General features: G+C 56.6%; 55 protein-coding genes and 1 pseudogene (2 of these 56 cut by a window edge). 33 read left to right on the top strand and 23 right to left on the bottom strand.

What is annotated here, in order from left to right; translation table 11 throughout:
- The 3 genes in view from phnE to phnD are tightly spaced (at most 57 nt apart) and all read right to left on the bottom strand, a layout consistent with a single transcriptional unit that may run on beyond the window.
- On the bottom strand, positions 1-40 hold the 5' end (the start) of the coding sequence (phnE, locus tag U738_RS14920; RefSeq protein WP_035581902.1) for a phosphonate ABC transporter, permease protein PhnE. It extends 773 nt beyond the left edge of the window; only the first 40 of its 813 coding nucleotides appear in the window; its start codon is at positions 38-40; its stop codon lies beyond the left edge, outside the window.
- On the bottom strand, positions 27-824 hold the full coding sequence (phnC, locus tag U738_RS14915; protein WP_035581900.1) for a phosphonate ABC transporter ATP-binding protein: 798 nt from the start codon (positions 822-824) through the stop codon (positions 27-29). The genes phnE and phnC overlap by 14 nt, the downstream gene beginning before the upstream one ends.
- A 57-nt stretch (positions 825-881) precedes the next feature.
- Complete coding sequence (gene phnD / locus U738_RS14910; protein ID WP_035581898.1) at positions 882-1,874, bottom strand: phosphate/phosphite/phosphonate ABC transporter substrate-binding protein; 993 nt, start codon at positions 1,872-1,874, stop codon at positions 882-884.
- A 173-nt stretch (positions 1,875-2,047) separates the two neighbouring features.
- On the opposite strand from phnD, the gene U738_RS14905 reads away from it, so the two are divergent.
- On the top strand, positions 2,048-2,647 hold the full coding sequence (locus tag U738_RS14905) for a histidine phosphatase family protein (RefSeq protein WP_035581896.1): 600 nt from the start codon (positions 2,048-2,050) through the stop codon (positions 2,645-2,647).
- Positions 2,648-2,700: 53 nt separating this feature from the next.
- On the top strand, positions 2,701-4,158 hold the full coding sequence (locus tag U738_RS14900) for a sensor domain-containing diguanylate cyclase (protein ID WP_035581895.1): 1,458 nt from the start codon (positions 2,701-2,703) through the stop codon (positions 4,156-4,158).
- 29 nt (positions 4,159-4,187) lie between these two features.
- Here the strand turns inward: U738_RS14900 and U738_RS14895 are convergent, their stop codons facing one another.
- The 7 genes from U738_RS14895 to hemE all read right to left on the bottom strand — a co-directional run bounded on the left by U738_RS14895 (position 4,188) and on the right by hemE (position 11,199).
- A complete protein-coding gene (locus tag U738_RS14895) occupies positions 4,188-4,580 on the bottom strand; it encodes a RidA family protein (RefSeq protein WP_035581893.1) in 393 nt (130 codons plus the stop codon).
- A gap of 125 nt (positions 4,581-4,705) precedes the next feature.
- Complete coding sequence (locus U738_RS14890; protein WP_197671965.1) at positions 4,706-5,482, bottom strand: amino acid ABC transporter ATP-binding protein; 777 nt, start codon at positions 5,480-5,482, stop codon at positions 4,706-4,708.
- A 60-nt stretch (positions 5,483-5,542) separates the two neighbouring features.
- Complete coding sequence (locus tag U738_RS14885; protein WP_035581891.1) at positions 5,543-6,643, bottom strand: amino acid ABC transporter permease; 1,101 nt, start codon at positions 6,641-6,643, stop codon at positions 5,543-5,545.
- A gap of 15 nt (positions 6,644-6,658) precedes the next feature.
- A complete protein-coding gene (locus U738_RS14880; RefSeq protein ID WP_035581889.1) occupies positions 6,659-7,849 on the bottom strand; it encodes an amino acid ABC transporter permease in 1,191 nt (396 codons plus the stop codon).
- Positions 7,850-7,936: 87 nt separating this feature from the next.
- Positions 7,937-8,962: an amino acid ABC transporter substrate-binding protein gene (locus tag U738_RS14875; RefSeq protein WP_035581887.1), complete on the bottom strand. Its 1,026-nt coding sequence runs from the start codon at positions 8,960-8,962 to the stop codon at positions 7,937-7,939.
- A gap of 258 nt (positions 8,963-9,220) precedes the next feature.
- On the bottom strand, positions 9,221-10,087 hold the full coding sequence (gene speE / locus U738_RS14870) for a polyamine aminopropyltransferase (RefSeq protein WP_035581885.1): 867 nt from the start codon (positions 10,085-10,087) through the stop codon (positions 9,221-9,223).
- Complete coding sequence (gene hemE, locus U738_RS14865; RefSeq protein WP_035581883.1) at positions 10,087-11,199, bottom strand: uroporphyrinogen decarboxylase; 1,113 nt, start codon at positions 11,197-11,199, stop codon at positions 10,087-10,089. Before hemE ends, speE begins: the two co-directional genes overlap by 1 nt.
- A gap of 262 nt (positions 11,200-11,461) precedes the next feature.
- On the opposite strand from hemE, the gene ribA reads away from it, so the two are divergent.
- From ribA to cheZ, 3 genes are all read left to right on the top strand, one after another.
- Positions 11,462-12,097 carry a GTP cyclohydrolase II gene (ribA, locus tag U738_RS14860; RefSeq protein ID WP_035581882.1) on the top strand — a complete coding sequence of 212 codons (636 nt, stop codon included), beginning with the start codon at positions 11,462-11,464 and terminating at the stop codon, positions 12,095-12,097.
- A 44-nt stretch (positions 12,098-12,141) separates the two neighbouring features.
- Positions 12,142-12,816: a PAQR family membrane homeostasis protein TrhA gene (gene trhA, locus U738_RS14855; RefSeq protein WP_035581881.1), complete on the top strand. Its 675-nt coding sequence runs from the start codon at positions 12,142-12,144 to the stop codon at positions 12,814-12,816.
- Between the two features lie 224 nt (positions 12,817-13,040).
- Positions 13,041-13,727: a protein phosphatase CheZ gene (gene cheZ, locus U738_RS14850; protein WP_051912787.1), complete on the top strand. Its 687-nt coding sequence runs from the start codon at positions 13,041-13,043 to the stop codon at positions 13,725-13,727.
- Positions 13,728-13,812: 85 nt separating this feature from the next.
- Here cheZ and U738_RS14845 read toward each other — a convergent pair whose 3' ends face one another.
- The 5 genes from U738_RS14845 to U738_RS14825 form a co-directional block, all read right to left on the bottom strand.
- Positions 13,813-14,436, bottom strand: coding sequence for a glutathione S-transferase family protein (locus U738_RS14845; protein WP_035581879.1), 624 nt, complete (start codon positions 14,434-14,436; stop codon positions 13,813-13,815).
- Between the two features lie 84 nt (positions 14,437-14,520).
- Complete coding sequence (gene djlA, locus U738_RS14840; RefSeq protein ID WP_035583646.1) at positions 14,521-15,285, bottom strand: co-chaperone DjlA; 765 nt, start codon at positions 15,283-15,285, stop codon at positions 14,521-14,523.
- Positions 15,286-15,316: 31 nt separating this feature from the next.
- Complete coding sequence (dxs, locus tag U738_RS14835) at positions 15,317-17,242, bottom strand: 1-deoxy-D-xylulose-5-phosphate synthase (protein WP_035581878.1); 1,926 nt, start codon at positions 17,240-17,242, stop codon at positions 15,317-15,319.
- 2 nt (positions 17,243-17,244) lie between these two features.
- On the bottom strand, positions 17,245-18,138 hold the full coding sequence (gene ispA / locus U738_RS14830) for a (2E,6E)-farnesyl diphosphate synthase (protein ID WP_035581876.1): 894 nt from the start codon (positions 18,136-18,138) through the stop codon (positions 17,245-17,247).
- Complete coding sequence (locus U738_RS14825; protein WP_035581875.1) at positions 18,132-18,422, bottom strand: exodeoxyribonuclease VII small subunit; 291 nt, start codon at positions 18,420-18,422, stop codon at positions 18,132-18,134. Before U738_RS14825 ends, ispA begins: the two co-directional genes overlap by 7 nt.
- Positions 18,423-18,659: 237 nt before the next feature.
- Between U738_RS14825 and serA the strand changes: the two genes are divergently transcribed.
- A complete protein-coding gene (serA, locus tag U738_RS14820; RefSeq protein WP_035581874.1) occupies positions 18,660-19,904 on the top strand; it encodes a phosphoglycerate dehydrogenase in 1,245 nt (414 codons plus the stop codon).
- A 71-nt stretch (positions 19,905-19,975) separates the two neighbouring features.
- On the opposite strand, the gene U738_RS14815 is transcribed toward serA, so the two are convergent.
- Positions 19,976-20,665 (bottom strand): pirin family protein, encoded by a 690-nt coding sequence (locus U738_RS14815; protein ID WP_035581873.1) that lies wholly within the window; start codon positions 20,663-20,665, stop codon positions 19,976-19,978.
- A 183-nt stretch (positions 20,666-20,848) separates the two neighbouring features.
- On the opposite strand from U738_RS14815, the gene trhO reads away from it, so the two are divergent.
- The 5 genes from trhO to ybiO all read left to right on the top strand — a co-directional run bounded on the left by trhO (position 20,849) and on the right by ybiO (position 26,694).
- Complete coding sequence (gene trhO / locus U738_RS14810; protein ID WP_035581872.1) at positions 20,849-21,811, top strand: oxygen-dependent tRNA uridine(34) hydroxylase TrhO; 963 nt, start codon at positions 20,849-20,851, stop codon at positions 21,809-21,811.
- Between the two features lie 70 nt (positions 21,812-21,881).
- Positions 21,882-22,688 carry an enoyl-CoA hydratase gene (locus U738_RS14805; RefSeq protein ID WP_035581871.1) on the top strand — a complete coding sequence of 269 codons (807 nt, stop codon included), beginning with the start codon at positions 21,882-21,884 and terminating at the stop codon, positions 22,686-22,688.
- Positions 22,689-22,852: 164 nt separating this feature from the next.
- Positions 22,853-23,674 (top strand): IclR family transcriptional regulator domain-containing protein, encoded by an 822-nt coding sequence (locus U738_RS14800; protein WP_035581870.1) that lies wholly within the window; start codon positions 22,853-22,855, stop codon positions 23,672-23,674.
- A gap of 17 nt (positions 23,675-23,691) precedes the next feature.
- Positions 23,692-24,123: a YqaA family protein gene (locus U738_RS14795; RefSeq protein WP_035581868.1), complete on the top strand. Its 432-nt coding sequence runs from the start codon at positions 23,692-23,694 to the stop codon at positions 24,121-24,123.
- A gap of 171 nt (positions 24,124-24,294) precedes the next feature.
- Positions 24,295-26,694, top strand: a complete 2,400-nt coding sequence (ybiO, locus tag U738_RS14790) for a mechanosensitive channel protein (protein ID WP_035581866.1) — start codon at positions 24,295-24,297, stop codon at positions 26,692-26,694.
- An 89-nt stretch (positions 26,695-26,783) separates the two neighbouring features.
- Here the strand turns inward: ybiO and U738_RS14785 are convergent, their stop codons facing one another.
- A complete protein-coding gene (locus tag U738_RS14785) occupies positions 26,784-27,530 on the bottom strand; it encodes an SDR family NAD(P)-dependent oxidoreductase (RefSeq protein WP_035581864.1) in 747 nt (248 codons plus the stop codon).
- 165 nt (positions 27,531-27,695) lie between these two features.
- On the opposite strand from U738_RS14785, the gene folK reads away from it, so the two are divergent.
- Both folK and U738_RS14775 read left to right on the top strand, forming a co-directional pair.
- Entirely contained in the window at positions 27,696-28,142 is a 447-nt protein-coding gene (gene folK, locus U738_RS14780; RefSeq protein ID WP_050712880.1) for a 2-amino-4-hydroxy-6-hydroxymethyldihydropteridine diphosphokinase, read from the top strand.
- A gap of 72 nt (positions 28,143-28,214) precedes the next feature.
- Positions 28,215-29,036 carry a flagellin N-terminal helical domain-containing protein gene (locus tag U738_RS14775; protein WP_035581862.1) on the top strand — a complete coding sequence of 274 codons (822 nt, stop codon included), beginning with the start codon at positions 28,215-28,217 and terminating at the stop codon, positions 29,034-29,036.
- 28 nt (positions 29,037-29,064) lie between these two features.
- On the opposite strand, the pseudogene U738_RS14770 reads toward U738_RS14775, so the two are convergent.
- A pseudogene (locus tag U738_RS14770) lies at positions 29,065-30,632 on the bottom strand (BCCT family transporter).
- A gap of 346 nt (positions 30,633-30,978) precedes the next feature.
- On the opposite strand from U738_RS14770, the gene U738_RS14765 reads away from it, so the two are divergent.
- The 3 genes from U738_RS14765 to U738_RS14755 all read left to right on the top strand — a co-directional run bounded on the left by U738_RS14765 (position 30,979) and on the right by U738_RS14755 (position 33,684).
- Positions 30,979-32,061 carry an ABC transporter substrate-binding protein gene (locus U738_RS14765; protein ID WP_235208653.1) on the top strand — a complete coding sequence of 361 codons (1,083 nt, stop codon included), beginning with the start codon at positions 30,979-30,981 and terminating at the stop codon, positions 32,059-32,061.
- Between the two features lie 2 nt (positions 32,062-32,063).
- A complete protein-coding gene (locus U738_RS14760) occupies positions 32,064-32,846 on the top strand; it encodes an ABC transporter ATP-binding protein (RefSeq protein ID WP_035581858.1) in 783 nt (260 codons plus the stop codon).
- 67 nt (positions 32,847-32,913) lie between these two features.
- Positions 32,914-33,684: an ABC transporter permease gene (locus U738_RS14755; protein WP_035581856.1), complete on the top strand. Its 771-nt coding sequence runs from the start codon at positions 32,914-32,916 to the stop codon at positions 33,682-33,684.
- A 13-nt stretch (positions 33,685-33,697) separates the two neighbouring features.
- Here U738_RS14755 and U738_RS14750 read toward each other — a convergent pair whose 3' ends face one another.
- The gene (locus tag U738_RS14750) at positions 33,698-34,420 is read right to left on the bottom strand and encodes a DUF481 domain-containing protein (protein WP_050712882.1); all 723 of its coding nucleotides are present in this window, start codon (positions 34,418-34,420) and stop codon (positions 33,698-33,700) included.
- Positions 34,421-34,567: 147 nt separating this feature from the next.
- Between U738_RS14750 and U738_RS14745 the strand changes: the two genes are divergently transcribed.
- From U738_RS14745 to urtE, 10 genes are all read left to right on the top strand, one after another.
- On the top strand, positions 34,568-36,322 hold the full coding sequence (locus U738_RS14745) for an ATP-binding protein (protein ID WP_035581853.1): 1,755 nt from the start codon (positions 34,568-34,570) through the stop codon (positions 36,320-36,322).
- Positions 36,323-36,333: 11 nt separating this feature from the next.
- Positions 36,334-37,077: a response regulator gene (locus U738_RS14740; protein ID WP_035581848.1), complete on the top strand. Its 744-nt coding sequence runs from the start codon at positions 36,334-36,336 to the stop codon at positions 37,075-37,077.
- Positions 37,078-37,267: 190 nt separating this feature from the next.
- Positions 37,268-38,266, top strand: coding sequence for a tripartite tricarboxylate transporter substrate binding protein (locus U738_RS14735; protein ID WP_035581845.1), 999 nt, complete (start codon positions 37,268-37,270; stop codon positions 38,264-38,266).
- A gap of 107 nt (positions 38,267-38,373) precedes the next feature.
- Entirely contained in the window at positions 38,374-38,856 is a 483-nt protein-coding gene (locus tag U738_RS14730) for a tripartite tricarboxylate transporter TctB family protein (RefSeq protein ID WP_035581842.1), read from the top strand.
- A gap of 54 nt (positions 38,857-38,910) precedes the next feature.
- Positions 38,911-40,413 carry a tripartite tricarboxylate transporter permease gene (locus U738_RS14725; RefSeq protein WP_035581839.1) on the top strand — a complete coding sequence of 501 codons (1,503 nt, stop codon included), beginning with the start codon at positions 38,911-38,913 and terminating at the stop codon, positions 40,411-40,413.
- Between the two features lie 429 nt (positions 40,414-40,842).
- Positions 40,843-42,204, top strand: coding sequence for an urea ABC transporter substrate-binding protein (gene urtA / locus U738_RS14720; protein WP_035581836.1), 1,362 nt, complete (start codon positions 40,843-40,845; stop codon positions 42,202-42,204).
- 105 nt (positions 42,205-42,309) lie between these two features.
- A complete protein-coding gene (gene urtB / locus U738_RS14715) occupies positions 42,310-43,923 on the top strand; it encodes an urea ABC transporter permease subunit UrtB (protein WP_035581834.1) in 1,614 nt (537 codons plus the stop codon).
- A gap of 3 nt (positions 43,924-43,926) precedes the next feature.
- The gene (gene urtC / locus U738_RS14710; protein ID WP_035581831.1) at positions 43,927-45,099 is read left to right on the top strand and encodes an urea ABC transporter permease subunit UrtC; all 1,173 of its coding nucleotides are present in this window, start codon (positions 43,927-43,929) and stop codon (positions 45,097-45,099) included.
- Entirely contained in the window at positions 45,096-45,932 is an 837-nt protein-coding gene (gene urtD / locus U738_RS14705; protein WP_035581829.1) for an urea ABC transporter ATP-binding protein UrtD, read from the top strand. The genes urtC and urtD overlap by 4 nt, the downstream gene beginning before the upstream one ends.
- Positions 45,932-46,639 (top strand): urea ABC transporter ATP-binding subunit UrtE, encoded by a 708-nt coding sequence (gene urtE / locus U738_RS14700; protein ID WP_035581826.1) that lies wholly within the window; start codon positions 45,932-45,934, stop codon positions 46,637-46,639. The genes urtD and urtE overlap by 1 nt, the downstream gene beginning before the upstream one ends.
- 97 nt (positions 46,640-46,736) lie before the next feature.
- Here urtE and U738_RS14695 read toward each other — a convergent pair whose 3' ends face one another.
- The 4 genes from U738_RS14695 to U738_RS14680 are packed head-to-tail and all read right to left on the bottom strand — an operon-like array spanning position 46,737 to position 50,537.
- Positions 46,737-47,657, bottom strand: coding sequence for a metal ABC transporter permease (locus U738_RS14695; RefSeq protein WP_035581822.1), 921 nt, complete (start codon positions 47,655-47,657; stop codon positions 46,737-46,739).
- Positions 47,654-48,760 carry a metal ABC transporter permease gene (locus U738_RS14690; protein WP_035581820.1) on the bottom strand — a complete coding sequence of 369 codons (1,107 nt, stop codon included), beginning with the start codon at positions 48,758-48,760 and terminating at the stop codon, positions 47,654-47,656. Before U738_RS14690 ends, U738_RS14695 begins: the two co-directional genes overlap by 4 nt.
- 3 nt (positions 48,761-48,763) lie before the next feature.
- On the bottom strand, positions 48,764-49,546 hold the full coding sequence (locus U738_RS14685) for a metal ABC transporter ATP-binding protein (RefSeq protein ID WP_035581818.1): 783 nt from the start codon (positions 49,544-49,546) through the stop codon (positions 48,764-48,766).
- A 22-nt stretch (positions 49,547-49,568) separates the two neighbouring features.
- Positions 49,569-50,537, bottom strand: a complete 969-nt coding sequence (locus tag U738_RS14680; RefSeq protein WP_035581816.1) for a metal ABC transporter solute-binding protein, Zn/Mn family — start codon at positions 50,535-50,537, stop codon at positions 49,569-49,571.
- A 379-nt stretch (positions 50,538-50,916) separates the two neighbouring features.
- On the opposite strand from U738_RS14680, the gene U738_RS14675 reads away from it, so the two are divergent.
- The 7 genes from U738_RS14675 to U738_RS14645 all read left to right on the top strand — a co-directional run.
- Positions 50,917-52,308, top strand: coding sequence for a diguanylate cyclase (locus tag U738_RS14675; RefSeq protein WP_035581814.1), 1,392 nt, complete (start codon positions 50,917-50,919; stop codon positions 52,306-52,308).
- Between the two features lie 201 nt (positions 52,309-52,509).
- A complete protein-coding gene (locus U738_RS14670; protein ID WP_035581812.1) occupies positions 52,510-53,394 on the top strand; it encodes an urease accessory protein UreD in 885 nt (294 codons plus the stop codon).
- A gap of 37 nt (positions 53,395-53,431) precedes the next feature.
- Positions 53,432-53,734, top strand: coding sequence for an urease subunit gamma (ureA, locus tag U738_RS14665; protein WP_035581810.1), 303 nt, complete (start codon positions 53,432-53,434; stop codon positions 53,732-53,734).
- Positions 53,735-53,887: 153 nt separating this feature from the next.
- Positions 53,888-54,208, top strand: a complete 321-nt coding sequence (locus U738_RS14660; protein WP_035581808.1) for an urease subunit beta — start codon at positions 53,888-53,890, stop codon at positions 54,206-54,208.
- Entirely contained in the window at positions 54,205-55,920 is a 1,716-nt protein-coding gene (gene ureC / locus U738_RS14655; protein WP_035581806.1) for an urease subunit alpha, read from the top strand. The genes U738_RS14660 and ureC overlap by 4 nt, the downstream gene beginning before the upstream one ends.
- 155 nt (positions 55,921-56,075) lie before the next feature.
- Positions 56,076-56,609 carry an urease accessory protein UreE gene (ureE, locus tag U738_RS14650; protein WP_035581804.1) on the top strand — a complete coding sequence of 178 codons (534 nt, stop codon included), beginning with the start codon at positions 56,076-56,078 and terminating at the stop codon, positions 56,607-56,609.
- On the top strand, positions 56,599-56,738 hold the start of the coding sequence (locus U738_RS14645; RefSeq protein WP_035581801.1) for an urease accessory protein UreF. It continues 574 nt past the right edge of the window; the window shows 140 of its 714 coding nt (coding positions 1-140); the start codon lies at positions 56,599-56,601; the stop codon falls past the right edge of the window. Before ureE ends, U738_RS14645 begins: the two co-directional genes overlap by 11 nt.

Here is a 56,738-nt window from a genome sequence, read left to right as displayed (position 1 = left end):
AAGTACGGAGTGCTGTGGAATGAGCGTCAGGTGGAGTCATGGGTGTGCTCCTCCGCTGGTGTATCCGTGATTGCATCGTCCGGTGCGTCAATCCCCCCGTAGATGGCATCCAGCGCGTCTTTATTGAAGTCCTTGGGTAGGCCATCAAAGATCATCTTGCCGTGGCGTAGGCCTACAATGCGCTCGGTATAGGTTTTGGCCTGAGCGACGTTGTGGATATTAATCAGCACCGGCAGCGAGAGCTCGCTGGCCAGGCTTTGCAGCAGAATCATGATCTGCTCAGAGGTGCGAGGGTCAAGCGAGGCGGTGGGCTCATCGGCAAGCAGCACCTCAGGCTCTTGCATCAAGGCGCGCACCACACCTACCCTCTGGCGCTCGCCACCGGAAAGCTCATCAGCGCGCTTGTTGGCGTAGTGAGCGATGCCCACGCGCTCCATCAGCACGAACGCACGCTCAATATCAGCCTGGGGGTAGCGGCGTGAAATCGCCTGATACAGGTTTACGTAGCCTAGCCGCCCGGCGAGCACGTTCTCCATGACGGTTAAGCGATCCAGCAGGTTAAAACCTTGGAATACCATGCCGATTTTGCGTCGCGCGCGGCGTAATTCAGCGCCTTTAAGGTTAACCAGCTCATTGCCATTGAGTTTGATAGAGCCGGACGTTGGTTCTACCAAGCGGTTAATGCACCTCAGCATGGTGCTTTTACCAGCGCCTGAAGCGCCTACGATAGAAACAACGCTGTTTCCCTCTACCCTGAGGTCGAGCCCTTTCAGCACGGCTTCATCGTGGCCATAGCGTTTGACCAGATTGGTAATTTCCAGCATGTGTTCGCTTCCATCGTCGAGAAAATAATCGCACCGCCGAAAGCGGTGCGCTACGTTTTACTCTTCCAAGTTTTCGGGCGTATAGCTCACGTCATTGGCTGCTTGGATGGTGCGAATCACCTGCCAGTTATCTTGGTAGTTGATGGGTATGAATTTTTCGACGCCTTCAAACTCTTCACCTAGCTCGGTGCCAACAAAATCAAAGCTGAAAAAGGCCTCTTCGATTTTTTCGACCAGATCTGGGTGTAAGTTGTGCGCGTAGTTATACGAGGTAGTCGGGAAACGGTCTGATTCGTAGATCAGGCGCACGTCTTCTTCATCGTAAAGACCGCGTGCCGCCATCCGTTCGACCACTTCGGAAGCGACCGGAGCAGCATCGTAATCTTGGGCCACGACGCCCAGCATGGATTGGTCGTGGCTACCTGAGTAGACCACTTCGTAATCCTCGTCGGGGGTAATGCCGAGTTCAGGCAGCAATGCGCGGGGGGCTAAGTTGCCCGAGTTAGAGGTGGGTGAGGTGTGAGCAACGCGTTTGCCTTTGAGATCCTCAACCTCATGAATGTCAGAGTCAACGTGGGTAAACAGTTGCAGTGTATAGCCAAATTGACCGTCATCAGAACCCATTAACGCAAACGGCACTGCACCGGCCAAGTTCACCGCAAACGGCGTGGGGCCAGTGGAGAAACCGGCGATATGCAGCCGCCCGCTGCGCATCGCTTCTACTTGGGCAGCGTTAGACTGCACTGCAAAGAAGCGCACATCGCGCTCGGTAACTTCAGACAAATGATCGATAAAGGGCTGCCAGATATCTGAATAGATCGCCGGGTCTTCGACCGGGGTGTAAGCAAAGATAAGGGTGTCGGGGTTGTCCCACTCGGATTCATCGGCGGGGCGGTCAGCGACCATGTCACCGTTTTCATCGCAATAAATGGTATCTAAGTCACCACGTTCACATTCCGCATAAGCGTGGGAAGAGAGCAGAGCGAGCGGTAGCAGAGATGCAGCGGTAAGCATCGCAAGCGGGCGCTTGCGGAAGAGCGAAGTTGCCATGGTAAGCCTCGTTTGTGCGTTATTGTTGTGTTCTTTCTATGCATCGAGCTGTGTTGCCTTTGCTGCGTTTTGCCACTACTGAAAACAAAAAATGTTTCGTAAGTGGACATTCCGCGTCCAGGATGGTTATTTTCGAAAGCAGACACCTTCAATCTAGGGTTTGTGACAAACTTATGTCAAATACTTTACGGCCACTCTCCGACCATTGGCGCAACCGCTATTTACTAATGCGCCACGGCCATAGCCAAGCCAATCAGCAGGGCGTGATTGTTAGCTCGCCGGAGCGCGGTGTGGCGGACTTCGGCCTTTCCGAGCTGGGCGAGCAACAGCTTGTCCAGAGGGTGGCCGACTGGCAGTGGCCGACACCAACGCTTGTCGTACACTCGGATTTTCTGCGCACGACGCAAACGGCTGCCCACATCGCCGCCGCGTTTGGACTCACCCCAAGCGTAGAGACGCGCTTGCGAGAGCGTTATTTTGGCGAGTTTGAGGGGCAGAGTGATGATCGCTACTCCAGCATATGGGCGTTAGACGCTGAAGATGCCGAGCACACTCACCATCGGGTAGAAGCAGTAAGCGCGGTAGCCACGCGTATGCAGGCAGTGATTGATGGGTGGGAGCAAAAGGCCAGCGGTGAAACCATTGTGCTGGTCAGCCACGGCGATCCGCTACAGATTCTGCTTACCGCGCTGGCGGGGAAGTCGCTGGCGACCCATCGTGAGCAAACCCCGTTAGCGCCCGCGAGCATCACGCTTTATGGGAGTAGCGTGTAATCCCCTAAGGAGACTGTGTGGTAACCTCAAAGAAAAAGTAAAGGGACCCTACTATGCCTGCTCCTTTCTCGCCGGATGCGCCGAGCCTGCTAAAAGCCCTCTCTATAGGCAGCAGTGCCCTAATTGACGAGCATTTTTGGAGCGATGGCGTCGATCAACTACTGGCAGCGCTAGGTGAAGCGTCGGGTGTCAATCGCGTGTGGATATTTCAAACCATAGAACGCAACCCAAGCGGTGTCCTGCAGGATTTTGTTTTTGAGTGGGCATCCTCATCGCACTATCGTGAGCGAACGCAAAAACGCTTTCGCTTTTTTACCACGCTGATCGATGATGACGAATATGAGGAAATGGTCAATCGTCGCGAGCGAGGTGAGTCGCACACCTGTATTACCTCGCGGGTGGCTCTTGGTACGCTGCGCGACAATTTAGAAAGCCAGTCGATTCAGTCGATGGTCACCGTGCCCATTATGGTGGATGGCCAGTGGTGGGGCACGCTGGGCTTTGACGACTGTGAGCGAGAAGTCGATTGGGAAGGTGCTGGGCTGCAAGCGCTAGTGATCGGCGCTGAGCTGATCGCCTCGGCTATTTATCGTCAGCAGCTTACCCGCAGGCAGCGTCAGGTTGATCTACTGCAGCAGGTCGCCGCCTGTGGTACCTGGGAGATCAATGCGCGCAGCGGTGCTACCTGGTGCTCTTCGGCGTTGCTGCTCTCGCTGGGTTATCCTGGCGATTACGCTAGGCTCCCGTTGCGTCGCTTGCTGGCGCATGCCATGCCCGCCGACCGGTTACGCGTGTTTGGATTGATACGCGAGTGCCAGCAGCGCCTGCAAACCCAATGCCGTATTGATGTGCAGCTCAGGGTAGCGTCGGGTCATTGGCGCTGGCATGAACTGGTGATGGAGAGCTACTACACCGCTGATGGGTATTTGGCGCGGATCGGCGGCTTGGTCATCGACATTAGCCAACGCAAAAAAATCGAAGAGCAGGCCTGGGTGGCCGCGGAGTTCGATGCCCTGACCGGCACGCGTAACCGGCGTGGTTTGGCTAATCACTTAGCGCAACTCCATGAGTGTCAGGCAGAGGCTACCCATTATGTACTGATGATTGATATTGATTACTTCAAGCATATCAATGATCGCTACGGCCACCCTGCGGGGGACGCCCTGTTAGTGGAAATGGCTAAGCGTGTCCATGAGGTTCTGCGTCCTGAGGATTGCTTAGCGAGACTAGGCGGAGAAGAGTTTGCCGTTACGGCGGGTGAGTTATCCCACCAGCAGGTGGTGCAACTGGGTGAGCGTATTCGCGAACGCATCGCCCAGCAGCCGTTTTACCTGACGGCGGGGGATTTGCAAACGCCGACGATAGTGACGCTCACTGTGAGCATTGGCATTGCGCCGCTGACGCTCTCCAGTGATTTAGACCACAGTCAGGCAGTGGCTGTCGCCCAGGCCGACCAAGCCCTCTATGCGGCCAAAGAAGCGGGGCGCAATCGCGTCGTGGCGTACTGGTAAGCTTGAAAACAACGACTGGTAAGCGCTATCTATGTCTGAGACGGCGGAATCCAGGCGATCATATCGACTTCCACATCGGCGCCGCCCGCTAAGCCGGTCACCCCAATGCAGGTGCGGGTAGGTAACGGCTGTGGGAAGTAGCTGGCGTAGACCTTATTCACCTCCTCAAAGTGGCCCATATTGGTAATAAATACCCGAGACTGAACCACATATTCGAAGGCGCTGCCGACTTCTTCCAACACAATCGCCAGATTCTGCATCACCCGGTGGGTCTGTTCGGTGAAGGTACCCAAGAGCATCTCGTTAGTTTCTGGCACCGTCGGCATTTGCCCGGTGATAAACACCAAGTCGCCTACGCGACAGGCGTGGGAAAACGGGGCGATGGGCTGGGGTGCGCGGTCAATAAACAGCTTTTCAATCATACGTTTATCCTTTTTTGGCTGTTTTTAATAGCTGTTATTTTTAAAGCCTATTCAACATCATGGGCCTCAAGTGAGGCCCATGATGACGTACTTATCCACAGCTACTTTTCTGCTGGGGCTGTGTATTAATGCCCCAGAATCTGGCTTAGGAACAGCTGAGTACGCTCGGATTGTGGGTTATTGAAGAAGGGCTCCGGTGCGTTCTCTTCAATGATCTGCCCCTGATCCATAAAGATCACCCGGTCAGCCACTTTCTTGGCGAAGCCCATTTCGTGGGTGACACAGATCATGGTCATGCCTTCTTCCGCTAGCTCGACCATAACGTCGAGTACTTCCTTGATCATCTCGGGGTCGAGTGCGGAGGTGGGCTCATCGAACAGCATGACGTCGGGGTGCATGCAGAGTGAGCGGGCAATGGCCACGCGCTGTTGCTGACCGCCTGAGAGCTGCCCTGGGTACTTGGTCGCCTGTTCGGCAATGCGTACGCGCTCCAGATACTCCATGGCCAGGGCTTCGGCCTCTTTGCGGGGCTTCTTTTGCACCCACATTGGCGCGATACAGCAGTTCTCCAGCACCGTTAAGTGAGGGAATAGGTTGAAGTGTTGAAACACCATGCCAACGCTGCGACGAATCTGCTCAATGCGCTTAACGTCTTGGGTCAGCGGTACACCGCCCACCACGATTTCACCTTTTTGGTGCTCTTCAAGGTGGTTAATGCAGCGAATCAGCGTTGATTTACCCGAACCCGAAGGGCCACAAACCACGATCCTCTCGCCGCGTTTTACCTCCAGGTAAATATCACGCAGTACGTGAAAGTCGCCGTACCACTTGTTTACGTTGCGCATCTCGACCATCAGGTCAGAAGTACTGGTGCCAGCGGTGTTGGTGGCTGCTTGTGTCATGTTGAAGTCCTACTCAAAACGTAAAGAGATTCGGCAATCGTACATAAGCGAGTACTTGAACTAGTGCTTATGGCCGGTATTTAACTTGCGTTCCAGGTACTGGCTGTAGCGCGACATGCTGAAACAGAAAATCCAGAATATGAACGCGGCAAATACATACCCCTCAATAGAGAAGCCCAGCCAGCGCGAGTCGGAAAGCGCCGCTTGCACAATGCCCAACAGGTCAAACAGCCCGATGATCATCACCAGGGTGGTGTCTTTAAATAGCGAGATAAACGTATTGACGATACCCGGAATCATCATTTTCAGCGCCTGGGGCATCACGATTAATCCCATACGCTTCCAGTACGTCATACCCAGCGCCGCAGCGGCTTCGTCCTGACCTTTGGGAATGGCCTGTAAGCCACCGCGAATAACCTCGGCCATATAGGCACTCTGGAACAGTGTGAGGCCGATCAAGGCGCGTACCAGGCGATCCACGCTGAGTTCTGAAGGCAGGAACAGCGGCAACATCACCGAGGCCATAAACAGAATGGTGATGAGTGGCACGCCACGCCAGAACTCTATAAAAATCACGCAGAAGGTTTTGACGATGGGCATGTTCGAACGACGCCCAAGGGCGAGCACGATGCCAATCGGCAGTGCGCCAATCATGCCCACGCTGGCCAGTAGCAGGGTCAGCATTAAGCCGCCCCAGCGGTGGGTGGAAACCCGCGGCAAATCAAAGTAGCCGCCGTGTAGTAGCACGTAGGCGATCACCGGGAATATCAGTAAGGCAAACACCACTACCCACCGCTTGAAGGGTAGGCGGGGAATCACCATCCAAGCGATAATCGCTGCAAACATGCCAAACACGATATTGGCGCGCCAATACTCCTCACTGGGGTAAAGGCCGTACATAAACTGGGAAAACCGCGCGTTGACGAATACCCAGCAGGCACCCACTCGTGAGCAATCTTCACGGCTATCGCCCACCCAGTCGGCATCAATAAATGCCCACTGAACCGTTGGCACCACCAGCAGGTACAGTACATACAGGCCCAACAACGTGAAGATGCTGTTGATTGGGCCGTTAAACAGATTGCCGCGCAGCCAGGCAACCGGGCCAATGGTGCCTTTAGGGGCCGGGCGCTGAGGTATGGTTTCTTTGTTGTGAATCATGGGGTCGCCTCCGGCCTAGCGTTCGACCAGCGCAACGCGAGCGTTGAACCAGTTCATAAACATGGACACCAGCAAGCTGATGATCAGATATACCGCCATGGTCATGGCAATCACTTCGATTGCCTGACCGGTCTGGTTGAGCGTGGTGCCGGCAAAAACCGAGACTAAGTCGGGGTAGCCGATGGCGGTGGCCAGTGACGAGTTTTTAATCAGGTTAAGATATTGGCTGGTGAGCGGCGGAATGATGACGCGCATGGCCTGGGGGATGACCACCAAACGTAGGACTAATTTGCGCGGCAAGCTCAATGCCTGGGCAGCTTCCGTTTGGCCATGGGGAATAGCCTGGATGCCCGAGCGCACAATTTCCGCAATGAAAGAAGCAGTATAGATAGACAGCGCCAGCCACAGGGCCAAAAATTCGGGGATGATGGTAATACCACCGCCGAAGTTAAAGCCGCGCAGTACCGGCATCTCCCAGGTGACCGGGACTCCAGTGGCCACCAATATCAGCAGCGGCAGGCCAAAAATAATCACTAGCGACATCCAGAAAACCGGTAGACGTTTACCGGTGGCCTCGTGGCGACGCTTATTCCAGATAACCAGTGCAATGCTGGCAATGATTGCCACCACAAAGGTGAGAGGGATCAATCCAAACCCTGACTCGAAAAGCGGTTGAGGTAAGTACAGCCCGCGAACATTGAGGAAAATGGCTTCGCCAAACGCCATACTTTCCCTGGCACTGGGTAAGGTACGCAGCACAGCGAAGTACCAGAAGAAGATTTGCAGCAGCAGCGGGATATTGCGAAACGTTTCGATATAGGCGTTGGCAAGACGAGCGATCAGCCAATTGGGCGATAGCCGCGCGATACCGACGATAAAACCAATAATCGAGGCAGCTAACACCCCCAATCCACCGACGAGCAGTGTATTGAGCAAGCCAATTACAAAGGTGCGGCCGTAGGTACTTTGGGAGGAGTACTCGATTAAGCTTTGTCCAATACCAAAGCCGGCTGTGTTGCCCAGGAAGCCGAAGCCTGTGGTGATGCCGCGGGCGTTCAGGTTGGCTTGGGTATTGCCGATAATATAGATCAGGAAAGCCGCTACAACGGCGACTAAAATGAGCTGGAAAATAAGTGCGCGCTTAGCGCGGTCTCGCCAAAACGGCGGCTTGTGGCCGGCGGGGCGAACGTTAGGTCTTACAGACATGGATGGCGTCTCCGCTATACGGAAGGTCAATCAGATGGCCCGCCATCCCCTGAAAACAGGGTGGCGGGCCGGGGTCAAGCGAGACGCTTAGCGAATCGGCGGTGCGTACTGAATGCCACCTTCGGTCCAGAGCTCGTTAATACCGCGCTCAATTTCCAGCGGTGAATCCATACCTACGTTACGGTCAAACGTTTGGCCGTAGTTACCAACTTGGCTGATGATGTTGTAAGCCCAGTCAGCTTCTAAGCCCATCTCTTCGCCATAGTTGCCGTCTTGACCCAGCAAACGAGCGATATTGGGATCTTCTGACTCAAGCATGTCGTCGACGTTATCGCTGTCTACGCCGTACTCTTCAGCGTTGATCATGGCGAACAGCGACCATTTCACAATGTTGAACCAGGTGTCGTCGCCTTGACGAACCACAGGGCCTAGTGGCTCTTTGGAAATAACGTCAGACAGAATCATCGATGCTTCAGGATCATCTAGCTGAATACGTAGCGCTGCCAGCTGAGAGGTATCAGACGTTAGCACGTCACAGCGGCCGGCTTGATAGCCACCCACGGTTTGCTCAGAGGTATCAAATACGATCGGGTTGAATTCCATGTCGTTAGCACGGAAGTAGTCAGCCAGGTTCAGCTCGGTAGTGGTGCCAGACTGAATGCAGATGGAGGCGCCGTCGAGTTCATCAGCACCGGTAATACCCAGGTCACGGGATACCATGAAGCCCTGGCCGTCGTAAAAAGTAACCCCGGTGAAGTTCAGGCCCAGAGTAGTATCGCGGGTAGTGGTCCAAGTGGTATTACGTGATAGAACGTCGACTTCACCTGATTGCAGGGCGGTGAAGCGCTCCACGGCGTTGAGTGAAATATAGTTGACGGCTTCTGAGTCGCCGAGTACCGCTGCCGCTACAGCGCGGCATACATCAACGTCGATACCTTGCCAGTTACCGTCGTCGTCCGGAGCTGAGAAGCCCGGCAAACCATCGCTCACACCACACTGAACGGCGCCACGCTCAATGGTATCTTCCAGGGTGTCGGCTTGAGCAGTCGCCATTCCCGCCAGGCTAAGTGAGCCAGCGGACGCTAGAAGCGCTAGGTGTTTTTTATTGAACATTTAGTTTCCCTCGAAGTTCTTGAAATTGGTTATTGAAATCAGTGATTGAAATCTTTGTGCATGCCGTAGCATGTAACTAAACCTAGCAAGGAAGATGCCAACAAGGGTACAGGCGTTAATTCAGCGCTTTTCAACGCTACTCAACGAATTCGAGACGAAGGTATAGGTGCAAGAATGGTAATTGCCCACCCCGCTTTGCACCTTTATAGGGCAAGCTGAGGTGGGCGGTGACTAAAGGCGGGCAAAGCGATAGTGCGTTTACTCGGTCGCAAAGGCCTTGCGCATAAACGGCGGTAGGGCGAGAGCGCCACGATGGGCTTCAACGCTGTAGTACTCAAGCGGCAGGTCGTGGCCGGCGGCTGCCTGCTCGCGGAAGGTATTCACGTCGGTGGCTTTACCCGCCAATGTCACGCTCCACCAGCCTGAGGGATAAACCGGCTGCGGGAAGGGTAGCGTTGCAACGCTGTCAAAACCGGCTTTCAACATGTCGTTGCGCAGCTCACGGATGATTGTGCCGCTGTGGTAAAGCGGTGATTCGCTCTGCTGCACCATGACGCCGCCGCTTTTCAAAATACGGTGGCAGCGCTTTAAAAAGTCGGTTTTAAATAGTCCTTCAGCAGGCCCAACCGGGTCGGTGGAATCGATAATCAGCACATCGATGCTCTCATCAGGTGCATCGTCCACCCACTTGACGCCATCGGCGAACAGCAACTCGGCGCGCGGGTCGTGATTCGATTCTACCAACGACGGGAAGAAACGCTCAGACGCCTTGGTAACTTCTTCATCGATATCAATCTGAGTAACTTTCTCAACGCCTGGGTGGCGCAGCACCTCTTTTAAGGTGCCGCAGTCGCCGCCGCCGATGATCACTACCCGCTTGGGGTCTTGATGGGTGAACAGCGCCGGATGGGCGATCATCTCGTGGTAGAGAAAATTATCGCGATCGGTCAGCATCACGCAGCCATCCAGCACCATTAAGTTGCCGTAGGTCTCAGTGGCGTAGACCTCCAAATGCTGGTATTGGCTCTGTACATCCAGCAGCTTTGCAGAGATTTTCAGTGAGAAAGCGCTGCCGTGGCTATCAAAGACTTCGGTAAACCACTGGTCGTCGCGTAATTCGCTCATCAATTGGCTCCTGAATGCGGTGTATGGGTGTGCGTCGGTATATCCCGGTGATACTGCGGGCTTAGCTCGTGCAGCGCCTCCATAAAGGCGGTGACGTTATCGGGATTGGTAAACTGGCTGATACCGTGGCCTAGGTTAAACACGTGACCAGAGCCGTGGCCGTAGCTTTCCAGCACCCGGGCCACTTCGGCGCGGATGGCGGAGGGGCGGGCAAACAGCACATTAGGGTCCAGGTTACCCTGTAGCGCTACTTTATGGCCGACTCGGGCGCGAGCGTCTGAAAGCTCGGTGGACCAGTCGATACCCAGCGCATCGGCACCAGCGCAGGCAATATGCTCAAGCCACTGGCCGCCATTCTTGGTGAACAAAATCACAGGTACCCGACGACCATCGTGCTCGCGAATCAGCCCGGAAACGATCTGCTCCATATAGCGCAGCGAGAACTCAAGGTAAGCCGGGGTAGAAAGCGCGCCGCCCCAGGTATCGAAAATTTGCACCGCCTGGGCGCCGGCACGAATCTGCGCGTTCAGGTAGTCGGTTACCGCATGCGCCAGCGTATCCAGCAACTGGTGCATGGTGTCCGGCGTATCGTAAAGCATGGTTTTCAGATGGCGGAAGTCTTTGCTGGAGCTGCCTTCGACCATATACGTCGCTAGCGTCCAGGGGCTGCCGGAGAAACCAATCAGCGGCATACGGCCATTCAACTCCCGGCGAATGGTCGACACTGCGCGCATCACGTAATCCAGGTCGCGCTCGGCGTCGGGGACGCTGAGTGCGGCGACCTCTTCTGGGGTGCGCACGGTTTTGCGGAATTTAGGGCCTTCGCCGGTTTCAAAATAGAGACCCAAGCCCATGGCATCAGGGATAGTTAAAATATCTGAAAACAGAATCGCCGCATCTAGCGGGTAGCGCTCTAGAGGCTGCAGGGTAACTTCGCAGGCCAGGTCATGGTTGCGGCACAAATCCATAAAGCTGCCTGCATCGGCCCGTCTGGCGCGGTATTCCGGCAGGTAGCGGCCCGCTTGACGCATCATCCACACCGGGGTGCGGTCGACGGGCTGGCGCGCTAGCGCACGAAGGAATCGATCATTTTGCAAAGGTGTAGTGGTCATAGGCACTTGCTCTTAAGAAATTTGCCCGCATCGTACTTAAAGCCGTATCGGGTATCGTATGTGCGCAATTGTACTTGAAGATAGCCGCTAGGGCGGCGTACTGGATGGCAAAAATCGTCGCACCCAGTCAATTTTTCTCGCCTAATTAGCCGATTTTAGCTTCTTTGCCAACGTGAGGCGTGCGCCGCTTCCTGTTAGAATACTGGCCCACTTTGCCAACACTGGTGTGGTTAACTGGTTTGGTCAATCAGCGAGGTAACCTGTGACCATTCGCTTCATTGCCGCTTCCCGGCTGCCCACGCCCTGGGCAACATTTACTATGCATGGCTTCGAAGATGAGGCCACCGGCAAGGATCATATCGCCCTAACGCTGGGTGATGTGACCGGCGACGAGCCTGTGTTGGGGCGGGTGCACTCCGAGTGTTTGACCGGCGATGCGCTGTTTTCCATGCGCTGCGACTGCGGCTACCAACTGCAGGAAGCGCTTAAACGTATCGCTGAAGAGGGCCGCGGCGTGCTGTTTTACCTGCGCCAAGAAGGACGCGGTATTGGTCTGTTAAACAAAATTCGCGCTTATCACCTGCAGGATCAAGGCGCCGACACGGTCGAGGCTAACGAGCAGCTCGGTTTTGGCGCCGACATGCGCCGCTACGATCTGTGCGTGCCAATGCTCAACCATCTGGGGGTGACATCGCTTAGGTTAATGACCAATAACCCGCGCAAGGTGGATGCCCTCACCCGCGATGGCGTGAATGTGGTCGAGCGCCTACCGATCACCACCGGCCTGAATCCCCATAACGAGCAGTATCTGTCTACCAAAGCAGGCAAGCTCGGCCATATGATGGCGTTGGATGATTTCACCCACGCCAGCGATGTGGATATTGAGCGTAAGGGGTGATAGAAGGAGTGCTATTAGGAGGAGTTCGTAAGGAGCGCTCTAAAATGAAAACCGCATGTGAAGAGCAGGGCGAATTTAGCGTTGTCGAAGAGTGGCTGCACAGTATCACCCACGGTATCGGTGCTGTGCTCAGTCTGGTGGGGATGGTGGTACTGCTGGTGGCCGCGAGCTACGCCGCCCATGTAGACCCTTGGAAAATTGTTAGCCTGAGCCTTTACGGCACCACGCTCGTCCTGCTTTATACCGCCTCGACCCTTTACCACGGCATCCCTCATCGGCGCTGGAAGCAGCGTTTTCAGCTACTCGATCACTGTGCGATTTATTTACTCATCGCGGGTACTTACACACCTTTCTTACTCGTCAATATGCGCGGCACTACAGGCTGGGTTTTGTTTGCCGCCGTGTGGTCGCTGGCGTTGGTGGGGATCGCCTGCATACTGCTATGGCCCCAGCGCTTTTCGGTATTACGCGTGGCGATTTATCTGCTTATGGGCTGGATGATCGTGCTGGCGTCAGGAGAGATGGCGGCGAGTTTATCGAAAACTGGCATCATCCTACTGGCCGCAGGGGGCATCACTTATACGCTAGGGGTGATCTTCTACGCCGTGCGTGCTATTCCCTACAACCATGCGATCTGGCACCTGTTTGTGGTTGCCGGCAGCATCTGTCACTACTTTGCCGTTTATAGTGCCGTTTTGCCCCATGCTTCGCCTGTGTAGTCGCTAAGCCCCCTTGGGAACGCTATCAGTGACAGAAACGTAAGCGATCTCTTACAAAATTGAGTGAGTAACATGAATTGGTGGTTAATAGCTTGCCTTTACCGCTAATCGACACTTGAACAAGCAGGCATAATGTTGGCTTTATACGTTTGTATATGTATAGATAGCGACTGTAAAAAGTAAACAAGCCACATTCAATAAGATTTTCCAACAAGAGGATTGTCATGAGCACTGTTAACAACGCCCACGACACGACCATGCCGTCGGTACTGGGCAAAAAAGACAGTACTGATGAGATGGTGCATCGCATTGGCCACTTAACGCGCCTGCTGCGGGACAGCATGAAAGAGCTGGGCTTAGATCAGCAGATTACCCAGGCGGCGCAAGCGATACCGGATGCCAATGACCGGCTTAACTACGTTGCCTCAATGACGGAGCAGGCCGCAGAACGGGCATTGAACGCCGTTGAGCGGGCGCAGCCGGTGCAAGATAGCCTTGAAGAAGAAGGCGCGGCTCTTAATAAGCGCTGGCAGGCAGCGGCAGCTAAGCTCGCCGCGGTAGAGGGTGATCCTCAGCTTGTCGAGGATACGCAGCGCTTTTTGAGCGATAAGCTGCCCACAGCAACCGGGGCGACGCAAAAAGAACTGCTTGAAATTATGATGGCTCAGGACTTCCAGGATCTCACTGGCCAGGTGATCAAGAAAATGATCGAAGTCATCAAGCTAATCGAAGAGCAGCTTGTTCAGGTGTTAGTGGATAATGTGCCTAACGTCACCGATGGCGTTAAGCTTGAAGATGACCGCGATGAGCATGCCAAACTGCGTAATGGGCCACAGGTGGGCAAAGACAAAACAGATGTGGCAACAGGGCAGGATCAAGTAGACGATCTACTTGATGAGCTTGGTTTTTAAGGGCGCTTAGCCTGGAACAGCAAGGAACCGTTGCCTCGCATAACTAGCAACGGTCTTGCAGGCGCTTAGGTGCCGTTTGTTTTGATTAGCCCTTCGCTGCCGCCTGCTCTTTTTCCATTGCCTTTGCCATCGCGGCACGCTGAATATGGCGTGCGCGATAGGCCATCAGCGGTTCGGGTAAGCGGTGCTTCATGCCAATCGCCCAAGACAAGGTATGGGTTAAAAACAGATCCACGAGAGTAAAGGTATTCCCCACCAAGGTTTCTTGACCGTTATAGCGGCGCTCCAGGGCACTTAACGCACGCTGAAACTCCCAGGCACAAACCGGTAGCACAGCGGGAACGCGCTTATCTGCAGGTAGGGCAAATTTATGCTTGGCCTGGTTCCATAACGGCTGTTCAACTTCGGTGACGATAAAGCTGAGCCACTGGTCAACCTGAGCGCGGGCGGCAGGGTCGCTGGGGAGTAACGTGCCATCACCGTACTGCTCCGCTAGGTAACGGCAAATCGGCGCCGACTCAAATAGCGTTAGTGCTCCATCTTCAAGAACTGGCACCTTGCCATCCGGGTGACGCGCCAAATGCGCGGCTGTTTGCCCCTCGCCTGTATCCAGCGCCACATGCTGGCACTGATACTCTAGGCCTAACTCTTCAAGCGTCCATGCCGCTCGCAGCGATCGGGATTGGGGGAAAGTGTACAGCGTGATCATGGCATGCTCCCTCTTGTCAGCAACAATTGCAGCGTCAATCTAGCGGGGCGTTAGCGACGCTGTCGATTTTTATATGCACCATTCTTAAGTGCTACCCCGCGCCTCACGAATCCGCTCGTAAGCGTTGCCGATTTCGCTGGTGCGCGCCTGGGCGACGTCGCGCATGCTTTCGGGCAGGCCTTTGCCAGCCAGTTTGTCGGGGTGGTTTTGGCTCATCAGGCGGCGGTAGGCTTTTTTGATCTCGCTGTCGCTGGCATCTTCAGAAACCCCTAGCACGCGGTAAGCGTCTTTAAGCGCTTCTTCGCTGGCGCCTTGGGAGTTGGCGGCGGCGCCGTGCAGCATCGCTTCGATCTGCTGCACTTCAGCGTCGCTGCAGCCTACACCGCGGGCAACGCGCAAAATCATCTCGTGCTCGGCGGGGTGAAGCACGCCATCAGCAGCGATAGCCGTGAGCTGAACCTGGATAAATACCTGGCGCAGAACCGGCTGGCGCTGAGTGAGGCGGTTAACGTTGGCCAGCTCCGCCTCCAGATTAAAGTCATCGGCGCGGCCACGCTCGAAGGCGGCGCGAGCCTTGGCGCGCTGTTCGCCCTGGAGGTGCATTTGATCAAACAGCTTTTCGGCAACGTCCAACTCGCCGTCGGTCACTTTACCGTCGGCTTGGCATAAGCAGCCCATCACCGAGAAAATCGACTCCAGAAAGCCTTCCTGGATGCGCATCCGCGCGATATTCAGGCGGCGGCTAAGCCGTTTACCTAGCCACCAGCCCAGGCCACCGCCAATCAGGAGGCCCACAGGGCCGCCAAATGCAAGCCCGATCAGGCCGAAAATAACAATAAGCAATAGCATAGCAATCTCAAAGTAGTTTAAAAGTAATGGCTTATGGCAGCCGGGCACGAATGGCGCGCTCGATGCCTTCGATGTCCAATTGGCAGTCGGTAAGCAGCTGTGCAGGCGTGCCGTGCTCTACAAAGGCGTCCGGCAGGCCGAGGTTAAGGACCTCTACCTGAACGCCTTCGGCGTGGAGCAGCTCATTCACGGCGCTACCTGCGCCACCGGCAACCACGTTCTCTTCCAGGGTCACCAATAGTTCGTGCTCGTCGGCAGCGTGCAGCACCGCATCGCGATCCAACGGCTTAATGGAGCGCATATTGATGTGGGTCGCATTGAGTCGTTCGGCGACTTCAGCGGCGGCACTGTTGAGACTGCCAAAGGCGAGTAGCGCAATACGCACGCCGTCGTTGGCGGCATGGCGGCGTACCTCCGCTTTACCTATGGTCAGCGGCTCAAGGTGTGTGGGAATGTCTACGCCTGGGCCAGTACCGCGGGGGTAGCGCACCGCGGCGGGGCCGGGGTGATGATAGGCCGCACTCAGCATGGCGCGGCACTCGGCTTCATCCGCCGGGGCCAGAATCACCATGCCGGGCACGCAACGCAGAAAGGAGAGATCCATGCTGCCGTGGTGCGTGGGGCCGTCTTCGCCCACTAAACCCGCGCGATCAATCGCAAAAGTGACGTCCAGATTCTGCACGGCGACGTCATGAATAAGCTGGTCGTAGCCGCGCTGCAAAAAGGTGGAGTAAATCGCCACCACCGGCTTCATGTCTTCGCAGGCCATCCCCGCTGCCAATGTCACCGCATGCTGCTCGGCGATTGCCACATCAAAATAGCGTTGCGGGTACTCTTTAGAGAAGCGAATCAGGTCGGAGCCTTCGCGCATGGCGGGGGTGATGCCCATTAGGCGCGGGTCGGTGGCCGCCATGTCGCACAGCCAGTCGCCAAACACGTTGCAGTATTTTTTCTTGGCGGCAGCTGCTTTGATGATGGGCTTTTTGGCGCCGCCGGTGTGGGCAACAGCGCTGGGTTTTTCCAGCTTGGTGATGGCGTGGTAGCCAATCTGATCCGCCTCGGCGGGTAGGAAGCCTTTGCCTTTCACCGTTTTGATATGCAGAAACTGCGGGCCGTCGAGGTCACGTAGGTTCTCCAGCGTCTCGGTCAGTGCATCGAGATCGTGGCCATCAATGGGGCCTACGTAGTTAAAGCCCATCTCTTCAAACAGTGTGGCGGGGCTGACCATGCCTTTCATATGCTCTTCGGTGCGCCGAGCAAGCTCTAACGCGCCAGGCAGATGCGAAAGCACTTTTTTGCCCTCTTCGCGTATTTTGAGGTAGGGCTTGCTGGAGAGCACCCGGGCAAGGTAGGTCGCCATGCCGCCGACGTTTTCGGAAATCGACATTTCATTGTCGTTGAGCACTACCAGTAGGTTGGCATCTACGTGGCCCGCGTGGGCGAGGGCTTCAAAGGCCATGCCGGCGGTGAGTGCACCGTCGCCAATAATCGCGCAAACGCGGCGCTTATTGCCCTGTGCCTTGGCTGCCAGTGCCATCCCTAGCGCCGCCGAAATCGAGGTGCTGGAGTGACCGACGCCGAAGGTGTCGTACTCGGACTCGGCACGGCGGGGAAACGCCGCCAAGCCGCCATGCTGGCGAATACTCAACATCGTTTCGCGGCGGCCGGTAAGAATCTTGTGTGGATACGCTTGATGGCCAACGTCCCAGACTAAACGGTCGTGGGGCGTATTAAAGGCATGGTGCAGGGCAACGCTCAACTCGACCACGCCGAGCCCGGCGCCAAAGTGGCCGCCGGAAACGCCCACGCTATACAGCAGGTAGGCGCGCAGCTCGTCGGCCAGTTGGTCGAGCTGTTGGGTATTCATGGCCCGCAGGGCGGCGGGGTGATCAAAAGAGTCAAGCAGCGGCGTCGCTGGGCGCTCGCGGGGAATCTCGTCGAACAGCTTCATGGGCATCTTTAGTGGTCGCGCTCGATCATATAGTGGGCTAAGTCGGCCAGCGGTGCGGCACGTTCGCCCAGTGGGGCGAGCGCGGCAATGGCCTCGTCAATCAGGCTGTGCGCTTTGCGTTGAGCGCCCTCTAATCCCAGCAGGCTGGGGTAGGTAGGCTTCGCGCGTGCGGCATCGGCGCCTGACGTTTTGCCTAGGGTAACGGTATCGCCGGTCACATCCAGGATGTCGTCGTGAATCTGAAAGGCTAGTCCAATGGCGCGAGCGTAGCGAGTAAGCGCATTTAAACGGGGGTCATCGTCGGCGACCGCAACCAGGCCACCCAGACGCACGGCGGCGACAATCAGAGCGCCGGTTTTATGAGCGTGCATGTGTGCAAGAGCGTCGACATCCGGGTGGCCGCCGACGGCGTCTAAATCCAGCGCTTGCCCGGCCACCATGCCATCCCGGCCAGAAGCCGCCGCCAAGGTGTGCACCAAATGGCCCAGCCGTGGATGAGCGTTGCTGGCCAGCACTTCAAACGCCAGTGCCTGCAGGGCATCGCCGGCGAGAATCGCGCTCGCTTCATCAAAGGCTTTATGCACCGTGGGCTGACCACGGCGCAGGTCGTCGTCATCCATAGCGGGTAAATCATCATGGATCAACGAATAGGCGTGGATTAACTCAATGGCGGCGGCGGGGGCGTCCAGGGCGTCGTCGTTAGCCCCTAGCGCGTGCCCAGCCATATACACCAGCAGCGGGCGCAGGCGTTTGCCACCGGCCAGCAGGCCATGGCGCATGGCGGCTTCAAGCCTGGGCGCTACCGCTGGGCGGCTATCAAACAGTGCCGCTAGCGTAGCGTCCACGCGGGCATTGCTGGTCTGGCGCAGGGTGGCAAGCTGGCTAGGCTGCATGGCTACCATGGGGGCGTCTCCTTGCTTTCATCCTCGGCCGCATCCTTGGGGTCGTCGGGGCCAGCGAAGGGCGCTACATTTAAACGCCCTTCGCTGTCTTCACTCAGCGCCCGCACCTTAAGTTCGGCGCTATCCAGACGCTGCTGGGCATCGCGGGTTAGCCGCACGCCCTGTTCAAACGCGGTCAGTGCATCTTCCAATGAGAGCTCGCCTGACTCAAGACGTTCAACGATGGATTCAAGTTGCTCAACCGTCGCGGCAAAGTCCTGCGGGGGTGGTGTCGTGTCGCTCATTGGGGGTGCCTACAAACCGGTATTTTTTAAAATAAGCCCACAGTATACACCGAGGCTGGGGGGCGGCGTCTGCCCTCTTCAATACAGCTTGTTGCGCGACTTGCGGTTCATTCATCGTCAGCACGCAGACTTTTCATCATTCACACCCGGCCTGAACGACGCGGGCTGTGCTACGATATGCGCCTCCCGTGAACCGATACACGGCGCATGCCGCCGACCATAGAGGTTGATTCAGCCATGGCCAAAACGTCCCTGGACAAGAGCAAGATCAAGATCCTGCTACTCGAGGGCGTCCACCAAAGTGCGGTGGACAATTTTCACAACGCCGGTTATGAAAATATCGAGCACCTGCCCACATCGCTTGATGAAGAGGCGCTGATCGACAAGATCCGCGATGTTCACTTCATCGGTATTCGTTCCCGCACCCAGTTGACGGAGCGCGTGTTCGAGGCGGCGGAGAAGCTGGTAGGCGTTGGCTGTTTCTGTATCGGCACCAATCAGGTCGATTTAACCGCTGCGCTTACCCGCGGCATCGCGGTATTTAACGCGCCGTACTCTAATACTCGCTCAGTGGCCGAGCTGGTGCTGGCAGAAGCGATTATGCTGCTGCGCGGTATCCCTGAGAAAAACGCCCGCGCCCATCAGGGCGGCTGGCTGAAGTCCGCGAAAAACTCTCATGAAGCGCGCGGTAAAACCCTGGGTATCGTTGGCTACGGCAGCATCGGTGCGCAGCTTTCGGTACTGGCCGAATCGCTGGGCTTTAACGTCATTTACTATGATGTCATCGCCAAGCTGGGCATGGGTAATGCTAACCAGGTGGGAAGCCTTGAAGAGCTGCTGGGCCGCGCTGATGTCGTCAGCCTGCACGTGCCCGATCTTGCCTCTACCCGCTGGATGATCGGTGCCAAACAGATTGCCGCCATGAAGCCCGGCGCGATCTTTATCAATGCCTCCCGCGGTAGCGTCGTTGAAATCGAACCGCTGGCCGAAGCGCTTAAAGCGGGCAATCTCAACGGCGCGGCGGTAGACGTCTTCCCGGTCGAGCCGAAAGGCAACGACGAAGAGTTTGAGAGCCCGCTACGCGGCCTGGAGAACGTGATTCTGACGCCGCATATCGGTGGCTCTACCCTGGAAGCCCAGGAGAACATCGGTATCGAAGTGTCAGAAAAACTGATCACTTACTCCGACAACGGCACCACCGTGACCTCGGTCAACTTCCCCGAGGTGGCGCTGCCCGCTCACCCGGACAAGCATCGTTTGCTGCATATTCACGACAACGTGCCGGGGGTGCTGTCGCAGATTAACCGTGTGCTGTCTGAAAACGGCATTAACATCTCTGGTCAGTACCTGCAGACCAACGAGAAAGTCGGCTATGTGGTCATCGATGTGGATAAAGCCTACGGCCCTCAGGCGCTGGAAGCGTTGAAGCAGGTCGAGCACACGCTGAAAATTCGTGCGCTCTATTCGGCGCAGAATAGCTAAAACGCTGTTAGCAACAAAAGCGGTAAAAAACGGCGCCTCTTAGGAGGCGCCGTTTTAGTGAGTGCAGGTGATCAAGCAAGGTCAAACAGCAGCACTTCGCCGGCTTCTTTACCCGTCAGATTGAAGGCCTCTTCCGGCTGAAACGCTGCGGCATCGCCTGCGCTCAGTGTCTCGCCGTTAACCTCCATTTCGCCGTTCACTACATGCAGCCAGGCGTAGCGCGAAGGGGGTGGTGCTATCTGTTCGCCCGCGCTAAACAGGCCTGAGTACAGGTTTAGGTCCTGGTTAATACTCACAGACCCATCGCGCCCTTCTTGAGAAGCCACCAGCCGCCACTGGCCTTGACGCTCGGCGGTAGGAAACGCTTTCTGCTCATAGCTGGGCGTGATACCGAGCTGCTTGGGTTCAATCCAGATCTGCAGGAAGTGCAGCCCGTTCTCCTTCGAGTGATTGAACTCGCTGTGCAGCACGCCGGTGCCCGCCGACATGCGCTGCACATCGCCTGGGCGCATCACTTCGCCGTTGCCCATGTTGTCTTTGTGCTCCATTTCACCTTCAAGCACATAGGAGATAATCTCCATATCCCGGTGAGGGTGGGCGCCGAAGCCGTGGCCACCCGCCACGCGGTCTTCATTGATGACGCGCAGGGCGCGGAATCCCATATGCTTGGGATCCATATAGTTGGCAAATGAAAAGGTATGAAAAGAGCGTAGCCAGCCGTGGTCAGCAAAGCCCCGCTCATTAGAACGACGAATAATCATGGTGTTCTCCGCGAGTTGCGTGAGTGAATAGTGACAATATACGCCTCACAGCGGCTGCGTGGGGTGAAGCTTTCAGTACGGTTCTGTCGAATAAATCGACGTTTTCCGGCGCGGATTGCGCTAAAATGTGCGCGTCTTTTAACCCGGTCCGCCCTTTACGAGGGTGACTACCAGGAGCTTTACATGTCAGTACCCACTGCTATGCCTAACCCAGTGCCACCCATCGTGGTCGCAGCGCTGTACAAATTTGTCACCTTGAACGACTTCGAAGCGCTGCGCGAGCCGCTGCGCCAAACCATGCTGGATAACGGCGTGAAAGGCACCTTGCTGCTCGCCAAAGAGGGTATCAATGGCACGGTGGCGGGCAGCCGCGAGGGCATTGACGGATTATTGGCATGGCTCACCGCCGACCCGCGTCTCGCTGATATTGACCATAAAGAGTCCTACTGCGAAGAAACGCCGTTCTACCGCACCAAGGTCAAACTCAAAAAAGAGATCGTCACCCTCGGCGTGCCCGATATCGACCCCAACGACACCGTAGGCACCTACGTTGAGCCGGAAAATTGGAACGACATCATTGCCGACCCGGAAGTGCTGGTGATCGATACCCGCAACGATTACGAAGTGGCGATTGGCAGCTTCGAGCGGGCGATCGATCCTAAAACCACCACTTTCCGTGAGTTTCCCGAGTACGTGCGCGAGCACTACGACCCGGAAAAACATAAAAAAGTGGCGATGTTCTGCACCGGCGGCATCCGCTGTGAAAAAGCCTCCAGCTTTATGCTTAAAGAGGGCTTTGAAGAGGTCTACCACCTGAAAGGCGGCGTGCTGAACTACCTGGAAAAAGTACCGGAAGAGCAGTCGCTATGGAAAGGTGAGTGTTTTGTGTTCGATAACCGGGTCACGGTGCGCCACGATTTGAGCAAAGGTGAGTTCGAACAGTGCCACGCTTGCCGCATGCCCATCTCCGCAGAAGATATGCAGTCTTCTGCGTACGAACCGGGCATTAGCTGCCCCCACTGCATCGATTCGCTGCCGGAGAAGACTCGCGCGGCGGCCCGCGAACGCCAACGTCAAATTGATCTAGCGAAACAGCGCGGCGAACCGCATCCGCTAGGCCGCGATACCCGGCTAATGAAAAAATGAGACAGCACATTGTAAGTTGATCGTGTGCGCTAGACTGATGGGCAACGTGTTACTCACCCAGGAGTTCACCATGCCCATTACACCTGAAAGCCTATCTACACCTTCCACTATCCTGCAGCGTCTTGACCACCAAGGCGTTGTGACGCTGACGATGAACACTCCAGAGCGCTTTAACGCGCTCTCGGAAGCCATGCTGGAAGCGCTTCACGATGCGTTAGCCGATATTGCCGACGATAGCAGTGTGCGCTGTGTGATCATTGCCGCCGAAGGGAAAGCCTTCTGCGCCGGGCATGACCTGAAGCAGATGCGCGCCCACCCCGATAAAGCCTACTACCAAGCGCTGTTTACCCGCTGTAGCGAAGTGATGCAGGCCATTGTGCATTTGCCGGTGCCAGTGATTGCCAAAGTGCAAGGTATCGCCACCGCCGCGGGCTGCCAACTCGTCGCGAGCTGTGATCTTGCCGTCGCCGCGCGCAGCGCCCGCTTTGCTGTTTCGGGTATCAATGTTGGCCTGTTTTGCTCCACCCCGGCGGTAGCGCTCTCTCGCAACGTTGCCCGTAAGCGTGCCATGGAGATGCTGCTTACCGGCGAATTTGTCAGCGCCGAGCTGGCCGCCGAGTGGGGCTTGGTTAACCGCGTGGCAGAAGACGATGCACTGGATGAGGCAATTCAAGAGCTGACGGCCAGTATTTGCGCTAAAAGCGCCGTTGCGGTGCGTACCGGAAAAGCCATGTTTGCCCACCAGCTTTCCATGCCGCTCGACGAAGCCTACGCCTTTGCCGGGGAAACCATGGCCTGCAATATGTTAGCCGAGGATGTGAGCGAGGGGATTGATGCGTTTATCGCCAAGCGGCCACCGCACTGGCGGCATCGCTGACGTACCATCGCTGAATGAATGGAATTCGTTTCCGTAAACGCGACAATCGCCGTGCTGTCACGTTATCCTGACGCCCTTTGTGTTTTAGGGAAGGCGCCGTCAGCAAGGGCGCTTTCAGTAAGTAGTAGGAGCGCTTTTGGGAGCGTCTTTTAGGAGAAAGCCAGGTGAGTGAAGCCAAACGCAGGACGGTCGGTCGTCCGGCGAGTACCGCCAAAGCTAGCGGAGGCCATAGCCAGTCGCTGGTACGTGGCTTAACGCTGTTGGAGTACCTAGCGGCCAGCCCGCTTGGGTTAGCCCTTTCAGAAGTGGCAGAGATGGCCGAATTGGCGCCGTCGACCACCCATCGGCTGTTGCAAGCCTTGCAGAGCCAGGGATTTGTGACCCAGGAGAACGAGCAGGGTCTGTGGCGTATTGATGTCAAAACCTTCCGTATCGGCAATAGCTTTCTTGAAGCCCGCGACGTGGTGGCCACTAGCCGTCCCTTTCTGCGCCGTTTAACCGCGGAAACCGGCGAGACCGCTAATTTAGGTATTCGCGATGGGGCGACCGCGGTGTTTCTCGCTCAGCACGAATCCCCGCAAATGATGCGCATGATTACTCGCCTAGGCTCCCGCGCGCCGCTGCATGCCTCTGGGGTAGGTAAAGCGCTGCTGGCGTGGATGCCCGATGACCAGCGCGCTCAATTGCTGGATGGCCAAGCGCTTGCCAGAGTGACAGAAAATACGCTCTATCAACCCGATACCTTACAAGAGGAAACGGAGCAGATTCGCGTCCAAGGCTTTGCCTGCGATCGGGAAGAGCATGCCGTTGGCCTGCACTGCGTGGCCGCCTGTGTGTTCGATGAGCACGGCGCGCCGCTGGCGGCGATTTCGGTTTCAGGGCCCGTAGCGCGAATTCCGGAAGCGCGTTTACTAACCCTGGGGGCGCTGGTGCGCCAAATGGCCGATGAAATAACCCAGCAGTTGGGTGGGCAGGTGCCACGTTAACGTGGGTCGCTGAGGTTATGGTAAGCCTGTTTTTTGTCGCCCTGGTCAGCGCAACGCTGCTACCCGGCGGGTCGGAAGTGTGGCTCGCTCGGCTGTGGTGTCTCGGCGAGCCGCCCTTGGGGCTGTGGTTGGTGGCCACGGCGGGCAACACCCTCGGCAGCATGATCAACGTCGCCATGGGGCGCTACGCACGCCAGTTTCAAGGCCGCCGCTGGTTCCCCGCATCGCCACGCAGCTTGGCGCGCGCAGAGGGCTGGTATCACCGCTTTGGCGAACTGAGCCTGCTGATTTCCTGGGCACCGATTATTGGTGACCCGCTTACCGTGCTGGCCGGTGTATTCCGGCTGCCCTGGTGGCGGGCGCTGGCTTGGATCGTAGTCGCCAAAGGCGCGCGTTACGCAGTAGTTATACTGCTGGCACAGCAGTGGCTATTGCCGCTGTGCCAGTAAAACGCCTTATGAATCAAGTCATGTTAACCTGTACAACTTTTTAACAAGCTGCCTTGTTAGTATAAAGTGTCCGTGTAAAGTGTAAGCAATATCGGGAGCCTAATGTTAGCTTGCGTAAAATCAGGCAGCCGTTAGATTGAACACAACACTCACCAAAAAGGAGGTTGAGGTGTGAAGCCACTTCGTTTATTACCCTGGCTAGGTGTCTGGCTGTTGGCAATGATTGCCATCATGGCCACGCCAGCAATGGCGCAGAGCACGCCGAGTGAATCGGCTAGCGCGGAAAGCTCAGAAACAACAACAGAGGCGGCGCCTACTTCTTACGAGGCCTTGGCAAACCTGTTGGCAGATGAGCAGTCACGACAAGAATTGATTGAGATATTGCGTAATCAGGCCTCGGCGCTACCCGACGGCGTCGCCAGCGACCTCTCGCCAGAAGCCGCCGCTCAGGGCAGTGAGATAGCGCCTGAAGATGTCTCATTGCCGCGCCAGTTAGCTGAACTCACCAGTCGTGTAGTCAGCGATGTGGGGGGGCAGTTTGAGCAAGTGGTTAGCATCGTGGGTGGTCTGTTCTCTGGTGGGGAGGCAGACAGTGTCTTTGATATGGCAGCGTTCATCAGTGCGGCGATCAATCTGGGTATCGTCATTGTCGCCACCTTTGCGATGTTTATGCTTTTCCGGCGCGTCGCCAAGCCGCTGTTTACCAAAATCAGTGGCTGGTCCCTACATGGCAATAATTTAACACCTGTCCTGCGCTTGATTGCCTGCGTAGCGATTGCGGCGGTCATCGATATACTGCTCGTCGGTTTGGCCTATGTGGGCGGTAATTTGGTGGCAACGTTTGCGGTTGGGGAAACCGGCGAGCTTTCGACCCGCGCCTCGCTGTTTCTAAATGCGTTCTTAATTATTGAACTGCTTAAAGCCGCTGTGCGGATGCTGTTCTCGTCGCGCTACGAAGGGCTGCGTCTACTGCCTATTTCTGCTCAAGAAGCGTCTTACTGGAACCGCTGGTTAGCGCGTTTGATCGGCATGGTCGGTTACGGCTTGATGGTGGTCGTACCGCTGGTCAACTTCTATGTGGCGGCCTCGCTGGGTCAAGCCGTTGGCACGCTGATTATGCTGTTGGCGTTTATCTACGCGGTGGTTGTGGTGCTGAGAAACCGCACCCGCCTGCGCGATAACCTGAACGAAATGGCGGCAAAAACAACCTTAACCGCCAGCCGCGTCTCGCTGCAGCTGTTTGCGCGCACCTGGCATTTGTTTGCGCTGCTGTATTTCTTGATCGTGTTTGTACTGACGCTAACCCGCCCCGGCGATGCGTTGCCGTTTGTGATGTACGCCACCCTCAAGTCGCTGGCCGCGATTGTGGTTGGGCTGTTGGTATCGTCTTTTCTTACCCAGACGATTGGTCGCCGTATCACGCTGTCGGACGACCTGCGGCGCAAGCTGCCCCTGCTTGAGAAGCGCTTGAACAGCTATGTGCCTAATGCGCTACGCGTGCTGCGTACGATCATTCTGATTGTCGTTATCATGGTGGTGCTGAACGCTTGGGGCGCCTTTGATCTCGCTGCCTGGTACGCCTCTGAAGGCGGTGCCACGCTGGTTGGTAATCTCTCCAGCGTTACGGTGATTTTGATTGTGGCGCTAGCCGTTTGGCTGGGTCTGGCGAGCCTGATTGAGCACAAGCTCAACCCGGAGACCGGCTACGGCGAACCGTCGGCACGAGCGAAAACCTTGCTCAGCCTGTTCCGCAATGCGCTGGCAATCGCCATGGTGACCATTACCGGCATGATCGTGCTGTCGGAAATTGGCATCAATATTGGCCCGCTGATTGCCGGTGCCGGTGTGTTGGGTCTGGCGATTGGTTTTGGCGCCCAGAAGCTGGTGCAGGATGTGATCACTGGGGTGTTTATTCAGGTAGAAAATGCCATGAACACCGGCGATGTAGTCACCGTAGGCGGCGTGACGGGAACCGCCGAACGGCTCAGTATCCGCTCGGTGGGGATTCGCGATCTATCCGGCACCTACCACATCGTACCGTTCTCGAGTGTCGACACGGTGTCTAACTACATGCGCGAGTACGGCAACCATGTGGGCGAGTACGGCATTGGCTACAGCGAAAGCATCGATGAAGCCATTGAGCAGCTCAAGCTGGCCTTTGAGGACCTCAAAGCGAGCGAAGAACATGGTACCAAGCTGCTAGCCGACCTGACCGTGGCGGGTGTGACCGCACTGGCGGATAGCTCTGTGAATATCCGGGTGGTCATCAAAACCACGCCCGGTGACCAGTGGGCCGTTGGCCGTGCCTACAACCGCTTGGTGAAACTGCGCTTTGATGAGGCGGGTATCGAAATCCCCTTCCCGCACACGACGCTCTACTTTGGCGATAATAAAAATGGTAATCCACCGCCTGCCCATGTGCGGGTACTGGAATCGACCGCTAAAGAGAAGAAAGTGGAGGAGTCCGCGGTAGTGACACCGGCGGCTAAGAGCGACACCCCGCAAGGGGTGCAGCAAACCAGCGAGCCGGATCACCTGAAGCCCGACCACGATGATGTCGATGAAACCTAATATATCGACGTCATGATGTGGTTGTTATCAAAAGCTGCAGCGGGGCCGCCTTCGGGCGGCCCCGCTGCGTTTCAAGAGGGTTGTTTTATTTAATGGCTATAGTTTTCTGAGTGCCGACCTTCCAGATTGATGGACTCACCGCCATCCACAAACAGAATTTGCCCCGCCACAAAGGGGTTGTCCAATAAATAGTGCAAAGCTTGTACAAGATGCTCGGGAGCGCCCTGGCGCTTTAGCGGAATGCCATCAATACGCCACTCAATATAGTCGCTGGTGCGCTGGGAGGCAGGCAGCACAACGCCAGGGGCGATGCCATTAATGCGAATGCGCGGGGCGAACTCCAGTGCTGCCATGCGGGTCATCTCCGCCAGGCTGTTTTTCGACAGCAGATACGCTGCGTAGGGGTACTGGTGATAGGCCACCTTGTTATCGATGATATTGATCACCTGACCCTCTTGTACCGCCTCGGCAAAGTGGCGTGTGAGCAGCAGTGGGGTAAACATATTGACCCGAAACTGAGTCTCCAACATCGTCAGTTCGGTCGCCGCAATCGGCGCTGGCTCATAGGCGGAAGCGCTGTTTAGCAGCAGGCTAAGCCCAGGAAAACGGCGCTTCGCTGACTGAATAAAGCCGTTTAAGTCGTCGTGTAAAAAGTCGCAGGAAAATATTTCACACTCCCGCCCTTTGACGCGGATACCGCTGGCGACCTCTTCAGCCTCCTCCCGCGAGCGATTAACGTGTAGAGCAATGTCGTAACCCGCATCGGCCAGGGCTTCGGAAAAGTAGCGTCCCAAACGGGTGGCACCGCCGGTTATCAGAGCAGCTTGTTGGTGCATACAGCGTTCCCTATTATTTTATTGGTATAGGAAGACTTTCTGCGTGAGTGCAGCGTTTGTCAATAACTTATACAGAGCTTACGCAAAGCGCTAGATTAGAGAGGTTAAAAGAAGTGTCCTATGCCAGGGCGGTTCTAAAGACGTCACTTTGAACAGGATGTCGCTATGCCACCACCGACGTTGTCTGCCCCATACTCTGCCGCGCTCCATGAGTGCTTAATCTCTCTAGGTTCTAACATCGATCCCGACCACTATGTGGTTCAAGCGCTTGATATTATTAGTCGAGAGTGCAATTTATTAGCCCGTTCCAAAACGATTCGCACCAGTCCGGTGGGGTATCAGCAGCAGCCCGACTTTCTAAATGCCGCCCTGTTGGTGAGCACACCGCTTGAGCGTGAAGCGTTTCGCACTTACCTCAAAGGGGTGGAAGATCGTCTGGGGCGTGTTCGGGGGGCGATTAAATCGGGACCGCGTACGATGGATCTGGACATTGTGGCCTGGGATGGGGAGGTCGTTGATGACGGCTACTTTAAGCACGACTATGTGAAAAAGCCCGTCGACGAAGTGCTGGCGAGCAGTGGTCGCCGTCTTGAACTTCAAAAGTATTCATGATTTTGGCGTTTAGGCCGATAGTAACGTTGTAGCCGCCGTCCATCGGCGCGCTAACTTCCCTGGAGGCGTGCGTTGCTCAGCCTAAATACCAATTTAATGTCGCTAACCGTGCAGAACAATCTGCGTGGCAGTCAGCAGGCCATGCAGACCGCGATGCAGCGCCTCTCTTCTGGGCTGCGCATTAATAGTGCCAAAGATGACGCCGCTGGTCAGGCGATAGCCAATCGCATGACGTCACAAATTAAAGGCATGACCCAGGCGATCCGCAACACCAATGATGGCATCTCCATGGTGCAGACGGCGGAAGGCTCACTCAATCAGATTAACGATAACCTCCAGCGCATCCGTGAGCTGAGCGTACAAGCGGCTAACGGCACCAACTCTTCTAATGATCTTGCTTCGATCCAAGCCGAGATTGGCCAGCGCATGGAAGAGATTGACCGCGTTGCCGGGCAGAGTAAGTTCAACGGTATTGGGCTGTTGAACGACACTCAGTCATTGAATATCCAGGTGGGCGCGAACGCGGGTGATAGCATTGCCGTTCGCTTTGATGCCATGAATTTACAGGGGTTGGGGCTGGAAGGCCTAACTGTATTGGACGATGGCACTGGGACTGGCAACCCTATCGATATGGTGGATGACGCGATCAAACGGTTAGATCAACAGCGCAGCTATTTGGGCGCCGTGCAGAACCGCTTTGAAAGTGTGATTGATGGGCTTAATAACAGCATTGTTAATACCTCCGATGCCCGGTCGCGTATCCAGGATGCCGATTACGCTAAGGAAGTTTCCAACCTTATTCGCGCGCAGATCCTTCAGCAGGCAGGCATTGCTATGTTGGCCCAGGCCAACCAGCAGCCGCAAATGATTTTGCGCCTGCTGGAAAGTCTATAGGGTAGGCAGAAGCTATAGCGCACCGCGTTTAATCAATAATGCCCTGTTCCCGGGCCATGGCGTAGGCCGCTTTAGGGCCATCCCACAGTGAGGGCAATAGAATAAACGACACCGGGATGGCGGTTATCACAATAAATTGTTGAAGGGCCGAAATTTGGCCAGCGCCCATATATAACAGCACCGCCGCCATAATCGCCATGGCGATTCCCCAGAAGGCGCGAATATAAGGGCTTGGATCGTCGTGGCCCGCCCCCACAACCGCAATGGCGTAGCTCATCGAGTCACCGGTGGTAGCGACGAATATCGTTGTCAGCACTAAAATGGCTAGCGCATCCAGGCGCCGCCCGGCAATGCCTGGGCCACCGTCAGGGTTGCGACATCAAACTGGAAGTTATTAAGCGCCTCGGTTAGCTCAATGGCGCCCGTCATTTGGTAGTAAATACCTGAGCCACCGAGCAGGGTAAACCACACGGTGGTGGCAATGGGAGCGAGAACCGCTACTGCGACGATCATCTCGCGGATGCTGCGGCCGCGGGAAATACGCGCCACAAAGATCGCCACCAGTGGGCCAAATCCGATAAACCACGCAAAGAAGAATACCGTCCACCACTGCATCCACCAGGCGGGAGCGGTTTCTGCTGTGATGGTCGCCATGGGGAAGAAATCGTTAATATAGACGCCCATACTGGCTACGTAGCTGTTGAATAAAAACAGCGTCGGGCCAAACACCATAATCACGGCACCCACGGCGAGGGCCAGGAATACATTGAAACGGCTAAGTATCTGCATACCTTTATGTACGCCGCTCATCGCTGATAGCACGTACATACTGGCTAACACGGCCAAGATGACCAATTTACTGGTGTAGCTGTTGGGCAGGCCGAACACTTCATGCAGGCCAAAACTGACCTGAGTCGCTAAAAAACCAATCGGGCCCACGGTACCGGCCACGACGGCGATGACACAGCACGCATCAATGATCCCACCCAAGGGCCCACGCATTAGTCGCTCTCCCAATAGTGGATAGAGCAGGGTGCGTGGTTTCAACGGCTGGCCTTTCTCATAGTGAGCATGGGCAAGCACGATAGCGGTTAACGATCCTAATACCGCCCAGCCAATAAACCCCCAGTGCATAAACGACTGCCCCAAGGCGTTGGAAACGGCTTCTGGCGTGCCTGCTTCGCTATTAAAAGCAGGCGGCGTTACGAGGAAATGGTAGACCGGTTCCCCGGCGGCAAAAAACACCCCGCCTCCCGCCAGCAGCGTGCACAGAATGATCGACAGCCATTTAAATGTGCTCATTTCTGGTGCATCTAAATTGCCGATTTTGGCTTTTGCAGCCGGTGTGACCGCCAAACCCATCGCGATAAAGAAGGTAAGTAGCAGCAGCAGTTGGAAGTAACTACCCAAGGCTAATGCCGTCCAAGCAAAGCCTTTACTGATCGATTCAGCGACCAGCGTTACGTCGTAAAGCGATAGCGCCAAAAAGGCAACGATAAAGCCGATGCTCAAGATTAAAACAATAGGATCGCCGAGCGAAAGCCGCCCAGAACTGTAAGTGTCAGGGGCTTCGCCGGTAGAGGCGGGGTGATTCATGTTGAATACCTTGTAGGGGCAGGGCTGGCTAAAACAGCAGCCTATCAACGCCTTGTGTTAAGCGGCGATGTGCTGATTAATGTGCCAAATAACGGATAAAAAAAAGCGCCATTCAATGAATGGCGCAAGGACAGGAAACTGAGCATAGTATACCGCCAATTTAGACTAACGTCTAACATGATTTATCTTGGTGCGTTGGCAGGGTGCAAATGCACCATTTTGGATAAATTAAGTTACGAGTGGCAGCCGAAAAAATTGTCTAACAGTTTGATAAACCATTAAAAAACTCAAAATGGCAGCATTGCTGCAAAGCTAAAGCATATTTTGTATACAAGGTATGCTCACAATGACGACGCCCGCTTCAAGACTAAATTTTTCGACTGCAATGCCCGTTTTTTCGACTCTGCGCTGGCTAACGGGCTGCGCTGTCGCGTTGGTTTTAATACCGGCTGTCAGCCATGCCGATGACACTCCAATACGTTTCCAGTTGGACTGGCGCTTTGAAGGGCCTTCCGCGCCGTTTTTAATGGCCGCTGAAAAAGGCTACTTCGCCGAAGAGGGGCTGGACGTTCAGATCGATTCGGGCAGCGGCTCAGCGGGCGCGATTAACCGCGTGGCGTCCGGGGCCTACGAAATGGGCTTTGGCGATCTTAATGCGCTGGTCGAATTTCTCGCCGAAAACCCCGATGGCCCCGGCATTCAGGGCGTCTATATCGTCTACGACGGCACCCCAGCGGCGGTGTTCGCCCGTAAAGAGAGCGGTATCGAAAGCCCGGCTGATTTAGCCGGTAAAACCATCGCGGCGCCCGCCTTTGACACCGGTTACCGCGCCTGGGGCGTGTTTGCCGCCGCTAATGACATGGAAGCCGACGCAGTAGAGTGGCAGAACGTCGACCCCACGCTGCGTGAAACGCTGCTCACTCGTGGCGATGTGGACGCGATCACCGGCTTTTACTTTACTAGCCTGCTCAATCTTGAAGAGCGCGGTATGAGTGAAGATGAACTGACGATTATGCCGTTCCCCGACTATGGCGTGCCGCTCTACGGTAACGCGATTATTGCCAGCGAATCCTTCGCCGAATCTAATCCAGACGCCGTGCAGGGCTTTCTGCGCGCCTTCAATAGGGCCCTGGGCGAGACCATTGCCGACCCAGAAGCTGCCATTGAGTACGTCAAAAACCGTGACGGTTTGATCGACGTAGAGATGGAAACCCGGCGTTTGAAGCTCGCTCTGGAGAGCGTCGTGGATACCCCTGATGCCCGTGAGAATGGCGTAGGCGGGGTGGATGAAACGCGCCTGCAGGAAGCCATTCAGCTTGTTGCCGACGCCTATGACTTACCCTCTGTGCCGTCTCCAGACCAGGTGTTTAATGCAAACTACTTACCACCCCAGGAAGAGCGCATGCTGTTTTCGGCAGAGGACGAATAAGCATGTCGGCAGCGTTCGTCACCTTCGATGACGTTAGCCTTGCCTACGATGGATCAGGCAACGCCATTGAAGATATCAACCTGAGCATCCACGAAGGCGAGTTTGTCGCCTTCGTGGGGCCTTCAGGGTGCGGAAAGTCGACCTTTATGAAACTCTGCACCGGTTTGCATGCGCCCACGACCGGGGCTGTTCAGGTGGATGGAGAGCCGGTCACCGGGCCGCTGAAGATCTCTGGCATGGCGTTTCAAAACGCCAACCTGCTGCCCTGGCGCACTACCTTGGATAACGTCTTGCTGCCGCTGGAAATCGTCAAACCTTACCGCCATCAGTTTCGTAAGCGGCGCGCAGAGTTTGTCGGCTGGGCGCGCAAGCTGCTCAAGACCGTTGGGCTTGAAGGCTACGAAGAGCAGTACCCGTGGCAGCTTTCCGGCGGCATGCAGCAGCGGGCGTCGATCTGCCGGGCGCTGATTCACCAGCCGCGTTTACTAATGCTGGATGAACCCTTCGGTGCGCTGGATGCCTTTACCCGCGAAGAGCTGTGGTGTGTGCTGCGTGACCTGTGGGAGGCGCAGCGTTTTACGGTAGTGCTGGTGACCCACGACCTGCGCGAGGCAGCGTTTCTGGCCGATACCGTCTACATCATGAGCCGCCGCCCAGGCCGAGTAATCGAGCGCCGCCAAATCGAGCTGCCGCGACCCCGCGCACTGGAAACCACCTACCAAAAACCCTTTATAGATTTGGTTCAGGAGCTACGGGCACAAATTGGCGAAGTACGTAGTACTTGATAAGAGTCCGGGGCACTTGATACCTGCACTTAATAAAAGCTCTCAGCACCTGATTAAAGGCGCTTACATGATTAAAAATAGCAAACTGATTGAAAGGCTCGCGCCGTGGATCGCGGTGGTGGCACTGGTCATCATCTGGGAAGTCACGGTGCGGGTGTTTGATGTGCCCAGCTTTATCTTCCCGAGTGCATTGGAAACCGCCCAGGCGCTGGTAACGTATTCCGGGCCTATCGCTATGCACTCCTGGCAAACCTTCTGGACCACGCTGATTGGCTTTGGCCTGGGTGTGGCCGTGGGGCTGGTGTTGGGCTTTATTATCGGCTCGTCACGCTTTCTGTATAACGCCTGCTACCCGCTGCTGGTGGGCTTTAATGCTATTCCTAAGGTCGCCTTTGTACCCATTCTAGTGGTCTGGTTTGGGATTGGCTCGGTACCGGCGATTCTCACCGCCTTTTTAATCTGCTTCTTCCCGATTGTGGTCAACGTGGCCACCGGTTTGGCCACGCTAGAGCCTGAAATGGAGGATGTGCTGCGGGTGCTGGGCGCGCGGCGTATGGATGTGTTGCTGAAAGTCGGCCTGCCGCGCTCGCTGCCCTACTTCTTTGCTTCACTGAAAGTCGCCATTACCCTGGCGTTTGTAGGCACGGTGGTGTCAGAAACCGTCGCTTCGAACCAGGGCATTGGCTATCTGATGATGAGCGCTGGCTCGCAAATGCGCATGGGGCTGGTCTTTGCCGGGCTGCTGGTGATCAGCGCCATGGCCATGGTGATGTACGAGCTGTTTGCGCAGTTGGAAAAGCGTATGACCGGATGGGCGCACCGGGGGCAGAATCGCTAAGCCAGTATTGGACTTACCAACGATAGAGCAGCGAAGCGCTAGTGGTGCTGTCGGTGCGCGCACTGGTGTCATCGGGCGGCTGGGAATTGTGCTTTATTTCGTGGGATAAGCGCAGCGACAGCTTCGAGTTAAGCCGGGCAGTAAGCGCCGTTAGCGAGCGGGAGGTGGTGTTCTGGTTGGTATACTCTACCGACATTTCCTGCTGAATATCGGCGTAGCTGGAAAACCCCCAGCGATAATCCAGCGCGGTGTAGGTCACCATCAAGCGTTCATCGTCGTACTCGCGTAGCCGGTCATGACGATAGCCAGGGCCCGCTTCTAACGACAGGGTGTGGGTGTCGTTCTCCAGAATCTGGCGCCCGTACCCCCCAATCGCGGACAGCTGCTGGTCATAACCGGCAAAACGATCCTTCTCCCAGCGAGCAAAGCCAAATAGATAGTGTGGGCCGTCTAGCTCATAGCGCTCGCGTCCGGCGACCAGGTACTGCTCGGCGCTGGTTTCGTTATCTTTACTCACCGTGCGCACTTCACCGCGCAGTGAGTAGGTAAAATTACCGGTTAACCATGTCAGCAGCGTTTTGCCGATCAGCGTTTGGCTATTGGTATTGCCCGAAAGGTGAGTAAAGCCCAGCTCGGCATCGCCACTGAACACCGGCGCATCTTCCTGGGGAGGCGGTGGGGCGTAAAACGGGTTGGCATAGGCAGCGCTTAACCACAGCGGCCAGCAGGCCAGCATAATAATCCATCTAACGATTGCCACTACATCCCTCCTTGGTTTAGGCCGAGGACTATTATATCAGCGAACGATCACATGAGTGATGGCAATTAACGTCGTTTGCTGGCGCGTGCCATAATGGTGCGGTCACGCATTTTGAGTCTACCTATGAGCGTTTCTCGCCCCCGAACATTAGCCGATCTGCAGCGCTGGCGTCGAACCCGCGCAAGGCGCAGTTGGTATAAGCGCAGCTTTCGCCTGCAGGTGATGCTGTTGGTCGGGCTGCTATTAGCGGGCATGCTACTGGCACAGGGCACCTATCTCAATCACCGCAAGGCGGAAATTATTAGCCAGCAGATGGGCGAACGAGCGCTGGCGGTGGCCAAAACGGTGGCCTCGATGCCGCAAATTATTAATGCCTTTGCGATCCCCGACCCCGCTTTCATTATTCAGCCCCTAGCGGAGCGAATTCGCCATGAAACCGGTGCTCGCTACGTCGTTGTGGGCAATGCCCGAAGTATTCGCTACTCTCACCCGGTGCCCGAGCGGATAGGTAAGCCAATGGTAGGCGGGGATAATGATCAGGCGCTGATTCATGGTCAATTTTATGTCTCAGAAGCAACCGGCTCATTGGGTACTGCCATTCGTGGCAAAGCGCCCATTTGGGACGAAGAGGGCAATATCATTGGCTTGGTCTCCGTCGGTTTTATGATGGATCGCGTGGCCATGGACGTAGCCCGCTACAACAGCTTTGGCTGGGCGCTGGTGGCGCTGATGATTTGTCTCGGCTTTGCCGGTGCCTACTGGCTATCGCAGCACCTCAAGAAGGTTATTCTAGGCTTGGAGCCCTACGAAATTGCCCGCTTGGCCATGGAGAAAGAGGCCATTTTGCAGTCGATCCACGAGGGCATTCTGGCGGTTAATCGTGAAGGGCATATTACCCTGGTGAATCAGCAGGCGCGGCGCTTTCTCAACTTAGACGATGAGCATGTGCTGCTGGGGCAGCCCATCCGTGAGGTGGTGCCCAATTCGCGGCTACTGGAGGTGCTCCGGCGCGGCGAACAGGAGTTCGACCAGGAGATGTGGCTGGGCGATCACCCGGTGGTGGTCAACCGCGTGCCGATTCTGCACGAGGGAGAAATTGAGGGCGCCGTGGCGACCTTCCGCAGCCGCCGCGAGATCGTTGATCTCTCCCACGCGCTAACCCAGGCCAGCCGCGACGTGGATATGCTGCGCGCTCAGGCCCATGAGTTTTCCAATAAGCTCTACACCATCTCTGGGTTACTGCAATTAGAGCGCATCGAGGAAGCCTTGGCGCTGATCCATCAGGAAACCGAGCGTGCCCAGGCGCAGATGAGCTTTTTAATGCGCAATGTAGCCGACGCCGTGCTTAGCGGCACCCTGCTGGGTAAACTCACCCGCGCCCGGGAACTGGGCGTGACGCTGGAAATCGATGAGCAAAGCTCGCTCTCCTGCCCGCTAACACCCACCGGGCAAGAGGTGATGATGAGCGTGGTGGGTAACCTGCTGGACAACGCCTGCCACGCAGCGCTGAATGGGCCGACTAACGAGCCCAAAGTACGTCTGTTTTTTACTGATTTGGGCGAGCAGCTGTTGATCGAAGTGGAGGACAACGGGCCCGGAGTGCCTGCCCAGTTCGCTGAGTCGATTTTCCAGGAAGGCTTTTCGACCAAAACGGGCAAGCACCAGGGCATTGGCCTGGCGCTGGTGGCCAGGCTCTGCCGTCAGCACGGCGGCGCCGTGACTCTGGAAGAGAGTGAACTAGGCGGGGCGTGCTTTATCGCGGTGCTCGATCGCTCGCTCTGCGCGCAGCCAGACCAGCATCAGTCTCAACAACGCTATCAACAGCGCTCTCAACAACAATTCCAAAGCAGTACCAAAAACAGTGACCACGACAGCTAGGGAGGCAGGCAATGTCTGATGGGCAGTACGGTATTTTGGTCGTTGAAGACGATTTTCGCATTGCCGATATTCACAGGGCCTTTATTGAACAGAGCGATGGCTTTTATGTGGTTGGCATGGCGCGCAATGGCAGTGAGGCCAAGGCCATCATGGCCGAGCAGGCCGCTAGCATCCATTTGATTTTGCTCGATGCCTACCTGCCTGATGTTGAAGGCTTGGAGCTGCTATGGGCGATTCGCCGCGACTATGTGCATGTGGATATCGTCATGGTTACCGCCGCACGAGAAGTGGAAACCATCAGCGAGGCGCTGCGTGGTGGGGTGTTTGACTACCTTATTAAGCCCATTGAAGCCACACGCATGACCCAAATGCTGACCCGCTTTCGTCGCGAGCGTGAAGCCTTGGCCAACCGTGCCGAGATGAACCAAGACGAACTGGATACCGTGCTGGCGCGCTTACAGCCCGGCGATCCGTCGCGGGCTAAATCGCATGCTCAGTCTCAAGCCCTGCCCAAGGGCATTGATCGGCTGACGTTGCGCCGGGTAATTGATGCCCTGGCAGACGCCTCTGACTCCCTTACCGCCATGCAGATGGCGCGCACCATGGGTGCCAGCCGCTCTACCGCGCGACGCTATTTAGAGTTTTTGGTCGCCGAGCAGGCAGTCAGTGCCGAGCTGGGCTATGGTGATGTAGGGCGGCCCGAGCGTCGCTATCGGCTGTTGGAGGCGGCACACAAGTGGCTAGACTCTCTATAAGTGCATGCTATAAGTAGCCAGTGTGAACAAAATGAACAAAATGCCCATAAAGAACTTTTTGTCTTTTATGCGCACAAGCTTGTCGGTCAGGGGCATGGTCTTCTAACGTTCGCGGCGTGCAGTCTCACAATAAGAAGCTCTACATAGCAACATCATCACACAACAACACTGATACGTGGAGAACGCCATCATGACCTCGCTTACCCTCAAGCGTTTATCTGTAGTTGCGCTACCCCTCGCCGCTTTTGCCGCCATGACGACCGCCGCACAGGCGCAAGAGTGGACGCCGAGCCGCTCCATCGAATTCGTCGCACCGGCTAACCCCGGCGGTGGTTGGGACACCCTCGTGCGCACCATGTCACGGGTGATTCAGCAAGAAGAAATGGCCGATGAGAGCTTTGCTGCGATCAACGTTCCCGGTGGCGGTGGTGCCGTGGCCTGGGCGCAAGTGGCGCGCGATGAAGGCAACCCGCACAAGCTATTTGCCACCAGCCCGCCGATGATTCTGGTGCCGCTGGCAGGCGCCTCGCGCTATGACCACACCGACTTTACCCCGGTCGCGCGGATTAACACCGACTACTCAATCATTCTGGTCGCGGCGGACTCCGAGTATCAAGATCTTGAAGATCTGCTCACCGCGCTGAAAGAAGACCCCAGCCTGAGCGTGGGTGGCGGCAGTGCCCCAGGCTCCATGGATCATATCGCCATTGCAGGCCTTGCCTCGGCGGCGGGTATGGAAGCCTCAGCAGTCAACTACATCCCGTTCTCGGGTGGCGGCGACGCCATGACTAACCTGATGGGCGGCCACATCGAAGCCGTTGTCGGCGGTGCCGGTGAAGCGGTTGGCCAATTAGGCGAAGGCAGCCAGCTGCGTGCGCTAGGCGTCTCTTCTGAAGAGCGTTTGGGTGGCGGTTTGAGCGAAGTGCCGACGTATCAAGAGCAGGGCTTCGACTACACCTTCGATATCTGGCGCGGCGTGATGGGCGCTCCCGGTATGCCTGAAGAAGCAGTCACCTACTACGAAGATCTGTTCGCCGAAATGTTGGAAACTGACGCATGGCGCGAAGCAAGCGACCAGCTGGGCTGGATCGACGCCTATCAAAACAGCGAAGAATTTGGCGCCTTTCTGGATCAGCAGCAAGAGCAGTTCAGCGATGTGCTGAGCGAGCTTGGCCTACTGCGCCAGTAATCCCACTCCTGTATCACCCAGCCGCCCAAGCGCGGCTGGGAGTCTCCGGTCGTTAACCACGTGTTGTTAACCGCTGGAGGCGTGTTGGCTCCTTCGGAGAGACTCCTATGACTCGTTTAAATACCAATCAGTGGTTAGCACTGGTATTTGCGGTATTCGCTACTGGCTATATCGCGATGGCGTGGCAAATCCCTACTTTCCCCCTGCCGCGTCCGGTCGACTCTGACCTTTTTCCTAAAGTATTAGGCTTCGCGCTACTGATCCTGTCGGTGTTTCTGTTTTTCGAGAAACCTACTCCGATAGCCGGTGCCGATGAGATAGATCATGAGGCCACCCAAGGCCCAAGGCTGTTTACGCCATGGGCGCGGGTCATCGTGACCTCGCTAGCGATTGCCGCCTATGCGTTTTTGCTGGTACCGCTAGGGTTTGTACTCGCTTCAACGCTGCTCTGCGTTGGTCTGACGGCCTACTACGGTTATCGCCGCCATGGGGTCAACCTCGCTACGTCGCTGGGGGTAGTGCTGGCGCTCTACCTGACCATGACGAAGGTGATGGATGTTTACCTGCCCACTGGCGTGCTGCCCTTCTAAACAAAGCCTTGTTAGCAGGTCTTTCCGCTAGCAGTTCTTGAGAGAGTAATTCCCATGGATGCCTTCAATAATTTGATGTACGGCTTTGGCATCGCGCTTGAGCCAATCAATATTGCCTACGTATTTGCCGGCGTATTTGCTGGCACCATTATCGGCATGCTGCCGGGTCTGGGCCCTATCAGTGCACTTGCCTTGATGATTCCTATCACCTTTGCCATGGAGCCTTCATCGGGCTTGATCCTGATGGCCGGGGTTTACTACGGCGCCATCTTTGGTGGCTCCACGTCGTCGATCCTGCTTAACGCCCCTGGCGTGGCGGGTACCGTGGCGACCTCCTTTGACGGCTACCCGATGGCTAAAAAAGGTCAGGCGGGTAAAGCGCTGGCGATTGCCGCCTACGCTTCCTTTATCGGTGGTACCATTTCCGTTATTTTCTTGATGCTGATTGCCCCGCTGCTGTCGAAAGTAGCCGTGAGCTTTGGCCCTTCTGAGTATTTCGCCTTAATGGTGCTGGGCTTAACCGCTGTCGTTTCGCTGTCGGATAAGTCCCTGGTTAAAGGGCTAATTGCCGCCGTGGTGGGGGTGATTATTTCTATTATCGGTATCGACATGCAGACCGGTACTGAGCGCTTTACTTTCGGTTCAGTGCAGTTGCTGGATGGCATCGACTTCCTGGTCGTAGCCCTGGGTATTTTCGCCCTTGCCGAAGTCTTTTACATGCTGCTGCGTGGCGGCGGTGGCAAAGAAATGCCGCGCAATGAGATTGGCTCGCTGAAATTGTCACGTAGCGAAGTGAAAGAAATCGCTGGCCCTATTGGTCGTAGTTCGATATTGGGTTTCTTCACCGGGGTACTGCCAGGCGCGGGCGCGACCATCGGTTCGTTCCTGGGTTACAGCATGGAAAAGCGCATTGCCAAAGATGGTCACACCTTTGGGCAGGGCAATATCAAAGGCGTGGCGGCGCCGGAAGCAGCCAACAACGCTGCCTGTACGGGCTCCTTTGTACCGCTGCTGACGTTGGGTGTGCCGGGTTCAGGCACTACCGCTGTCCTGCTAGGCGCGTTGCTTGTCATGGGGGTTAACCCCGGCCCGATGATGCTAACTGAGCGCCCGGACGTGTTTTGGGGCGTGGTTGCCAGTATGTATATCGGCAATATCTTCCTGCTGGCACTTAACCTGCCGCTGATTCCCTATATCGCTAAAATTCTCGATATGCCTCGCCCATTGCTGCTATCGCTGATTCTGATCTTCTGCATGATCGGTGTTTACGGCATGAGCTTCAGCGTATTTGATCTGCTGCTACTGCTTGGCTTCGGCTTGGTGGGCCTGGGCATGCGCCTGTTTGGCTTCCCCGCGGCGCCGCTGATTCTAGCGCTGATTCTGGGCAACATCATGGAAGAGTCCATGCGCCGCGCACTGCAGATTTCCGGTGGTGACTGGATGACCTTTATCGACAAGCCCATCTCCCTTGGTTTGCTGGTCGTCGCTCTGCTGTCGCTTGGTCTGCCGTTGCTGAAAAAACGTCGTAAGAAAGTCCCACCCGACGTGGCTGTTTAACGCCTCGATTTGAAGGGTGAATAGCGAGGAGCCTTGGTGATGCCAAGGCTCCTTTTTTAACTGCTTTTTAACTGACAACAAAGAGTGAGGTTGTAACTAATAAGTAAGTGTTACGTTACTGATCTGTATTCAAAAAGCTCAAGTACTTAGTTGGTGCACTGTATCTTGTTGGTGCATTGTGAGGGTGCCTTAGCCGCGTTCTTGCGCTTTATTTTGGTGCATTCGGTGAATGTTGAGATTTTCTGATGATTATTAAGTGGCTGATTAAAGAGCTATAAGACAACTTTGTGTCAATCTGGCGCATCCCTTGCAGGTGTTAATGGCTAGTGGACGTATTGGGGAGCTAACACAACAACCCCAAGTGCGAAGCCAATCATCAAGCCTCGGTCATAACAAACCCCAGCCATAAGGGGTGCAAGGAGATTAACAATGAACACACTCAAACGCTCGACACACTCCCGCCCATTCCTATCACGTGGCCGTTTCGCGACCGCTTTACTCACCGCTGCCATCATGAGTGCTAGCACCCAGGCCGCCGCCCAGGACGATGACCCGATCAAAGTCGGTATCCTGCACTCTCTCTCCGGCACCATGGCGATTAGTGAGACCGTCCTCAAAGACACCGTCGAAATGCTTATCGAGCAGCAGAACGAAGCCGGTGGTTTGCTGGGCCGTCAGTTAGAGGCCGTGGTGGTCGACCCGGCGTCTAACTGGCCGCTGTTTGCTGAACGCGCCCGGGAGCTACTAGACCAGGAAGAAGTGGACGTTATTTTCGGCAACTGGACGTCGGTTTCGCGTAAATCCGTTCTGCCCGTCGTAGAAGAACTCAACGGCCTGCTGTTCTACCCGGTGCAGTATGAAGGCGAAGAGTCTTCTGAAAACGTCTTCTACACCGGCGCAGCGCCTAACCAGCAGGCGATCCCTGCGGTTGAATACCTTATCAACGAAGTCGGTATCGAGCGCTTTGCGCTGGTGGGTACCGACTATGTCTACCCGCGTACCACCAACCGTATCCTTGAAGCCTTCCTCAAGGACGAACACGGCATCGCGGAAGAGGACATCATGGTTAACTACACGCCGTTCGGTCACTCCGATTGGCAAAACATCGTGGCGGAAATTCGCCGCTTCGGTGAAGAGGGTAAACCGACCGCCGTAATCTCGACGGTTAACGGCGACGCTAACGTGCCGTTCTATACCGAGCTCTCCAACCAGGGTATCGACGCTGCCGATATTCCGGTCATCGCCTTCTCCGTGGGCGAGCAGGAGCTTACCGGTATTGATACCGGGCCGCTGGTAGGCCACTTGGCGGCATGGAACTACTTCATGAGCGTCGATAACGATGACAACTACGACTTTATCGATGCCTGGATTGAGTACACCGGCGACGATATGGCGGTGACCAACGACCCAATGGAAGCGCACTACATTGGTTTCAACATGTGGGCCGAAGCGGTTCGCAAGGCGGGCACGACAGACGTCGATACGGTGAAAGACGCCATTATCGGTGTGACCGTACCTAACCTCTCCGGCGGTTATGCGGCGATGATGCCCAACCACCACATCACCAAGCCGGTGCTGATCGGTGAGATTCAGGACAACGGTCAGTTCGATATCGTTTGGCAGACGCCGTCTACCGTGGCCGGCGACGCCTGGTCTGACTACCTGCCTGGCTCCCGTGACCTGATTGCCGATTGGCGCAAGCCGATGGAGTGCGGCAACTTCAACGTCGTGAACGGCTCGTGCGGTGGCAGCACCGCAGCAGAAGAAGCCGAAGCGGCGCTCGCTGAGTAAAAGCTCCTGTAGTGAGTAATACTGATCCCTCGTCCCTAGGCTGAAGCCCAAGTGGCGAGGGAGCACGCTAACTCCCCCTCTTTAGATAACCAAAGGAAGAACCCCATGAGGCGTTTCCTTTCCTTAGGGCTGCTGTGCCTACTGTTGTTAAGCATCACAGTGACCGCCCAAGCACAAACGAGCTCCACGAATACTGCCGACGATGACGCCGCGCTCGAGTTGTTAGAGGCGCTGGACGTTGAGTCTTACGCTGACAAAGGCGACGCGATCACCGCCATTTTGCAAAGCGATGACGAACGCGCCCGAGACTGGCTGCAGGCTTTGCTGGATGGCCGCTTGCAGCGTACCGAAGATGGCCGGTTCGTGCTGGTGCTCGAGAACCGCGGCCGCGACTGGCCGGTGGCCGATGTACTGACCGGCGAAGCGCTGGGCGAGATGTCCCGTCGTGATCTGGAGCGTATCGGCATCAACAACAACCTGCGTAATCAACTGCGTAGTGCCATCGCGGTAGTTGACCTCTACTCGCCTAACGTTGAACGCCGCCGCACCTCGGCCGAGCGCCTGTTAGGTGAAGTAGATGGTGAGCTGGTGCCCACCCTTGACGACCTGATCGAACAGGAAGAGGACGAGCAGGTGCGCTACCGGCTGACTCAGGCCGTGGCGATCTACCGTGCCGAAGCGGGCGAAATGGCTGGGGTCGAAGCGCTGGACGGCAGCCTTCACCCCCGCTCCCGCGTGGCGTTGAGCCGGGCAGCCACTGGGGATGATCCCGTCGTCGCCAACGCCGCTGCCGCTTCCCTGTTGGGTATCGAGCAGCAGCTCAAAATCAATCGTGGTCTGGAAACGCTCTATTTCGGCTTGAGCCTCGGCTCAGTGCTGGTGCTAGCGGCCATTGGCCTGGCGATCACCTTCGGGGTCATGGGCGTGATCAACATGGCCCATGGCGAGCTGATGATGCTGGGCGCCTACACCACCTGGGCGATGCAGCAGCTGCTGCCCGGCCAGCCTGGGCTGGCGTTGATTCTATCGATTCCCGCGGGCTTTATGGTCGCCGCTTTGGCTGGTGTGGCGATCGAGCGCGGCGTGATCCAGTTCCTCAAAGGCCGCCCGCTTGAGACGCTGCTGGCGACCTTTGGTATCAGCCTGATTCTTCAGCAACTGGTGCGCACGGTGATTTCACCGCTTAACCGTACCGTCATCACGCCTGAGTGGATGAGTGGCTCATTGGTGGTGAACGATGCGCTGTCGCTAACGCTCAACCGCATGTACGTACTCGGCTTTGCGCTGGTGGTGTTTGCCGGGCTGATGCTGATCATGCGTCGCACGCGGCTGGGGCTTGAGGTGCGCGCCGTGACCCAAAACCGCGCCATGGCACGCTCCATGGGCATTCGTGCCACTCGTGTGGATATCATGACCTTTGCGCTGGGCTCCGGTGTGGCCGGGCTTGCAGGTGTCGCGCTCTCCCAGCTCACCAACGTCGGCCCTAACCTGGGGCAGAACTACATCATCGACTCCTTCATGGTGGTGGTGTTCGGCGGCGTGGGCAACCTGTGGGGCACGCTGGTTGCTGGCCTATCGCTGGGGGTGATCAACCAGGTGCTGGAACCCTGGGCAGGCGCGGTATTGGCCAAAATTATCGTGCTGGTGTTTATCATCCTATTCATTCAGAAACGCCCGCGTGGACTCTTCCCGCAGAAGGGCCGGGCTGCGGAGGGCTAAGCGATGTCTTTAACGACCGAATCATCGACGAATTTTTGGCTAACACGACCCTTCAGCGAGCGCTCCACGCAGATTTTTCTCGGCGTGCTACTGGCCGCGCTGGTACTGGTCACCATCTTGCACGTAGCGGTGCCGCCGGAGAACCCGCTACATGTGGGGGCTTACACGGTCAATCTGTTTGGTAAGTACTTAAGCTACGCGCTGCTGGCCGTGGCGGTGGATCTAGTGTGGGGCTATCTGGGTATTTTAAGCCTCGGCCACGGCGCCTTCTTCGCCATCGGCGGCTACGCCATGGGCATGTACCTGATGCGCCAGATTGGCGATCGCGGTACCTACGGCCATCCGGTACTGCCCGACTTTATGGTGTTCCTCAACTGGGACAGCTTGCCGTGGTTCTGGCACGGCTTCGATATGGCCTGGTTTGCCTTCGCCATGGTGCTGCTGGCGCCGGGGCTGCTGGCGCTGGTGTTCGGCTTTTTGGCCTTCCGCTCACGGGTCACCGGTGTATATCTGTCGATTATCACTCAGGCACTGACCTTTGCCTTGATGCTGGCTTTCTTCCGCAACGAGATGGGCTTCGGCGGTAATAACGGCCTGACTGACTTCCGCGAGATCGTCGGTTTTGACCTGCGCAGCGATGCCACGCGCCTAGGGTTGTTCCTGGCCACCGGCGTTGCGCTGGCGCTGGGATATATCCTGTGCCGTGCGATTGTGACCAGCAAGTTGGGGCGGGTGAGCGTGGCCACCCGCGACGCCGAAGCGCGTACGCGCTTTCTCGGCTACCGGGTCGAGCGCTTTCAGCTGTTTGTGTTTGTGGTCTCGGCGATGCTCGCAGGCCTGGCGGGCGCGCTCTACGTGCCGCAAGTGGGGATTATCAACCCCAGTGAATTCTCGCCGATTTTCTCCATCGAGATTGTGCTGTGGGTAGCGTTGGGCGGTCGCGCCACGCTATATGGCGCGGTGATAGGCGCCATTTTAGTTAACTACGCCAAAACCATCTTTACCGGCGTAATGCCCGATGCCTGGCTGTTTGCCCTGGGCGCGATGTTCGTACTGGTCACGGTGTTTCTGCCCAAAGGGGTGGCGGGGCTGTTTCGCTACCTCAAGCGTCGCAAGCGCGAGGAACAAACGACGGATCCTGACCATCAACAGACGTCCAAGGAGGCCTCCGCATGAGCTTTCTGCAATCGCTGACACAGCGTGACCGGGTGTTCGATTTTATGGCGCCCCAAGCCTCGCCGGTGGACGTTCGCCATGGGCCGATTCTTTACATGGAAGATGTCACCGTGAGCTTCGATGGTTTTAAAGCCATCAATAACCTCAACCTAACCATCAACGACGGTGAGCTGCGCTGCATTATCGGCCCCAACGGGGCGGGTAAAACCACCATGATGGATATTATTACCGGTAAAACCCGGCCCACCAGCGGCAGTGTATGGTTCGGGAGCCGCCATAACCTGCTGCACATGAACGAGCCCGATATTGCCAGCCTGGGCATTGGCCGCAAGTTTCAAAAGCCCACGGTTTTCGAAGCGTTGTCGGTATTTGAAAACCTGGAGCTGGCCATGGCGGCGGACAAGCGGATTTTTCCTACCCTGACTGCCCGCATGACCGGCGAGATCAAAGACCGCATCGATGAAGTACTGGAAACCATTGGCCTGACAGCACTGCGCCATCAACCTGCAGGCATTCTTTCCCACGGCCAAAAGCAGTGGCTGGAGATCGGCATGCTGCTAATGCAGCGCCCGCGTCTACTGCTGGTGGATGAACCGGTGGCGGGCATGACCGAGCAGGAGATGGAGCGCACGGCCGAGTTGCTCACCGGGCTGGCCGGTAAACAGTCCGTGGTGGTGGTCGAGCACGATATGGGTTTCGTGCGTTCGATTGCCCGCCAGGTGACGGTCTTGCACCAGGGCAGCGTGCTGGCGGAAGGCACCATGGATCAAGTCTCCAGCGACCCTAAAGTAATCGAGGTCTACCTGGGTGCCGATGACGAGGAGGCTGCCTGATGCTAGCCATTGAAAAGCTCAACCAGTTCTACGGCGAAAGCCACACCCTCTGGGATCTGGATCTTGAGGTGCCCGCCGGTCAGTGTACCTGCGTGATGGGACGCAACGGCGTGGGTAAAACCACGCTGCTGAAAGCCGTGATGGGTGAAGTGGCCGTCAAAAGTGGCGAGCTGCGCTACACCGCCGAGACCGGCGAGATCGAGCTGACTAAAAAAGCCGTTGAGGCGCGCTCGCGGTTGGGAATTGGCTACGTGCCCCAAGGGCGGCAGATATTTCCGCTGCTGACCGTAGAGGAGAACCTGCGCACCGGCCTTGCCGCCCGCAGTGACGGGCTAAAAAAGATTCCCGAGCGGGTCTATGAACTGTTCCCCGTGCTCAAGGAGATGAAACACCGCCGTGGCGGCGACCTTTCCGGTGGGCAACAGCAGCAGCTGGCGATTGGCCGTGCGCTGGTCATCGAACCCAAACTGCTCATTTTGGACGAACCGGGGGAGGGCATTCAGCCCAATATCGTCGCTCAAATCGGCCAGGTGATTCGTCAGTTGATCAACGAGGATGGCCTTACGGTACTACTGGTGGAGCAGAAGCTGCCCTTTGCCCGCAAGTACGCCGACCGCTTTGTGATCATGGATCGCGGCCGCCCGGTGGCCAAAGGGAAGATCAGCGAGCTCTCCAATGAGCTGATCAAGCAGCATCTGACGGTGTAAGTTATCCACACCCGGTTACCGCCTGCCCGGCCAAGCGGTTGTCGAAAGGCGGTCGCTTTTTTGCGCGCGGATGAGCGGTGTTTCCAAAAGCTGGGCTTCAAACGCTGGGCGGCGGTTCCACCGGCGCCCAGCGTGCCCGTTGGCGTTTGACCAGTTGGGTAATCACGCCGTAGCGTGGCCCTGCCAGAAAGGCGAGCATCAGGAATACGCCGGTCATGACGGCCATCATGCCGCCAATGGAGACGTTGAGATACACTGCGAGGTAGTAGCCAGAAATACTCGAGGCGATAGAAATTAGCGCACCGATGATAAACATCATCCACAGCCGGTCGGTCAGCAAATAGGCGGCGGAGGCGGGAACAATGGCAAAGGCGATAAACAGCACCGCGCCTACCGCATCAAAGGCCGCCACGGCAGTAGAGCTTGTTAGCATTAGCAGCACATAGAAAAGAATCGAGGGCATAAAACCGAACGTTTTGGCCAGCGCCGGATCGAAGGTGGCCAGCTTCAGCTCCTTATAAAAGAGTCCGATAAACGCGTAGTTGAGCACCGTCATCACGCTCATCGATACCAGCGCCTGGGGGATGGGCAGGCCGAAGATGTCGAGTGTATCCAGCCAGACAAAACCGATCTCCCCGAGCAGCACGGTATGTGTGTCGATATGCACATCATTGGCATAAATATTCAACAGCAGCACGCCGATAGAAAACAGCGCAGGGAAGACCAAGCCGATAGCGGTATCCTGCTTGACCCGTTTGGTGCTCGCTAAGGCTTCGGTGAGCAGGACGGTTAACAGCCCGGTGAAGGCGGCCCCGATCAGTTGTACCGGCCCGCTCTGTTGCTTGGTCAGCAGCCAGACGATGACGATGCCAAACACAATCGAATGGCTGATTGCGTCGGATAACATGCTGTTGCCGCGCAGCACTAAAAAGGTACCCACCGCCGAGGAGGCGATGCCTACCATCGCGCCCACTAGCATAATGGGCAGGGCAGTTGTGGTCAGTAGCTCTGCCATCATGATGCTAATTCCTCAAAAGCCGCGATCACTCTTCTAGCCTCCGCCTGGCCCTGTGCCGTTAGCCCCCAGCCGTCGTCGCTTGGGGTGGCACCGCGTGGAGAGCGGGTTAGGTAGCCTTGCTGCTTAAGCTTGTTGAGCATCCTGCGTGAACCGAGCGTTGAAGGGGCGCATGAGGGGTCACCCGAGTGTTTATATAGCGTATAAAGTAGCTGCTGTTTCTGCAGCGCTGACTTCTGGCGATAGTGCTTTATCACGCCCCACAGCAGGCCACGGCCGGGCGCCAAGGCCAACGATATAAGCACAATGACGGTTGCGGTAAGGACAATCAGCGGGCCGGTTGCCAGGCCACGCGATAGGGTGCTGATGGTCGCCCCTGAAACACCACTGACAATACCGACGCCTGCGGCGATGGTGAGCATGCCGCCTAGGTGGCGGCTCCACTGTCGCGCGGCGGCCGCGGGTGCCACGATCATGGCGGCCATCAAAATCACACCGACCATCTGCAGGCCGACGACGACCGCTAGCGCAACCATAGCGGTGAGCGATGCTTCAATCACGGTGATAGGCATGCCGAGTGTGCGGGCGTACTCCGCATCAAAGGTGACCAGCTTGGCCTGTTTCCAGAAGACGGCAAGCAGTAGCAGCGTGACCAGCGTAATGCTGCCCATCACCCATAAATCGGAGCGCAGCGTCGCGGCGGCCTGGCCGAAAAGAAAGGCCTCAAGACCGCCCTGGGAGGCGTTATTGGTACTCTGGATATAGGTGAGCAGAACGATGCCCACGGCAAAAAAGATACTGAGGCAGGCGCCCAGGGCTGCGTCCGTTTTCAGGCGACTTAAGCGCGTCAGCATCAGCATAATCAGCGCGGCGGCGGAGCCGGTGATCAGTGAACCAATAATAATTCCGCCAATATCCCGGCTGCCGGTGATGATAAAGCTTAAACAGATGCCGGGAAGGGCTGCGTGGGAAATCGCGTCTCCCAGCAGGCTTTGGCGACGCAGCACCGCAAAACAGCCCAGCGGGCCGCTGATCAGCCCCAGCAGCGAGGCGCCAATGACTACATTCTGAAAGGTGTAGTCAGATAAAAGCTCAAGCCACACCATGGGTTACTTCACCTTTGAGGCGGCGAACATTAACGATTCATTGTCGTTAAGTAGCGCGATTTGGCCGCCGTAAGCCTGGCGCAGGTGATCGATCTTGAACACCTCCTCGGCCTTGCCGCTGGCGATGACTCGCACGTTGAGTAGCAGTAGCCAGTCAAAGTAGGTGCGAACCGTTTGCAGATCGTGGTGTACCACAATCAGCGTCTTACCCGCGTCGCGCAGGCGGCGCAGGATATCGATAATGGCCCGCTCGGTGGTGGCATCGACGCCAGCCATGGGTTCATCAAGAAAATACACATCGGCTTGCTGCACCAGCGCACGGGCCAAAAATACGCGCTGCTGCTGGCCACCTGAGAGCTGGCTAATCTGGCGCTCAGCCAAGGCACTCATACCGACCATTTCAAGTGCTTCCTGCGCCTCGTGGCGCTCTTTTCGTCCCGGTCTTTTGAGCCAACCTAAACGCCCGTAAAGCCCCATGGTGACCACATCCAGTGCAGTGGTGGGGAAATCCCAGTCAACGCTTGAGCGCTGGGGCACGTAGCCCACTCGTTTACGCTGCGTGGCGTAAGGTCGCCCATGCACCATCACCTCTCCTGACAGCGACGGCACCAGCCCCAGGAGGCTTTTGATCAACGTGCTCTTGCCCGCCCCGTTAGGGCCGACAATGCCCGCCATGACACCGGCGGGGATATCCAGATCGATATCCCAAAGCACGGGCTGGTTATGGTAGCTCACCGTCAGGTTTTTAATGCTCAGTGCGGTGTCTGTAAGGTTGGATGTCGCCATGGATCACTGCCTTATCGAATGCTTATTGAGCGAGTTGCCACTCGCTGGCCCAGTCATCTAGTGCCTTTGGCAGCGGGGCCAAGGAACCGCCTAGCGCCTCGACAATGTGCTGGGTGTTACGGTAGATCATGCCCATATAGGTACCATCTACCGTGCCTTCATCGCCCATGGCGTCGGAATAAAGCTGGCCGCCGATGGTCACATCATGGCCGCGCTGCCTTGCAGCATCGATCACTGCCTGAATGGTGCGTGGGTTGATGGTGCTCTCGACAAATATGGCGGGCACGTTACGGGCAACAACGCTATCCGCCATGCTGCGAATATCGGCGATCCCGGTTTCGGTTTCGGTACTGATGCCCTGAATCCCTTCCACCTCAATGTCATAGGCACGGCCAAAGTAGCTGAACGCGTCGTGGGCGGTGACGAGAATACGCTGCTCTTCGGGGATGCTGGCAATGCTCTCTTTAACCCACTCATGCAAGGCTAGCAACTGAGCCTGATAACGCTCGGTATTGGTTTCAATCGTCGTGGCGCACTCAGGGCGTGCTTCGCTCAATGCATCGCTCAGGGTGGGCAGTGTTTGGGCCCATAAAGAGACATCCATCCACAGGTGAGGGTCGACTCCGTAGACATCCTGAGCGGTGATCAACGACGCCGGATCAATGGAAGCGGGCGCCACGGCAAGCGTGGGTGTTCGTGCCGAGAAATTCTCCAGCACACTCCCCAGCTGCCCTTCCAATGAGTAGCCTGAATAGAGAATGTGTTCGGCGCCCCGCAGCAAGGCCACGTCGCTAGCGCTTGCCTGATACAGATGGGGGTCTACGCCGGGGCCCATCATGGCTTCCACATTAACGCATTCGCCGCCTACCTCCTGCGCTACATCGGCAATCATCCCAATCGTTGCCACCACGTTTAAGGGCGTTTCATCGGCAGTTGCCAACGCACTAAAAGGCAGCGTTCCCAATAGAATCACGGCATATTTTGTTGCCATTATTTAGCTCCAGACTCGTCATGAGGTAGATGGGTTGAAGTTGCTTTGTGTAAACTGGTTGTCCTAGGGAAAGAAGTATAGCCTTGGCTAAGTTTGTGGCGCTATTGATGAAATGTCAAGTGGATAAAAGACGCTGAGGTGGGCTGAAAGGGGAACCTGAGTTATGGCGGAAGTAAGCTGTAAGGCATCAACAGGCCTTGGTTATGTTTTGGAGCGTCACTCGCTTACCGATTGGCCCTATAGTATGGCGAGGCACCGCTGCCGCGCCGCCATGCGAGCCGCTTGTGGGTTTATTCGCTAAAACCCTGTTCTGTGTTCGGTTGAAGGCGATTTTTTGCCTGTAACATTGATTGTTTTAGCAATAAGAAGCAGGTGGGGTATGCGCTATAAAGATAAACATCAGCTCGCCGCCGAGTGGCAGACGTTATTAGAGCGCACGCCTAGGCCACTGCGCCAGGCGGTGGAAACACTGGTAACGCAGCATTGTGGCTACTTTGCCGACCACTTTTACAGCGTAATGCTGGAAGACCCGCATGCCTCGCTGTTTCTCTCCAACGAACAAGTGGAGCAGCGTTTAAACCCCTCAATGCGGCGTTGGCTGAAGGCCATGTTTGCCGTTGAGCATGTCGATTTTGAAGCCTTGGTTGAGCAGCAGGAGAAAGTAGGGCAGGTGCATGCTCGCATCGATATTCCGGTCAATCTGGTGCTTAGCGGGGCGCGACAGCTTAAGCAGGCGTTGTATCGGCAGCTTAGTGCTTCGTTCAAAAGCCCGCTCTCCCCGGGGGATGCCTCGGTGTATGTCTCCGAGCATATTGATATGGCCATGGAAATCATGAGCCACGCTTACTCAGTGGCCAGTGACCGTAATGCGCGCACCGAAGAGGCGTACAAGCTATTTTCCCTTACTCAAAGCATTGGTGATGAGCGTGAGCGCCAGCGTTCGGCGCTGCTGAACTGGGAAAACGCACTGATGTTTGCCGTCGCCGCCCAGCAGGATATCGCCACGCTGCCGAAGTTAGCCAATTCCGACTTTGGTTTGTGGTACTTCCATAAAGCGTGCCATGCGTTTGAGGGTGCGCCAGAGATTGCCACTATTTCACGGCATATTCAGCAGGTGGATCGTGAGTGGCTGGAGGTCCTGCTACATGAAGAGGCTAGCCAACGGCTTAAGGCGCTGGGCGAGATTCGAGACGCCGCCCGCACGGTGTTGATGCTGCTTGACGATGTGTTGGAGCGCGCCTCTGGTTTAGATGCTGGTCGCGATAGCCTAACCCGGTTGCTTAACCGTAAGTTTCTATCGGTGGTGCTTAGCCGTGAAATCGATATTGCCCGCCACTCGGAGCACTGCTTTGCGCTGTTGATGGTAGACATCGACCACTTTAAATCGATCAACGATACCCATGGCCACGACGCCGGCGACACCGTGCTGCAGCAGGTGGCAAGCATCCTTGACCGCTCCACTCGCGGGGGTGATTACGTGTTCCGCATGGGGGGGGAAGAGTTTTTAATCGTGCTAGTGGATACCGATCATGACGGCAGCCGCTTATTTGCTGAGCGTTTGCGTCAGGCGGTGGCTAAAGAGCCGATGCTCGCGGGCGCCGATACGTTGCTTAATGTGACGATTAGCGTGGGCGTTACGCTCCACGATGGCCACCCCGACTATAATCACTCTTTACAGCGGGCTGACCAAGCGCTTTATCAAGCAAAGCGCGGCGGGCGGAATCGAGTTGTGGTGCATGAGGGTGTGGAGAGTGAGCATAAGTTGGGTTGAGTTTAAATCAGGAGTGACTGCATTTATTTGGTGCATTCAGGGTCTGGCGTGGTTCTATTTTGGTGCGAATGGGCGTGTGGCGCTGCAAGCTACTTGCGTTAATCCCTACCATTGATCGCCCTGTAGGGTTTTTCACCATTTTGGCGCATTAATTGCTTCTAGTAAGTTAACGGCTTAGTGAAAAGGAAGCGATAGCGACCCATGATTCTGTGCGATCTCGCAAAACCGCAAGTTGCCTCTGGCCACCGCTTCGATGCAGGCCGCCACTGGGCGGCTTCGTTGGCGCTACGCTTTGCCAACCGCGACGGCGCCACCCGCATGGTGCAGGCGCGCCACTCGGGGCCACTACGGGTGCAGCGCCCGTTTTATCCGGAAGGCCGCGGTGAGGCCTGCCATGTCTATGTGCTTCACCCGCCGGGCGGCCTAGTCAGTGGCGATGCGCTCTCCATTAGCGCCCATGTCGAGAGTGGTGCCCATGTGCTGCTCACCACCCCCGCCGCTAATAAACTCTATAAAGCCGACAGCCAGGGCGTTGCCTGGACCCAGCATACCCGGTTGAGCGTTGAAGATGGCGCGGTCCTGGAATGGCTGCCTCAGGAGACCATCGCCTTTGATGGCTCCAAAGGCGAGCAGCGCACCCAGATTGACCTTCACGGCAGCTCCCGCTGCCTGGGTTGGGAAGTGATGGCATTGGGCCGCCCAGCCAGCGAGTTACCTTACATCTCTGGGCGTATTGAGCAGCACTTTCGCTTAACCCTGGACGGCAAGCCGCTGTGGCTAGAGCGCCAGCCGCTGGATCCGCTTCACCCACGTTTCGCGGGTCGCTGGGGCCAAGGCGGCGCCACGGTGCAAGCCACGCTGTGGGCGGTGGGCATTAGCGACGCACCTGCGGCTATTGAGGCCCTGCGTGAAGCGCTGCCGGATAACCCGCGCTGGGCGGTCACCGTTCGCCATGGCGTAGTGTTGCTGCGCTATCTGGGTAACTCGCGTAACGAAGCCTGGGCGCTGTGTGAACAGGCCTGGCACCTGCTGCGCCCTCGTTGGATCGACCGCGCCGCGCATACACCAAGAATTTGGCTAACCTAATAGGCATCACTGTGATGCACTGCTGGAGACACGTTCCATGGAATTAACCCCGAGAGACAAAGACAAGCTACTGCTGTTCTCCGCCGCCCAACTGGCGGAGCGCCGCAAGGCGCGTGGTTTAAAGCTCAACTACCCGGAAGCGGTGGCGCTGATCAGCTTCGAGATTATGGAAGGCGCCCGGGATGGCCGCAGCGTGGCGGAATTAATGAGCTATGGCCGCGAGATCCTGAGCCGTGAGGATGTGATGGACGGCGTCGCCGAAATGGTCGACGAAGTGCAGGTGGAAGCCACTTTCCCCGACGGCACCAAGCTGGTCACTGTGCATACGCCTATTGTGTGAGGGGTTAAGTGTGAGGAGTGAGGGGTGAGGAGTGAGGGGTGAGGAGTGAATAGTTAGGGGTGAGTAGTAGTGGGTTACGCACCCCTCACACCTCTCTCTTTACACCTCACACCTCTCGGCTAACACCTCACAAAAAAACAAAGGAGCAACCAAATGATTCCTGGTGAATATCAGTTAAAACAAGGTGATATCGAGCTTTGTGTGGGGCGGGAGCGCATCACGGTTGAGGTGGGCAATACCGGCGACCGGCCGATACAAATTGGCTCCCACTACCACTTTGCCGAAGCCAACCCCGCACTGACCTTTGACCGCGCCAAGGCGCGGGGTTACCGCTTAGATGTGGCCGCAGGCACGGCGATTCGCTTTGAGCCCGGCCAGACCCGCGAAGTCACGTTGATTCCCTTTGTCGGCAAGCGCGAAATTTACGGCTTTCGCGGCGATGTGATGGGCGCGCTGGATGGAGGTAAACAATGAAACCCGTTAACAAGATCAGTCGGCAAGCCTATGCCGATATGTACGGCCCCACGGTGGGCGACCGCGTGCGCCTGGGCGATACCGAGCTTTGGATTGAAGTCGAAAAAGACGCCACCCACTACGGCGATGAAGTGAAATTCGGCGGCGGCAAAGTCATACGGGATGGCATGGGCCAAAGCCAGCGCGCTGACGACACGGTCATGGATACGGTGATTACCAACGCACTGATTTTAGACTGGTGGGGTATCGTCAAAGCCGACGTGGGCATTCAAAACGGCCGCATCGCCGCGATTGGCAAAGCGGGCAATCCTGACGTACAGCCCGATGTTGAGATCGTGATTGGCCCCGGCACCGAAATTATCTCCGGCGAAGGCAAGATATTGACCGCGGGCGGCATTGATTCTCACATTCACTTTATCTGCCCCCAGCAGGTCGAAGAAGCGCTGATGAGCGGCGTCACCACCATGCTCGGCGGCGGCACCGGCCCGGCCACCGGTACCAACGCAACCACCTGTACCCCCGGCGCTTGGCACATCGGTAAGATGCTGCAAGCGGTGGACGATATGCCCATGAATATCGGCTTTCTAGGCAAAGGCAACGCCAGCCTGCCCGAGTCTCTGGAGCTCCAGCTCCAAGCAGGCGCCATGGGCCTCAAATTGCACGAAGATTGGGGCACCACGCCTGCCTCGATCAATAACTGCCTTAACGTCGCCGATGCCTATGATGTGCAGGTGGCGATCCACACCGACACCCTAAACGAATCGGGCTTTGTGGAAGACACCCTGGCCGCGTTCAAAGAGCGCTGCATTCATACCTACCACACCGAGGGGGCAGGCGGCGGCCACGCGCCGGATATCCTAACCGCCTGTGCCAAACCGTACGTGCTGCCGTCGTCCACCAACCCAACGCGGCCCTACACGGTCAACACCATCGACGAACACCTCGATATGCTGATGGTGTGTCATCACCTCGACCCCAATATTCCCGAAGACGTGGCCTTCGCCGACTCGCGCATTCGCCGCGAAACCATCGCCGCGGAAGATATTCTCCACGACCTGGGCGTGATCTCGATGATCGCTTCAGACTCCCAAGCCATGGGGCGGGTAGGTGAAGTGGTCTGCCGTACTTGGCAAACCGCGCATAAAATGAAGGTGCAGCGCGGCCTGCTGCCGGAAGATGAAGCCCTGGGCGCCGATAACTTCCGCGCCAAGCGCTATATCGCCAAGTACACCATCAACCCGGCGATCACCCACGGGATCGCTCATGAAGTGGGTTCGATAGAAGTCGGTAAGCTGGCGGATCTGGTGCTGTGGAAACCGGCTTTCTTTGGCGTAAAACCAGCCATGATGATCAAAGGCGGCATGATTGCGGCGGCCCCCATGGGCGATCCTAATGCCTCGATTCCGACTCCCCAGCCCGTGCACTACCGCTATATGTTTGGTGCTTTCGGCCGTGCGGCCAGCCAAACCCGGCTCAGCTTTGTCAGCCAGGCCGCGCTGGATGCGGGCATCAAAGAGAAACTGGGGCTAAATAGCGAACTCGCGGCGTGCAAAAACGTGCGCCAAGTGCGCAAGCAGGATATGAAGCTGAACGATGCCTGCCCCGATTTGACCGTCGACCCGCAGACTTATGAAGTGCGCTGCGATGGCGAAATTTTAACCTGCGAGCCTGCTACCGAGCTGCCACTGGCCCAGCGTTATCATTTGTTTTAATTGAGCTATTTCATTTAGGTAGAGGTGACGGGGGTAGGTCGTAGAGAGGGTCTTTTGCCATGGATGGCAAAAGTAGCGTACAGGGAGGTATTCACAGCGCCCTCTCGTAGACCTACCCTCGGCACAGCCTCCTAGATAGCGAAAGGACGGTAGAGATGCTGAAACTGATAGAACGTTTAGGGCCAGTGGAGGAAAGCGCGGCGAGCGACACACTCACGCTGCCCTTTGAGCTACGTATTCGCGGGCGCTTAAAAGCCCAAAGCGATAGCGGTCGCGAGTTGGGGTTGTTTCTGGATCGCGGCCCGGTGCTGCGCAGCGGCGAAGGCCTTAAGGCCGAAAGTGGTGAGATAGTACGCGTCTGCGCCGCAGTAGAACCGGTGGTTACCGCGCGAGTAAGTACTGGCTTACCGCTGGCGCGGCTGGCCTACCACCTGGGCAATCGCCACGTGCAGCTGGCGCTGGGTGAAGACGAAAAGGGCGCCTGGGTGCGCTTCCCGCCGGATCACGTGCTAGAAGAACTCGCCGAACTGCTGGGGGCCAAACTGGAGCACCACAACGCCACCTTCGACCCCGAGCCGGGCGCCTATAACCAAGTAGGTGGCGGGCACTCTCATTCACACGGTCATGGCCATTCGCACGATCATTCACACGACCACGACCACTCACATGAGCATCACCATGCCCACTGAGGTAACTGCGCAAAACAGCCAAAGCGATGAACTGGCGCTGCTAGGCTTGATGCAACTGGTCAGCCCTGCGCTGCCCATCGGCGCTTTTGCGTTTTCCCAAGGCTTGGAAAGCGCTTTTGAACTTGACTG

Source organism: Halomonas sp. TG39a (assembly GCF_000744395.1).
GTDB lineage: Bacteria > Pseudomonadota > Gammaproteobacteria > Pseudomonadales > Halomonadaceae > Vreelandella > Vreelandella ventosae_B.
Note: the sequence above shows the minus strand (reverse complement) of the source record. Positions and strands in the feature narration are given on the sequence as shown.

What these genes read in the sequence shown, in the direction of transcription:
- phnC (WP_035581900.1), bottom strand. Translation starts at nt 824, where the DNA reads ATGCTGGAAATTACCAATCTGGTCAAACGCTATGGCCACGATGAAGCC.
- phnD (WP_035581898.1), bottom strand. Translation starts at nt 1,874, where the DNA reads ATGGCAACTTCGCTCTTCCGCAAGCGCCCGCTTGCGATGCTTACCGCT.
- U738_RS14905 (WP_035581896.1), top strand. Translation starts at nt 2,048, where the DNA reads ATGTCAAATACTTTACGGCCACTCTCCGACCATTGGCGCAACCGCTAT.
- U738_RS14900 (WP_035581895.1), top strand. Translation starts at nt 2,701, where the DNA reads ATGCCTGCTCCTTTCTCGCCGGATGCGCCGAGCCTGCTAAAAGCCCTC.
- U738_RS14895 (WP_035581893.1), bottom strand. Translation starts at nt 4,580, where the DNA reads ATGATTGAAAAGCTGTTTATTGACCGCGCACCCCAGCCCATCGCCCCG.
- U738_RS14890 (WP_197671965.1), bottom strand. Translation starts at nt 5,482, where the DNA reads ATGACACAAGCAGCCACCAACACCGCTGGCACCAGTACTTCTGACCTG.
- U738_RS14885 (WP_035581891.1), bottom strand. Translation starts at nt 6,643, where the DNA reads ATGATTCACAACAAAGAAACCATACCTCAGCGCCCGGCCCCTAAAGGC.
- U738_RS14880 (WP_035581889.1), bottom strand. Translation starts at nt 7,849, where the DNA reads ATGTCTGTAAGACCTAACGTTCGCCCCGCCGGCCACAAGCCGCCGTTT.
- U738_RS14875 (WP_035581887.1), bottom strand. Translation starts at nt 8,962, where the DNA reads ATGTTCAATAAAAAACACCTAGCGCTTCTAGCGTCCGCTGGCTCACTT.
- speE (WP_035581885.1), bottom strand. Translation starts at nt 10,087, where the DNA reads ATGAGCGAATTACGCGACGACCAGTGGTTTACCGAAGTCTTTGATAGC.
- hemE (WP_035581883.1), bottom strand. Translation starts at nt 11,199, where the DNA reads ATGACCACTACACCTTTGCAAAATGATCGATTCCTTCGTGCGCTAGCG.
- trhA (WP_035581881.1), top strand. Translation starts at nt 12,142, where the DNA reads ATGAAAACCGCATGTGAAGAGCAGGGCGAATTTAGCGTTGTCGAAGAG.
- cheZ (WP_051912787.1), top strand. Translation starts at nt 13,041, where the DNA reads ATGAGCACTGTTAACAACGCCCACGACACGACCATGCCGTCGGTACTG.
- U738_RS14845 (WP_035581879.1), bottom strand. Translation starts at nt 14,436, where the DNA reads ATGATCACGCTGTACACTTTCCCCCAATCCCGATCGCTGCGAGCGGCA.
- djlA (WP_035583646.1), bottom strand. Translation starts at nt 15,285, where the DNA reads ATGCTATTGCTTATTGTTATTTTCGGCCTGATCGGGCTTGCATTTGGC.
- dxs (WP_035581878.1), bottom strand. Translation starts at nt 17,242, where the DNA reads ATGCCCATGAAGCTGTTCGACGAGATTCCCCGCGAGCGCCCAGCGACG.
- ispA (WP_035581876.1), bottom strand. Translation starts at nt 18,138, where the DNA reads ATGGTAGCCATGCAGCCTAGCCAGCTTGCCACCCTGCGCCAGACCAGC.
- U738_RS14825 (WP_035581875.1), bottom strand. Translation starts at nt 18,422, where the DNA reads ATGAGCGACACGACACCACCCCCGCAGGACTTTGCCGCGACGGTTGAG.
- serA (WP_035581874.1), top strand. Translation starts at nt 18,660, where the DNA reads ATGGCCAAAACGTCCCTGGACAAGAGCAAGATCAAGATCCTGCTACTC.
- U738_RS14815 (WP_035581873.1), bottom strand. Translation starts at nt 20,665, where the DNA reads ATGATTATTCGTCGTTCTAATGAGCGGGGCTTTGCTGACCACGGCTGG.
- trhO (WP_035581872.1), top strand. Translation starts at nt 20,849, where the DNA reads ATGTCAGTACCCACTGCTATGCCTAACCCAGTGCCACCCATCGTGGTC.
- U738_RS14805 (WP_035581871.1), top strand. Translation starts at nt 21,882, where the DNA reads ATGCCCATTACACCTGAAAGCCTATCTACACCTTCCACTATCCTGCAG.
- U738_RS14795 (WP_035581868.1), top strand. Translation starts at nt 23,692, where the DNA reads ATGGTAAGCCTGTTTTTTGTCGCCCTGGTCAGCGCAACGCTGCTACCC.
- U738_RS14785 (WP_035581864.1), bottom strand. Translation starts at nt 27,530, where the DNA reads ATGCACCAACAAGCTGCTCTGATAACCGGCGGTGCCACCCGTTTGGGA.
- folK (WP_050712880.1), top strand. Translation starts at nt 27,696, where the DNA reads ATGCCACCACCGACGTTGTCTGCCCCATACTCTGCCGCGCTCCATGAG.
- U738_RS14765 (WP_235208653.1), top strand. Translation starts at nt 30,979, where the DNA reads ATGACGACGCCCGCTTCAAGACTAAATTTTTCGACTGCAATGCCCGTT.
- U738_RS14760 (WP_035581858.1), top strand. Translation starts at nt 32,064, where the DNA reads ATGTCGGCAGCGTTCGTCACCTTCGATGACGTTAGCCTTGCCTACGAT.
- U738_RS14755 (WP_035581856.1), top strand. Translation starts at nt 32,914, where the DNA reads ATGATTAAAAATAGCAAACTGATTGAAAGGCTCGCGCCGTGGATCGCG.
- U738_RS14750 (WP_050712882.1), bottom strand. Translation starts at nt 34,420, where the DNA reads ATGCTGGCCTGCTGGCCGCTGTGGTTAAGCGCTGCCTATGCCAACCCG.
- U738_RS14745 (WP_035581853.1), top strand. Translation starts at nt 34,568, where the DNA reads ATGAGCGTTTCTCGCCCCCGAACATTAGCCGATCTGCAGCGCTGGCGT.
- U738_RS14740 (WP_035581848.1), top strand. Translation starts at nt 36,334, where the DNA reads ATGTCTGATGGGCAGTACGGTATTTTGGTCGTTGAAGACGATTTTCGC.
- U738_RS14735 (WP_035581845.1), top strand. Translation starts at nt 37,268, where the DNA reads ATGACCTCGCTTACCCTCAAGCGTTTATCTGTAGTTGCGCTACCCCTC.
- U738_RS14730 (WP_035581842.1), top strand. Translation starts at nt 38,374, where the DNA reads ATGACTCGTTTAAATACCAATCAGTGGTTAGCACTGGTATTTGCGGTA.
- U738_RS14725 (WP_035581839.1), top strand. Translation starts at nt 38,911, where the DNA reads ATGGATGCCTTCAATAATTTGATGTACGGCTTTGGCATCGCGCTTGAG.
- urtA (WP_035581836.1), top strand. Translation starts at nt 40,843, where the DNA reads ATGAACACACTCAAACGCTCGACACACTCCCGCCCATTCCTATCACGT.
- urtB (WP_035581834.1), top strand. Translation starts at nt 42,310, where the DNA reads ATGAGGCGTTTCCTTTCCTTAGGGCTGCTGTGCCTACTGTTGTTAAGC.
- urtC (WP_035581831.1), top strand. Translation starts at nt 43,927, where the DNA reads ATGTCTTTAACGACCGAATCATCGACGAATTTTTGGCTAACACGACCC.
- urtD (WP_035581829.1), top strand. Translation starts at nt 45,096, where the DNA reads ATGAGCTTTCTGCAATCGCTGACACAGCGTGACCGGGTGTTCGATTTT.
- urtE (WP_035581826.1), top strand. Translation starts at nt 45,932, where the DNA reads ATGCTAGCCATTGAAAAGCTCAACCAGTTCTACGGCGAAAGCCACACC.
- U738_RS14695 (WP_035581822.1), bottom strand. Translation starts at nt 47,657, where the DNA reads ATGATGGCAGAGCTACTGACCACAACTGCCCTGCCCATTATGCTAGTG.
- U738_RS14690 (WP_035581820.1), bottom strand. Translation starts at nt 48,760, where the DNA reads ATGGTGTGGCTTGAGCTTTTATCTGACTACACCTTTCAGAATGTAGTC.
- U738_RS14685 (WP_035581818.1), bottom strand. Translation starts at nt 49,546, where the DNA reads ATGGCGACATCCAACCTTACAGACACCGCACTGAGCATTAAAAACCTG.
- U738_RS14680 (WP_035581816.1), bottom strand. Translation starts at nt 50,537, where the DNA reads ATGGCAACAAAATATGCCGTGATTCTATTGGGAACGCTGCCTTTTAGT.
- U738_RS14675 (WP_035581814.1), top strand. Translation starts at nt 50,917, where the DNA reads ATGCGCTATAAAGATAAACATCAGCTCGCCGCCGAGTGGCAGACGTTA.
- U738_RS14670 (WP_035581812.1), top strand. Translation starts at nt 52,510, where the DNA reads ATGATTCTGTGCGATCTCGCAAAACCGCAAGTTGCCTCTGGCCACCGC.
- ureA (WP_035581810.1), top strand. Translation starts at nt 53,432, where the DNA reads ATGGAATTAACCCCGAGAGACAAAGACAAGCTACTGCTGTTCTCCGCC.
- U738_RS14660 (WP_035581808.1), top strand. Translation starts at nt 53,888, where the DNA reads ATGATTCCTGGTGAATATCAGTTAAAACAAGGTGATATCGAGCTTTGT.
- ureC (WP_035581806.1), top strand. Translation starts at nt 54,205, where the DNA reads ATGAAACCCGTTAACAAGATCAGTCGGCAAGCCTATGCCGATATGTAC.
- ureE (WP_035581804.1), top strand. Translation starts at nt 56,076, where the DNA reads ATGCTGAAACTGATAGAACGTTTAGGGCCAGTGGAGGAAAGCGCGGCG.